General features: G+C 66.5%; 51 protein-coding genes and 2 pseudogenes (1 of these 53 only partly in view). 19 read left to right on the forward strand and 34 right to left on the reverse strand.

Translation table 11 applies throughout. The annotated features are described in order from the left end of the window. Nucleotides 1-993, forward strand: partial view of a hemolysin family protein gene (locus tag C7H84_RS10255; protein ID WP_121858709.1) — the 3' portion only. Its footprint begins 351 nt before the window's first position; 993 of the gene's 1,344 nt are visible here — the last part of the coding sequence; its start codon lies off the left edge, out of view; it ends in the stop codon at nt 991-993. Between the two features lie 22 nt (nt 994-1,015). Then, nucleotides 1,016-1,609 carry a thiamine phosphate synthase gene (locus C7H84_RS10260; RefSeq protein ID WP_121858710.1) on the forward strand — a complete coding sequence of 198 codons (594 nt, stop codon included), beginning with the start codon at nt 1,016-1,018 and terminating at the stop codon, nt 1,607-1,609. Nucleotides 1,610-1,646: 37 nt separating this feature from the next. Here the strand turns inward: C7H84_RS10260 and C7H84_RS10265 are convergent, their stop codons facing one another. Beyond that, nucleotides 1,647-3,296 carry a DUF3459 domain-containing protein gene (locus C7H84_RS10265; protein WP_121858852.1) on the reverse strand — a complete coding sequence of 550 codons (1,650 nt, stop codon included), beginning with the start codon at nt 3,294-3,296 and terminating at the stop codon, nt 1,647-1,649. Nucleotides 3,297-3,598: 302 nt separating this feature from the next. Between C7H84_RS10265 and C7H84_RS10270 the strand changes: the two genes are divergently transcribed. Next, nucleotides 3,599-4,309, forward strand: coding sequence for a class I SAM-dependent methyltransferase (locus C7H84_RS10270; RefSeq protein WP_121858711.1), 711 nt, complete (start codon nt 3,599-3,601; stop codon nt 4,307-4,309). Nucleotides 4,310-4,403: 94 nt separating this feature from the next. Here the strand turns inward: C7H84_RS10270 and C7H84_RS10275 are convergent, their stop codons facing one another. After that, nucleotides 4,404-5,057 carry a DUF1345 domain-containing protein gene (locus tag C7H84_RS10275; RefSeq protein WP_121858712.1) on the reverse strand — a complete coding sequence of 218 codons (654 nt, stop codon included), beginning with the start codon at nt 5,055-5,057 and terminating at the stop codon, nt 4,404-4,406. 125 nt (nt 5,058-5,182) lie between these two features. Here C7H84_RS10275 and C7H84_RS10280 point away from each other — a divergent pair, with 125 nt between their 5' ends. Further along, nucleotides 5,183-5,908 (forward strand): metallophosphoesterase, encoded by a 726-nt coding sequence (locus C7H84_RS10280; RefSeq protein WP_121858713.1) that lies wholly within the window; start codon nt 5,183-5,185, stop codon nt 5,906-5,908. 54 nt (nt 5,909-5,962) lie between these two features. Here the strand turns inward: C7H84_RS10280 and C7H84_RS10285 are convergent, their stop codons facing one another. Next, the gene (locus tag C7H84_RS10285; protein WP_121858714.1) at nt 5,963-6,658 is read right to left on the reverse strand and encodes an RES family NAD+ phosphorylase; all 696 of its coding nucleotides are present in this window, start codon (nt 6,656-6,658) and stop codon (nt 5,963-5,965) included. 2 nt (nt 6,659-6,660) lie between these two features. Continuing rightward, complete coding sequence (locus C7H84_RS10290) at nt 6,661-7,080, reverse strand: MbcA/ParS/Xre antitoxin family protein (RefSeq protein ID WP_121858715.1); 420 nt, start codon at nt 7,078-7,080, stop codon at nt 6,661-6,663. A gap of 233 nt (nt 7,081-7,313) precedes the next feature. On the opposite strand from C7H84_RS10290, the gene C7H84_RS10295 reads away from it, so the two are divergent. Then, nucleotides 7,314-8,096 carry an ABC transporter substrate-binding protein gene (locus tag C7H84_RS10295; protein WP_121858716.1) on the forward strand — a complete coding sequence of 261 codons (783 nt, stop codon included), beginning with the start codon at nt 7,314-7,316 and terminating at the stop codon, nt 8,094-8,096. Nucleotides 8,097-8,293: 197 nt separating this feature from the next. On the opposite strand, the gene C7H84_RS37115 is transcribed toward C7H84_RS10295, so the two are convergent. From C7H84_RS37115 to C7H84_RS10310, 4 genes and pseudogenes are all read right to left on the reverse strand, one after another. Next, nucleotides 8,294-9,016 carry a hypothetical protein gene (locus C7H84_RS37115; protein WP_240462013.1) on the reverse strand — a complete coding sequence of 241 codons (723 nt, stop codon included), beginning with the start codon at nt 9,014-9,016 and terminating at the stop codon, nt 8,294-8,296. 5 nt (nt 9,017-9,021) lie between these two features. Further along, a complete protein-coding gene (locus tag C7H84_RS37120) occupies nt 9,022-9,435 on the reverse strand; it encodes a hypothetical protein (protein ID WP_240462019.1) in 414 nt (137 codons plus the stop codon). A 182-nt stretch (nt 9,436-9,617) separates the two neighbouring features. After that, nucleotides 9,618-10,637 (reverse strand): annotated as a pseudogene (locus C7H84_RS37125) (sigma 54-interacting transcriptional regulator); the annotation flags it as partial. A gap of 362 nt (nt 10,638-10,999) precedes the next feature. Next, nucleotides 11,000-11,917, reverse strand: coding sequence for a metal-dependent hydrolase (locus tag C7H84_RS10310; RefSeq protein ID WP_121858718.1), 918 nt, complete (start codon nt 11,915-11,917; stop codon nt 11,000-11,002). 605 nt (nt 11,918-12,522) lie between these two features. Here C7H84_RS10310 and C7H84_RS10315 point away from each other — a divergent pair. Both C7H84_RS10315 and C7H84_RS10320 read left to right on the forward strand, forming a co-directional pair. Further along, entirely contained in the window at nt 12,523-12,864 is a 342-nt protein-coding gene (locus tag C7H84_RS10315; protein WP_121858719.1) for an FKBP-type peptidyl-prolyl cis-trans isomerase, read from the forward strand. A gap of 26 nt (nt 12,865-12,890) precedes the next feature. Further along, complete coding sequence (locus tag C7H84_RS10320) at nt 12,891-13,658, forward strand: AraC family transcriptional regulator (RefSeq protein WP_121858720.1); 768 nt, start codon at nt 12,891-12,893, stop codon at nt 13,656-13,658. Nucleotides 13,659-13,926: 268 nt separating this feature from the next. Here the strand turns inward: C7H84_RS10320 and C7H84_RS10330 are convergent, their stop codons facing one another. From C7H84_RS10330 to C7H84_RS10375, 10 genes are all read right to left on the reverse strand, one after another. Next, a complete protein-coding gene (locus C7H84_RS10330; protein ID WP_121858722.1) occupies nt 13,927-15,093 on the reverse strand; it encodes a glycosyltransferase family 4 protein in 1,167 nt (388 codons plus the stop codon). Continuing rightward, entirely contained in the window at nt 15,093-16,277 is a 1,185-nt protein-coding gene (locus C7H84_RS10335) for a glycosyltransferase family 4 protein (RefSeq protein WP_121858723.1), read from the reverse strand. The genes C7H84_RS10330 and C7H84_RS10335 overlap by 1 nt, the downstream gene beginning before the upstream one ends. After that, complete coding sequence (locus C7H84_RS10340) at nt 16,274-17,740, reverse strand: glucose-6-phosphate isomerase (RefSeq protein WP_121858724.1); 1,467 nt, start codon at nt 17,738-17,740, stop codon at nt 16,274-16,276. Before C7H84_RS10340 ends, C7H84_RS10335 begins: the two co-directional genes overlap by 4 nt. Nucleotides 17,741-17,750: 10 nt before the next feature. After that, nucleotides 17,751-18,890, reverse strand: a complete 1,140-nt coding sequence (locus tag C7H84_RS10345; RefSeq protein ID WP_121858725.1) for a glycosyltransferase family 4 protein — start codon at nt 18,888-18,890, stop codon at nt 17,751-17,753. Between the two features lie 142 nt (nt 18,891-19,032). Beyond that, nucleotides 19,033-19,992, reverse strand: a complete 960-nt coding sequence (locus tag C7H84_RS10350) for a glycosyltransferase family 2 protein (RefSeq protein ID WP_121858726.1) — start codon at nt 19,990-19,992, stop codon at nt 19,033-19,035. 62 nt (nt 19,993-20,054) lie between these two features. Then, complete coding sequence (locus C7H84_RS10355) at nt 20,055-22,280, reverse strand: polysaccharide biosynthesis tyrosine autokinase (protein ID WP_121858727.1); 2,226 nt, start codon at nt 22,278-22,280, stop codon at nt 20,055-20,057. 50 nt (nt 22,281-22,330) lie between these two features. Further along, nucleotides 22,331-23,509 (reverse strand): polysaccharide biosynthesis/export family protein, encoded by a 1,179-nt coding sequence (locus tag C7H84_RS10360; RefSeq protein ID WP_121858728.1) that lies wholly within the window; start codon nt 23,507-23,509, stop codon nt 22,331-22,333. Then, the gene (locus C7H84_RS10365; protein WP_121858729.1) at nt 23,503-23,946 is read right to left on the reverse strand and encodes a low molecular weight protein-tyrosine-phosphatase; all 444 of its coding nucleotides are present in this window, start codon (nt 23,944-23,946) and stop codon (nt 23,503-23,505) included. The genes C7H84_RS10360 and C7H84_RS10365 overlap by 7 nt, the downstream gene beginning before the upstream one ends. A 49-nt stretch (nt 23,947-23,995) precedes the next feature. Continuing rightward, nucleotides 23,996-25,411, reverse strand: coding sequence for a UDP-glucose/GDP-mannose dehydrogenase family protein (locus tag C7H84_RS10370; protein WP_121858730.1), 1,416 nt, complete (start codon nt 25,409-25,411; stop codon nt 23,996-23,998). Nucleotides 25,412-25,485: 74 nt separating this feature from the next. After that, nucleotides 25,486-26,859, reverse strand: coding sequence for an undecaprenyl-phosphate glucose phosphotransferase (locus tag C7H84_RS10375; protein ID WP_121858854.1), 1,374 nt, complete (start codon nt 26,857-26,859; stop codon nt 25,486-25,488). Between the two features lie 425 nt (nt 26,860-27,284). Here C7H84_RS10375 and C7H84_RS10380 point away from each other — a divergent pair, with 425 nt between their 5' ends. Then, nucleotides 27,285-28,811, forward strand: a complete 1,527-nt coding sequence (locus tag C7H84_RS10380) for a mannose-1-phosphate guanylyltransferase/mannose-6-phosphate isomerase (RefSeq protein WP_121858731.1) — start codon at nt 27,285-27,287, stop codon at nt 28,809-28,811. Nucleotides 28,812-28,939: 128 nt separating this feature from the next. On the opposite strand, the gene C7H84_RS10385 is transcribed toward C7H84_RS10380, so the two are convergent. The 8 genes from C7H84_RS10385 to C7H84_RS10420 form a co-directional block, all read right to left on the reverse strand. Next, on the reverse strand, nt 28,940-29,893 hold the full coding sequence (locus C7H84_RS10385; RefSeq protein WP_121858732.1) for a transposase: 954 nt from the start codon (nt 29,891-29,893) through the stop codon (nt 28,940-28,942). A 729-nt stretch (nt 29,894-30,622) separates the two neighbouring features. Beyond that, nucleotides 30,623-31,204, reverse strand: coding sequence for a DUF3501 family protein (locus C7H84_RS10390; RefSeq protein WP_121858733.1), 582 nt, complete (start codon nt 31,202-31,204; stop codon nt 30,623-30,625). A 63-nt stretch (nt 31,205-31,267) separates the two neighbouring features. Continuing rightward, the gene (locus C7H84_RS10395; protein WP_121858855.1) at nt 31,268-32,605 is read right to left on the reverse strand and encodes a heterodisulfide reductase-related iron-sulfur binding cluster; all 1,338 of its coding nucleotides are present in this window, start codon (nt 32,603-32,605) and stop codon (nt 31,268-31,270) included. Between the two features lie 122 nt (nt 32,606-32,727). Further along, nucleotides 32,728-33,150, reverse strand: a complete 423-nt coding sequence (locus tag C7H84_RS10400) for a rubrerythrin family protein (RefSeq protein ID WP_040140994.1) — start codon at nt 33,148-33,150, stop codon at nt 32,728-32,730. 195 nt (nt 33,151-33,345) lie between these two features. After that, nucleotides 33,346-34,614, reverse strand: coding sequence for an RNA polymerase sigma factor (locus C7H84_RS10405; protein WP_121858734.1), 1,269 nt, complete (start codon nt 34,612-34,614; stop codon nt 33,346-33,348). Further along, nucleotides 34,611-35,027 carry a VOC family protein gene (locus tag C7H84_RS10410; protein WP_121858735.1) on the reverse strand — a complete coding sequence of 139 codons (417 nt, stop codon included), beginning with the start codon at nt 35,025-35,027 and terminating at the stop codon, nt 34,611-34,613. The genes C7H84_RS10405 and C7H84_RS10410 overlap by 4 nt, the downstream gene beginning before the upstream one ends. 26 nt (nt 35,028-35,053) lie before the next feature. Next, nucleotides 35,054-35,476, reverse strand: coding sequence for a YciI family protein (locus C7H84_RS10415; RefSeq protein WP_121858736.1), 423 nt, complete (start codon nt 35,474-35,476; stop codon nt 35,054-35,056). A 125-nt stretch (nt 35,477-35,601) separates the two neighbouring features. Then, entirely contained in the window at nt 35,602-35,955 is a 354-nt protein-coding gene (locus C7H84_RS10420; protein ID WP_121858737.1) for a YciI family protein, read from the reverse strand. 207 nt (nt 35,956-36,162) lie between these two features. Here C7H84_RS10420 and C7H84_RS10425 point away from each other — a divergent pair, with 207 nt between their 5' ends. From C7H84_RS10425 to C7H84_RS10440, 4 genes are all read left to right on the forward strand, one after another. Next, nucleotides 36,163-38,010 carry an ExeM/NucH family extracellular endonuclease gene (locus tag C7H84_RS10425; protein WP_121858856.1) on the forward strand — a complete coding sequence of 616 codons (1,848 nt, stop codon included), beginning with the start codon at nt 36,163-36,165 and terminating at the stop codon, nt 38,008-38,010. 312 nt (nt 38,011-38,322) lie between these two features. Next, nucleotides 38,323-38,709 (forward strand): DUF883 family protein, encoded by a 387-nt coding sequence (locus tag C7H84_RS10430; RefSeq protein WP_121858738.1) that lies wholly within the window; start codon nt 38,323-38,325, stop codon nt 38,707-38,709. Between the two features lie 53 nt (nt 38,710-38,762). Further along, entirely contained in the window at nt 38,763-39,347 is a 585-nt protein-coding gene (locus C7H84_RS10435) for a YSC84-related protein (protein WP_121858739.1), read from the forward strand. Nucleotides 39,348-39,578: 231 nt separating this feature from the next. After that, on the forward strand, nt 39,579-40,631 hold the full coding sequence (locus C7H84_RS10440) for an AI-2E family transporter (RefSeq protein ID WP_121858740.1): 1,053 nt from the start codon (nt 39,579-39,581) through the stop codon (nt 40,629-40,631). A gap of 48 nt (nt 40,632-40,679) precedes the next feature. On the opposite strand, the pseudogene C7H84_RS37130 reads toward C7H84_RS10440, so the two are convergent. After that, nucleotides 40,680-40,790, reverse strand: a pseudogene (locus tag C7H84_RS37130) (thioesterase); the annotation flags it as partial. A gap of 62 nt (nt 40,791-40,852) precedes the next feature. Further along, complete coding sequence (locus tag C7H84_RS10450) at nt 40,853-41,653, reverse strand: TetR/AcrR family transcriptional regulator (protein WP_240462014.1); 801 nt, start codon at nt 41,651-41,653, stop codon at nt 40,853-40,855. Nucleotides 41,654-41,759: 106 nt separating this feature from the next. Here C7H84_RS10450 and C7H84_RS10455 point away from each other — a divergent pair, with 106 nt between their 5' ends. From C7H84_RS10455 to C7H84_RS10475, 5 genes are all read left to right on the forward strand, one after another. Beyond that, the gene (locus C7H84_RS10455; protein WP_240462020.1) at nt 41,760-43,433 is read left to right on the forward strand and encodes a bifunctional 3-(3-hydroxy-phenyl)propionate/3-hydroxycinnamic acid hydroxylase; all 1,674 of its coding nucleotides are present in this window, start codon (nt 41,760-41,762) and stop codon (nt 43,431-43,433) included. A gap of 7 nt (nt 43,434-43,440) precedes the next feature. After that, nucleotides 43,441-44,511, forward strand: coding sequence for a VOC family protein (locus tag C7H84_RS10460; protein WP_121858743.1), 1,071 nt, complete (start codon nt 43,441-43,443; stop codon nt 44,509-44,511). 36 nt (nt 44,512-44,547) lie between these two features. Then, nucleotides 44,548-45,504 (forward strand): fumarylacetoacetate hydrolase family protein, encoded by a 957-nt coding sequence (locus C7H84_RS10465; protein ID WP_121858744.1) that lies wholly within the window; start codon nt 44,548-44,550, stop codon nt 45,502-45,504. Beyond that, nucleotides 45,501-47,453 carry an acyl-CoA synthetase gene (locus C7H84_RS10470; RefSeq protein ID WP_121858745.1) on the forward strand — a complete coding sequence of 651 codons (1,953 nt, stop codon included), beginning with the start codon at nt 45,501-45,503 and terminating at the stop codon, nt 47,451-47,453. Before C7H84_RS10465 ends, C7H84_RS10470 begins: the two co-directional genes overlap by 4 nt. Before the next feature lie 215 nt (nt 47,454-47,668). Further along, nucleotides 47,669-48,394 (forward strand): OmpW family outer membrane protein, encoded by a 726-nt coding sequence (locus C7H84_RS10475; protein ID WP_121858746.1) that lies wholly within the window; start codon nt 47,669-47,671, stop codon nt 48,392-48,394. A gap of 215 nt (nt 48,395-48,609) precedes the next feature. Here C7H84_RS10475 and C7H84_RS10480 read toward each other — a convergent pair whose 3' ends face one another. The 5 genes from C7H84_RS10480 to C7H84_RS10500 form a co-directional block, all read right to left on the reverse strand. Beyond that, nucleotides 48,610-49,626, reverse strand: coding sequence for an NADP-dependent oxidoreductase (locus C7H84_RS10480; RefSeq protein WP_121858747.1), 1,017 nt, complete (start codon nt 49,624-49,626; stop codon nt 48,610-48,612). Nucleotides 49,627-49,660: 34 nt separating this feature from the next. Then, complete coding sequence (locus tag C7H84_RS10485; protein ID WP_121858748.1) at nt 49,661-50,449, reverse strand: SDR family oxidoreductase; 789 nt, start codon at nt 50,447-50,449, stop codon at nt 49,661-49,663. A 443-nt stretch (nt 50,450-50,892) separates the two neighbouring features. After that, nucleotides 50,893-51,480 carry a phosphatase PAP2 family protein gene (locus C7H84_RS10490; RefSeq protein WP_121858749.1) on the reverse strand — a complete coding sequence of 196 codons (588 nt, stop codon included), beginning with the start codon at nt 51,478-51,480 and terminating at the stop codon, nt 50,893-50,895. An 81-nt stretch (nt 51,481-51,561) separates the two neighbouring features. Further along, nucleotides 51,562-52,878, reverse strand: coding sequence for an Nramp family divalent metal transporter (locus tag C7H84_RS10495; RefSeq protein ID WP_121858750.1), 1,317 nt, complete (start codon nt 52,876-52,878; stop codon nt 51,562-51,564). Continuing rightward, nucleotides 52,827-53,888, reverse strand: a complete 1,062-nt coding sequence (locus C7H84_RS10500) for a helix-turn-helix domain-containing protein (RefSeq protein WP_121858751.1) — start codon at nt 53,886-53,888, stop codon at nt 52,827-52,829. The genes C7H84_RS10495 and C7H84_RS10500 overlap by 52 nt, the downstream gene beginning before the upstream one ends. Before the next feature lie 526 nt (nt 53,889-54,414). On the opposite strand from C7H84_RS10500, the gene C7H84_RS10510 reads away from it, so the two are divergent. Further along, nucleotides 54,415-55,344, forward strand: coding sequence for a LysR family transcriptional regulator (locus C7H84_RS10510; RefSeq protein ID WP_121858752.1), 930 nt, complete (start codon nt 54,415-54,417; stop codon nt 55,342-55,344). 145 nt (nt 55,345-55,489) lie between these two features. Beyond that, nucleotides 55,490-55,891: an OsmC family protein gene (locus tag C7H84_RS10515; protein ID WP_121858753.1), complete on the forward strand. Its 402-nt coding sequence runs from the start codon at nt 55,490-55,492 to the stop codon at nt 55,889-55,891. A gap of 138 nt (nt 55,892-56,029) precedes the next feature. Here C7H84_RS10515 and C7H84_RS10520 read toward each other — a convergent pair whose 3' ends face one another. Then, nucleotides 56,030-56,911 (reverse strand): Dyp-type peroxidase, encoded by an 882-nt coding sequence (locus C7H84_RS10520; RefSeq protein ID WP_121858754.1) that lies wholly within the window; start codon nt 56,909-56,911, stop codon nt 56,030-56,032. Nucleotides 56,912-57,201 lie beyond the last annotated feature (290 nt).

Raw genomic sequence — 57,201 nt, forward strand, 5'->3', positions numbered from 1 at the left:
ATCGTGGTCGGCGAGCTCGCGCCGAAATCGATGGCGATCCGCCAGTCGGAGAAGGTCGGCCTGTGGGTCGCGCTGCCGCTCTACGGGTTCTATTGGGCGATGTATCCGGCGATCTGGGTGCTCAACAACAGCGCGAACGCGGTGCTGAGGCTCGCGGGGCTGTCGGCCGACCATGGCAGCGACGCGCACTACTCGACCGACGAGCTGAAGCTGATCCTGCGCAGCCGCCGCAGCGCGGCCGGCACTCCGGCCCAGCCGGCGCGCGGCACGTACACCAACGACGAATGGAACACGCTCGCGCATTCGCTCGATTTCTCGTCGATGACGGTATCGGACCTGATGCGGCCCGCGCATGAAATGATCGGCCTGCGCCGCGACCTGCCGCTGCCGGACAACATGGAAATCGTCGCGCGGCACCGCTTCAGCCGCTATCCGCTGTTCGAGGATGCATCGCGCGAGCAGGTGAGCGGGCTGATCCACCTGAAGGATTTGCTGCTCGCGCGTCACGCGGGCGCGGCGCTCGAGGATCTGTCCGACTACGTGCGCCCGGTGCAGTACGTGAAGCCCGACACGCCGGCGCTGGAGCTGTTCCGCCGCTTCCGCAAGGGCGCGCCGCACTTCGCGCTGGTGGGCAACAAAGGCGAGAAGCCAATCGGCTTCCTGACGCTCGACAACCTGCTCGGCGCGCTGGTCGGCCAGATCCACGACGAGTTCCGCCAGGGCGATGCGGACTGGAGCCGCCTCGACGACGGCACGCTGATGGGCAAGGGCAGCCTGCCCGTCGTGTCGCTCGAGCAGGCGCTCGGCATCGACATCGACGAAGGCCGCGCGGAATCGGTCGGCGGCCTCGTGATCCAGGCGTTGAGCGATCTGCCGACCGAAGGTCAGCGCGTGTCGTTCGATCGCTTCGACGTCGTCGTGAAGAAGATGAACGGGCCGCGCATCGTGCTGGTGCGCGTGTATCCGAAGATCGCGAAGGAGGCCGACGAATGACGGCCGCCGCGCGCCGCGCGCGATGAGTCCGGCGCTGCCGCGCTGCTGCGTGATCACGCCGGAGCCGGCGTCCGCGTCGGACGCCGATCGTCACGCGTTCCTCGACCGGCTGTCGGCCGTGCTCGCGCGCGGCGACACGCTCGTGCAGTTACGCGTGAAGTCGTTCGATGCGGCCGCGTTCGCGCGGCTCGCCGCCGATGCGCTCGCACGCTGCAACGCGGCCGGCTCGGCCGGCGTGCAATTGATGCTGAACGGCCCGATCGATGCGGCCGGCGTGCTGCAACTCGACCGCGTGGGTTGGCACCTCGACGGCGCCGCGCTTCGCGCGGTCGCGCAACGGCCGCTGCCGGCCGCGCGGCGCGTGTCGGCGGCCTGCCATACCGCTGACGATCTCGCGCGGGCTGCACGCGTCGGCGTGGATTTCGTCACGCTGTCGCCGGTGTTGCCGACGCTCAGCCATCCCGGCGCGCCGACGCTCGGCTGGACGCAGTTCGCCGCATTGGCCGCGCAGGCCACGATGCCCGTTTATGCGCTCGGCGGCATGACGCGCGCGCATCTCGACGACGCGCGCCGCCACGGCGCATACGGCGTCGCGGGCATTCGCAGCTTCTGGTAAGTGCGGCCGGGCGCGCCCGCGTCCGGCCTTGCCTGCATCACGCGTTCAGATCGGCACGCAGCGGGCGCCATGCGCCGTCGTCGATCCGGCGCACGTCGTGCGTGAGCGCGTAGTGGTTGACGTCGCCCGTCAGCCACGCGACGAGCGAATACGGCGGCAACTCCCCTTCATCGACGCGGTCGCGCGCGCGTGCCGGCGTCTCGAACACGACCCGCCCTTTCGGCGCATCGAACGGCACCGCATCGGGCGACAGGTTCAGCGCGATGGTCAGCGTCTCGTCATCGGCGAGCCGCCATGACGCGAGCAGCGCATCGGCGTCGCCGTCACCATCGGCCTTCAGCGTATGCGCGTCCTGCGGCCGGCAATCGGACAGCCGCGGCGCGATCAGCTTCGCGCGCACCGCGAGCGCCGACTGCACGAAATGCGCACGGTCGGCGTCGCGCGCGGTTTCGTCGAAGATCAGCGGGATCTGCGGCGTGAGGAGCGACAGCGCGAGCGCCGCGAGGCCCGCGGCTTGCTCGTGGTCGCCATGCTCGCGCTCGCACCACGCGCCGTCGGACAGCACCAGCGACGTCAGCGACAGCCCTTCCGCGCAGGGGCCGTCGCCCGACACACCCGGCTGGAACGCCGCGCCGGCCGCGGTCAGTGCGCGGGCCAGCGTATGGATCGACTGGTGCGGCGAAATGCCTTCGTGCGCGGTCGTGTCGCGGCCGGTCAATCGATGCAGCGCACGTTCGCCACAGTTGTTCCACTGCGCGTCGAAATGCGTATCGGCCAGATGCACCGGATGCCGTTCGCTGCCGAGCACGAGGTGGATCAGCCGGTCGGCCGGCACGGCCGCGCGCACGCGGTCGGCGATTTCGCGCAGCCACGACGTGCCGATGCGGTCGGCCTCGCGCAGCCGCAGGCCGTCGCAACGGTATTCGTCGATCCAGTACAGCGCGTTGTCGCAGAAGAAGTCGCAGACTTCCGGGTGATCGAGCGCGAGCGGCGGCGCCTGCAGCCGATCGTCGCGCATATGGAAGAACGGCGCCGAGTAATGGCGCAGCGCGTCGGTGCCGCTGCCGAAGCGCGCGTAATCGAGTTCCAGCAGCACCGCGAGACCGTGGCCGTGCGCGTCGTCGATCAGCGCCTTCAGCGCGTCGGGGCCGCCTTCGGCCGCGAGCGGCGCGAACGGCAGGCTGTCGTGCGGCGATGCGAGCAATTCCAGCGCGGTCACGCCGAGACGCGCGAGCTGCGGCAGCCGGCGGCGCACGCCTTCGAAGCCGCCCACCGCGTGCGGACGAATCGCATACAGCGCGATGTCTTCCCACGGTCGCCCGCGCCAGAACGTATTGCGCCACGTGAACGTGCGCGGATCGACGACCTCGCTCGCGCCATTGAGCCCATCGGGTTGCGAACGCGACGCGGGATCCGGAATTGACGCGACGTCGTCGAGCCGGTAGCGGTAGCGCGCGCCGGCACCGCATTCGACGAACGCTTCGAACCAGTTCGGACCGGCTGCCGTCATCGGCAGGAGCGTCGGGCCATCGCCGGTATCGAGTTCGAGCTGAACGTGCGTGCTGCCCGGCGCCCAGACGCGGAAATGCGTGCGCGGCGTGGTACCGAGCGCGCCGCACGGCTGTGCGCCGGACGACAGGCAGTGAACGTAGTGCTTCGCATACGGATCGTGCGAACAATCGGACATCATGCGCTCCTCGTGCGTGCCGAGCGGCATGGCCGCGCGACCCGCGCGGCGCATCGGGGCCCGGCATGCGACGGCCAGGCAGAGGGGAAGAAAAGTATGCGCCGGTTTCAACATTGCGACGCATCGATTCCTCACATTTTTAAATCCGAATCGACCCCGACAACGTTTGCGCGCGAGCCGCGTCGAGTCGGGTAGTTCGCATACCGGAATGGCCGCTCGCCTTGTTGCGCCGTCGACCGGCGCTTACGCTCGATCCGATGCGCTCGGACACCCGTCCGCGCGCCCGCCCCGAGGAATCCACCATGTCGCTCCCAGCCAGCGCCGCGAAGTTCGATCCGGCACGTGCGCACGAATACGCCGAACAATCCCGCATCGCGCTCGCCGGCTACGACGCATGCCACGAACTCGCGGCCTGCATGCTGGCGTCGTCGATCAGTGCTGCCGACGCGCGCATCCTCGTGGTCGGCGCAGGCGGCACGGGGCAGGAAATCTGCGTACCGGCCGCGCTCCAACCGGGGTGGCAGTTCACGGCGGTCGACCCGTCCGCGCCGATGCTCGCGCTCGCGCGCGCCAACGTCGAAGCGGCCGGGTTCGCCGCACGCACGCAGTTCGTCGAGGCTGGCGTCAACGCGCTGCCCGATGCGCCGGCCTTCGACGGCGCGACGCTGATCGGCGTGCTGCATCATGTGCCGGGCGATGACGCGAAGGCCGCGCTGCTGGACGCGATCGCGCGCCGCCTGAAGCCCGGCGCGCCGCTCGTGATCGCGGGCAACTATCGCCGCTATGCAGATCATCCGCGCCTGCTGGACGCATGGCGGCAGCGCTGGCGCATGAAGGGCGCGACGCCCGACGCCGTGCGTGCGCAGCTCGCGAAAATCCTGCAGGGCGCTGATCCGCCGGCTGCCGAGGAAATCGTCTTCGACCTGCTGCACGATGCGGGCTTCGATGCGCCGCTGCGGTTTTTCTCGAGCCTGTTCTGGGGCGCGTGGATCGCGGTGCGGCGCGGCGCGTGACGACAGGCGACCGCGCGGCCCGCGTATCGCGTATCGCCGCGCACTCGAACGCGGCGGCTCGTATGAATTGCTCAAGTGACGCGCATCGCCCGCGTCAGCTCAGCAGCCCCGCCGCGACGTTGATCGACAGCCCGAGCACGGCCATGTTGAAGTAGAACGACAGGATCGACTGCGCGAGCACCGAGCGGCGCGCGGAGCGGTTCGCGAGCGACACGTCGGCAGTCTGCGACGCCACGGCAAGCGTGAACGCGAAATACAGGAAATCCCAGTAATCGGGCTCGGGATGGCTGTCGGGAAAGCGCAGCGCGCGATCGCCGCACGGCGAGCCGTAATAGAGCCGCGCGTAGTGCAGCGTGAAGATCGTCGGGATCAGGAACCACGCGCCGAACAGTGTCGCGCCCGTGATCGCATAATGGCCCAGCCCGACGCGAAAGCCGACGGTCTTTGCGGTGGCGAGCTCGATCGCGATCGCGGCCACGCTTGCGAGCGTCGCGAGACACACGACGGTCAGCACGGTCGTCGCATTCTCGTCCTCGCGGATCGCGATTTCCCGCACCTTGTGATGATGCGCGGTGATCATGCGCACCCACATCAGCACCAGATACAGCCAGACCGTGCAATCCCAGCCGATCAGTGCGCGTACGGCCGGACGCACCGGAAGCGGCAGCAGCACCGCGCACAGCACGCCCACGGCGAAGGCGGCGACCATGCGCGGCCGATTGCGTAATACCTGCGGATAAAGCGTCATCGTGTGATTCCGAAAGCAGATGGAAAGGGTACGGCCGCTCCGCCGCGCCGGACCGGCGGGTAGCGCCCCGATTATCGCCATTCCTGCATGACGTTGCGATGGGCGCAAGCGCCTAAGATATCGGGATGACCCCTTCCCTCTGCCGCCATCCAGCGAATACGGCGGGCCGCGATTTCGTCGTCGGCGATCTGCACGGCTGCGTGGACGTGCTGCGCGCGCTGCTGCACGACATCCGCTTCGATCCGGCCCGCGACCGGCTGTTCTCGGTCGGCGATCTGGTCGATCGCGGCCCCGCGTCCGAAACCGCGCTCGAACTGCTCGACCGCCCGTGGTGCCATGTGGTGCGCGGCAATCACGAAGAAGTGCTGAGCCTCGTGTCGCGCGGCAAGCTGCCGCCCGATGCATGGCGCGGGATCGGCGGCGACTGGGGCGCCGACCTGCCGCCGGAACGGCTCCACGCGCATGCGGCGCGCGTCGATGCGCTGCCGCTCGTGCGCGTGATCGGCGACGGGCCCACGCGCTTCAACGTGCTGCATGCGGAGTTCTTCGGCCCGGACGCCGAGCTCGATACGGGCAGCTATTCGCACGACGTGCGCGAACGGCTGATCTGGGGGCGCGACCTGGTCCAGGGGCTCGTCGATCCGGCCGTGCAGACCGGCCTGTCGCTGACCTGCACCGGCCACACGCCGGTGCGCGCGCCGCAACGCATCGGCGCGCAATGGTTCATCGACACCGGTGCGTTCGCACCGTCGGGACGCCTGACGATCGTCGAACCGCGCACGGGCGAGACGTGGTCGCTGACGCAGGCCGAAGCGCGCGCGCGTCAAGCCGGCGACCTGCCGCTGCCCTGAGGCCGGCAATGCGGCTAGCGCACCCCCGCATGCGCGGACCCGCGCGCCGCGTCGCTATCCGACCTGGTTCAACTCGAACACCGCATCGACGCCGGAGCCGTTCCAGTTGTATTCGAGATACGCCGCGTGATGACAGTCGCGCAGCAGCGTCGTGCGGAACGCGGCGAGGCATTCGCCGCTCGGATCCCGCACCGACGGATAGACGATCCCCGCACCGCCCGCGTTGCGCACCGCGCGGCCGAGCGCCTGCCCCGCGCTGTAATCGAGCGGATCGAGCAGCGCCGGGTTGCGCTGCGGCCACGTGCGCACGTCGACGACGTCGCCCCGCGCATACACCGTGTAGAGCCGCATCTGCTGACGCATCGGCGGCTCCTTCGTCGCGGCCAGGAACAGCGCGCTGTGATAACGGGTTTCGGCGATCGCCGTCTGGCGCGACCGGCCGCAGTAGAACACGCCATACGTGCCGTCGGAAAAACGGCTGCCCTGCGGATTCAGATGCGTGAACGCGGCCATGATCGGCCCCCAGCCCTGGCCGTAGCGACGCTCGGCCGGCGGCACGAGGTCGAGCGTGCCGACTTCCTGGCGAATGCGGTCGTTGGTCAGCGATTCGAGCGCATAAAGCGCCTCGAAATCGTCGGCGGACGCGACGCGATCGAACAGGTTGATGGCCGGAAAACGGGTGGGAATGACACGGTAGGCAGGTGCCCAATCGACGACGGTCGTGGGCCAGTGTTGCGTCTCGATCGGCATCGTCACGCCCAGCCACCCCGCATCGCGTCGAGATATTGCCGGACGGCGACCAGGTCGCCGACGTTGCCCGCGAGCATCCGGTCGAGCGCGCGCTTGCCGCCGAACGGGGCAGCGTCGTTGGGCCGCTTGACCCAGGCATCGGCGGCGGCCGGCTGCGGCAGGAGGATCTGCAGCGCCTTATAGATGCCGAGCAGCAGCGATAGCCGCTCGAGCGTATCGCGCGGCAGCCGCGCCGAATCGGGCGAAGCCTTCCATTTGAAGAACGTCGAACGGCCGGGCGACCCGAGCAGCACGATCTGTTCGTCGATCGTCAGTTCCCAGTCGCGCGCGATGTTGAAGAACGCACGCAGGCCGGCCGCCGACATCTGCGCGACCGATGCCTGCGGCGAGGCGGAATGCGGATTGAAGGCGGGTTGTGACATGACCGGTTAGTCTCGAAACGAATTTACTAACAAGATTAGTCCATTTATGTATTTTTGCAAGGGTCGTCCCCCGTGAGCCGGCATTCCTTCGGTTGGATCGATATTTTTTGTCCATTCTGGACTGCGATTTTATTTTCTGCGTTAATGAGCGTGCGGACGACGCACCGCAACGCGGTGCGTGTCGCCAGCAACCGTGTCGCGCAGAACCGGACAGACCACGTCAAGGAACCACCATGAAGAGACTGATTGCCGCCGTATCGATCGCCCTGCTCGCGGTATCGGCAGGCCCCGCCGTCGCGAAGGACTGGACCACGCTGCGCTTCGGCACCGACGCCAGCTACGCGCCGTTCGAATCGAAGGCGCCCGACGGCAAGCTCGTCGGCTTCGACATCGACCTCGGCAACGAGATCTGCGCGCGGCTGAAGGCCAAGTGCGTGTGGCTCGAGAACGATTTCGACGGGATGATCCCGGCACTGAAGGCGAAGAAGTTCGACGCGGTGCTGTCGTCGATGTCGATCACCGCGCAGCGCGCCGAGCAGATCGGCTTCACGACGAAGATCTACAACCAGCCGACGCGCCTCGTCGTGAAGAAGGGTTCGGCGCTGCTGCCGACGGCCGAATCGCTGAAGGGCAAGTCGATCGGCGTCGAACAGGGCACGACGCAGGAAGCGTATGCGAAGGCGTACTGGGCGAAGCAAGGCGCGAACGTCGTGTCGTACCAGAACCAGGACGGCGTGTATGCGGACCTCACGGCGGGCCGCCTCGACGCCGCGCTGCAGGACGAGGTGCAGGCCGCGATCGGCTTCCTGAAGTCGCCGCGCGGCGCGGGCTACGAGTTCGTCGGGCCGGAGCTCGTCGATGAAAAGGTGCTCGGCGTCGGCGCCGGCATCGGGCTGCGCAAGGAAGACAGCGACCTGAAGGCGAAGATCGACCGCGCGATCCTCGACATGGTCAAGGACGGCACCTACAAGCGGCTCGCGTCGAAGTACTTCGACTTCGACATCTACGGCGGCTGAAGCGGCGTCGCGCGCGCACGGGTGAAATGCCCGGCGCGCGCGGCCCGACCGCCCCTCCCCTCGCCGCCGGACGGCGACACCTCCCTGACGTTCGCCGTCGCGACGCTCTCATCACCCGTGTCGCGCCACCGGATGTCGCCGATCGTTCGCGTTGCAAACGGATCGCCTGCGCTGGCGACCGCAGGCGCTCGACGTCGTCAATAAGCGAAAACCGGGCGCCGGGGAGCCGGTGCACGCGTACACATCCCCATCCGGAGCGGATTGGCCAGCAGGAAAGCGCCGGCCCGGCGCGGATGACCGGGTATCAGCCGGATCCGCCTCGCACCGGGCGCGGAGAGATGGCCTGTCGACGCATGCCGGCCGGCGGCAAGATGCGCGGTCGACTGGCGATGGGTCGAATCACTACGATCGCGGCCTGACGGCCGCTGCGTGTGGCGATCGTTCATCATTTTTCTACCCCGTTTGATCCGTTGCTTGTGCCGGCAACCGGACGCCGCCGGTGCCCCGACGATCCGACGACGACGGCCCATGCCGGCCGGAACGCGGCTCGTGATGGCCCGTTTCCGCCGATCATCCCCGCGGACTGCATCCTGGCCGGTTCTCGCAAGGTTCGCTGGCGAACCGGCCGGACGCGACGTCGTCGACGCTCGTATCCAGTTCTTCGCAAGGAGCGGGCCAGCGTCGCGCGCGGCCGTCGGGACAAGGCTTTCGTCGGACAAGCCCGCGGCGCGAACGGCCGGGGCATGCAGGAAGTTGCGAAACTGAAACATGCCGCGCGCGGGCCGCATCGGCCGTGCGGCTGCAACGCCTTGCCGGACAAGGCGGCAGGACGATCCGGAAAATTGTTCCGGCGCGGGCGGTGCGTCGTCGCCGGCATTTGCCGCGGCTATCGGCATGGCCGCCGACACGAAATGTTTCACGCCCTTTACACGCGGCCGGACGCAGCCGGACGCCGTGTCGCCTGGGCCGGCTCGATGGCGCGCCCGCCTCGGCTCAACCGACCCGCTGGTGGTCGGCGTCGTCCGGCGGCGACGCCTCCTTGCCGCCGTTGTCGCCGTTGTTGTCGTGATCGTTGAGCCCGTGCTCGATCATCATCCGGTACAGCGTCACGCGCGAGATGCCGAGTTCGGCGGCGGCCTTGTTGATCCGGTGATCGTTGCGCAGCAGCGCGTTCTCGATGGCCGTGCGCTCGGCGAGCGAACGCGCCTGCTCGAGCGTCACGGGCTCGGTTTCGCCCGGTACGTCGAGGCCGAGATCGTGCGGCGTCAGCAACCGGCTCTCGGCCATCACGATCGCGCGGCGCACCCGGTTGATCAGCTCGCGCACGTTGCCGGGCCACTCGTAGCGGCGCATCGCGTCGAGCGCGGCCGACGTGAAGCCGCTGATCTTGCGGCCGCTGTCGGACTTGTATTTCTGCAGCACATAGTGCGCGAGGATGTCGATGTCCTTGCCGCGCGCGCGCAGCGGCGGCTCGTGAATGCGCAGCACGCAAAGCCGGTGATAGAGGTCCGCGCGGAAGCGGCCGGTTTCGACCGCGCCGTCGAGATCGACGTGCGTGGCCGAGATGATTCGCACGTCGACCGAAATCGATTCCTGCCCGCCGAGCCGCTCGATCTTCCCTTCCTGCAGGAAGCGCAGCAGGCTCGCCTGGCTTTCGACCGGCATGTCGCCGATTTCGTCGAGAAACAGCGTGCCGCCGTGCGCGGATTCGATCCGGCCCGCCCGCCGCTGGTTCGCGCCGGTGAACGCACCGCGCTCGTAGCCGAACAGTTCCGACTGCAGCAGGTGATGCGGAATCGCGCCGCAGTTGATCGCGACGAACGGCCCCTTGCCGCGCGCCGAGCGCTCGTGGATCGCGAGTGCCGTCAGTTCCTTGCCGGTGCCCGACTCGCCGGAGATGAACACGCTCGCATCGGTTTTCGCGACCTTGCGGATCGTGCTGAACAGCTGCTGCATCGCTTCGCAGTTGCCGATCATCCCGTGCTCGCCGATCGACGCCGCGTATGCCGCGCCGTCGACACGATCGAGCGCGGCCATCCCGCGCGCATGGCCGAGCACGTGGGAAATCCATTCATACGGCAACGGCAGCGTCACGTAATCGAAACAATAGCTGCGGATCAGTTCGCGCACGGCAGCGCTGATCGTGACGCCGGCCTGCGCGGTGGCAATCCAGCCGATCGCCGGCTGGCTCAGGCACGCCTTCAGCGCCGGATAGTCGCGCGACGTGAAGCCCGTGAAATCGATGAGCCCGGCCGCGATATTCGCGCCGGACGTCATGTTCTGCGCGGCGCCGGCTGTCTTCGCGACCGTGATTTCCCAGCCGAGGCCGCGCAGTTGCGCCAGCAACGGTTCGTCGGGCGAACGCATGATCACGAACAGCTTGCGTCCGGCCTCGGGAGCTGTAACGGACACGAGCGGCATCTCGGGCGCCGCCGACCCGTTTGCGTCGGGTGACCTTGCAACCATCGTTGTTCCCCGCTTGGCGTTGGTATCGCGCGCCGGCTCGCCGCCGCGTACGACGGACCTCGATCGAACCGACATATTGGCCGCATTTTCATCCGAATAAAATCCCCCCGGGTAACAATCGCGCGTCGGCGGAATCCATTCATGAACGGTATAACGATGCCGCCGATGCGCGGCTAGATGGGTGTTATCCCGGTGGCGCGGTGCGCGCGAAGCGAAGCCGCACGCGTGGCGAACCCGCGGAGCCGCGCCAATACCGGGGTGCCGGGGCGGCACGCTATCGGGGATGCGCGGGATCGAAGCAGCGGCAAGCGGCGGCGCGGCCCGGCGGCCGTCCCGGCGCCCGCACGCGCAATCGTTTCCGCTTGATATCGGTCAATCGTCGAATGGCGTGCGGTTGATGCAGGAACGCAACACGCGCGGCATCTCGCGCGGCGGCGTCAGCGTCCCGATGCGAGGGGCGCGAGCGCGTTGGCGCGGCCCCGGCCGGCCGACGCGCCGTCGTGTTCGCCATAGGCGGCGACGAGCGCATCGACGCGCGCGAGGTGGTGACGGTTGTCGTGGTCCCACGGGTGGAAGCCCGGCCGCAGGAAGCTCAGCCATTCGCCGGCGATGCGCGGAAACAGCCCGCGCCGCGGCCCGTACAGGAATGCGAGCATGCGCAGCGTGCCGCGCACGTGATGGCCGGCGCCGCGATCGCGCCACAGCAGCGTCACGTGCAGCAGGAACACGGTCGGCCAGAACGTCAGCGTCGTCAGCAGATACACGCCGACGCGAATCAGGTAGCGGCGCAGGCCGGGCTTCATCACCGCGTTCCACACGTCGAAGGACACGGCCTTGTGCTCGGTTTCCTCGAGCGCATGCCATACCCACATCTGGCGGTAGCCTTCGACCGAGCCTTCGAGGCGCGTCGGGTCGCGCAGGAGCCAGTCCGCGAGCATCGCCGTGTAGTGTTCGGCCGCGACCGTATGCGCGAGCTGCACCGAATGCGGCAGCACGCGCTTCATGAAGCCGAGCACGGCCCACACGCGCCTGTCGAGCTTGCGCGCGGGCAGCCGGTTCGCCTGCATCAGTTCGTTGTATTCGACGTGCTCGCGCGTGTGCATCGCCTCCTGGCCGATGAAGCCGAGTACCTGGCGCTTCAGCACGGGATCGTCGAGCCGGTCGCGATAGTTGCGCACCGAATCCATGAAAAAGCGTTCGCCGGCCGGAAACAGCAGCGACAGCGCGTTGAAGAAGTGGGTCACGTGCGGGCCGAGCCCATGCCAGTCCTTCGCGCGTTCGACCGGCAGGTCGAAGCGCAGGTCGCGGCGCACCGGCATCACCTCGGCCGCGGTGGCGGAAGCGGCTGACTTCATGTTCGTGGTTCTCCTTGTTTTCGGGCGGCCCGGAAGCCGTCGCGGCCTTGCCGGCGCGGGCCCGGGCAGCGCATCGCGCAACGCCGAAATCTTGACATCGACAGCTGTAACGATAGGCGTCGGCCGGCGCCGCGCGCAAGCCCGCACGGTAGACGCGCCCTTCCAAACAGCGCGCGGTCGTCAGCATGGAAAAATCGACGCCGGAACGGCGTCCGGGCGGGCCGGAATTCGAACGCGCATACCGGCGGGAGCGTGACTCGCGCGCAGCTCACGCGCGGACCGTAACGCGCCTGAAAGCCCCGTGCGATGAAGGTCTGGGGACACCGTGCGGCGGCGCGCCGTGCTACGGCGTGCAGCCGGGTCTCACCGATTCATACGCGCGCCCAGGTCAGGCGGTGCAACCTCGTCAATCCGGTTGTCGAAAAATTCAAACGCGCGTTCCATTCGCGGTTGGAGCGCGATGCGTGGCGGCCGCCGCGATCGACGCGGGATCGACGCGAGATCGACACGGGATCGGCCCGTAACCGCGCGTTCGCCGCGCGCGGCGGCCCCCTGCGCGCTCGCCTACAATAGCGGTTTTACCCAACCCCTTTTCAGGAGAAGTCATGTCTGTCACCACGACCGCATCGGGCCTCAAAATCGAAGACCTGACCGAAGGCACCGGCGCGGAAGCGCAAGCCGGCAAGACCGTCAGCGTCCACTACACGGGCTGGCTGACCGACGGTCAGAAATTCGACTCGAGCAAGGACCGCAACGACCCGTTCGCGTTCGTGCTCGGCGGCGGCATGGTCATCAAGGGCTGGGACGAAGGCGTGCAGGGCATGAAAGTCGGCGGCGTGCGTCGCCTGACGATCCCGCCGCAACTCGCCTACGGCCCGCGCGGCGCAGGCGGCGTGATCCCGCCGAACGCGACGCTCGTGTTCGAAGTCGAACTGCTCGACGTCTGACGACGCCGCCGGCCGACGCCCTTCCGATGGATCGCATCCCGTCTCCCGCCATCGCGCTGCGCCGTTACGACACGTGCGAAGCGTCCGACGTGCACGACTTCCACCAGGTCGTGCTCGGCGTCGACGGCGCGATGGTGATGGCGGTGGACGGCGTCGGCCAGCGCATCGACCGGCACGCCGCATGGCTGATTCCGGCCGGCGCGCGCCACGATTATTCGGGCCTCGGCGACAATCGCCAGCTCGTGCTCGACCTGCCCGCCGCGTCGCTCGCGGTGCCGCAGCGGTTGTTCGACAGCGCGCGGGCAGTGGCGATCGATCCGGCACTGACGTCGCTCGTCGCGCACGTCGCGGCCGCGGCCGCGCAGCTCGACGGGCCGGCCGGCGACACGCCGCACGCACATCGCTTCCAGTGGCAGGCCGCCGCGCGGCTGTGCGATGCGCTGCTCGGCGACGCACACCTCGCCGCGCCCGCGGCGGGCCTCGATTTCGCGCGCATCGACCGTTGGCTGCGGGCCCGGCTCGCGGAGCCGCTGCGCATCGCCGATCTCGCCGCGCACTGCGGCTACGGGATGCGCCGGTTTCATCAACTGTTCGTCGACGCGTTCGGCGAAACCCCGCATCGCTACCTGCAGCGGCTGCGGCTCGACGCCGCCGTCGTGCTGCTCGCCGACGGCCGCCATCCGCTCGTCGACATCGCCGGCATGGTCGGCTTCGCCGACCAGAGCACCTTCACGCACGCGTTCACGAAGCGCTTCGGCGTCGCGCCGGGGCGCTGGCGCGGCGAACGGCACTGAGCGCTGCCGCGCACCGCGCGAGCTTGCAGGAACGCCGTGCCACGGCGCGGGCAAGCATTCGTTGCGGTTGTTGCGTTGCGGTTGTTGCGGAACGCCTTCCATTCCGACTCGTTCGAATACGCGAGAATCACGCCGTCGAACGCAATCGCACGAATCGCGGCGTTGCGACCGCAAACGGCAAAATGCCGACTCGCCCGAACCGGGCGGCCGGCATGCGAACCGGACGCACACGGAGATGCGCCCGATCGTACCGTCGTGCGGAGCGGTTTCAGCCCGCCGCCTGGATCGCCTCTTCATACACGCCGGCGACGCGTCGCGCGATCACCGCGTTGTCGAAATTGTCGCGCGCATAGCGCTTGCACGCGGCTTCGTCCGGCAGCGCGATCGCGCCCGACAGCGCCGCGCCGAGCCCTTCCGCGATCGCGTCCGCGCCGGTCGACGGCAACACGAGATCGTCCGACAGCCCGGCGACCGCCTCGGGCAGCCCGCCGACCGGCGTGACCAGCACCGGCGTGCCGGACGCGAGCGATTCGACCGTGATCAGCCCGAAGCCTTCGAGCGCGACCGTCGGCACGACGCTGACCGTCGCCGCGCGATACAGCGCCGCGAGATGGTTGTCGGGCACGAAGCCGAGCAGCTTCACGTTGTCCTGCAGCCCGGCCGCATCGATGCGCTGCTGCAGTTCCTCGGCGAGCTTGCCCTTGCCGGCGATCAACAGCAGCACGTCCGGATGGCGGCGCTTGACGACGCCGATCGCGTCGACCAGATCCTCCAGCCCCATGCGCCGCACGAGCCGGCGCACGGCCAGCACGATCGGCCGGTCCTGCGGCAGTTGCAGCTTGTGCCGCGCCTCGGCCGGCGTGAGCGGTGTATCGAACTGCGCGGTATCGACGCAGCCGGGAATCACGCGCACGCGCGACGGCTCGATGCCGTAGCGGTTCGTCAGGATCTGGCCGAACGCCTGCGACAGCACGATGAGGCGCGACGAGCGTGTATAGACGGCCTGTTCGAGATAGCGCTTCGCGCGCTGGCCGAGCGACGCGGCGCCCTCGACCTGGCTTTCGTCGGCCCACGGCCCCTGGAAGTGCGACACCTGCGGAATCCCGCGCGTCACGTCGAGACCCGGGAACGTGTACAGCGCGAAGTGCGACGAGATCACGTCCGGCCGCTCGCTGCGGATTTCATCGCGCAGCGCACGGCGCGCGGCGAGCATCCGGCGCGCGAGCGGCTGCGATGCGGGCCCGAAGCCCTGGATCGCGCCGCCCGTGTCGTCTGCGACCTTCGGCGAGCCGGCGACGAGCCCGCGCACCTCGACGCCCGCACCGGGCAATGCGCCGACGAGCGAGTAGTACATCCGGTCGAGGCCGCCCGCGCGTTCGGGAAACCAGTGCATGCCGATTTGCAACGATTTGATCGGCCGGGAAGAAAGGGACATCACGACTGCTCCTGCGTGATCGCATGCTCGACGCGCTCGAAGGCGGACGGCTGCGAGGGTTGGCCGATGCGCTGGTAGAGCGCGACGTACTGGGCGCCCATGCGGGCCCAGCCGAAACGGGTCATCAGTTCGCGGGCCGCGTCGCCCATCGCGCGACAGGTGTCGCGCGATGCCGCGAGCGAACCGATCGCCTGCGCGAGCGCGGCCGGATCGTCGGGGTCTTCCAGCACGATCCCGCAGTCGCGCGTGATGATTTCCGCGCCGCCGGCAGTGCGCGCGGTGACGACCGGCAGCCCGGCCGCCATCGCTTCCAGCAGCGACAGGCTCATCGCTTCGTAGCGCGACGGAAACACGTACGCGTCGACCGAGCGCATCAGCGTCGGCATGTTCTTCACGAGCCCGAGGAAATGCACGCGCGACGCGATGCCGAGCGCGCGCGCCTCGTCCGGATACGGGCTGCCGGGCAGATAGCCGGCGACCGCCAGATGGACGTTCTCGGGCAGCTTCGTCAGCGCCTTCAGCACGGTGCCGAGGTTCTTGCGCGGCGTGCGCAGGTCGCCGACGAACAGCAGCAGGAACGCGTCGTCGGGCAACTTGAACGCCGCGCGGTCGGCCTGCGCGCCGGCGAACGCGCTGCCGTCGACGCCGTTGTAGATCACGCTGATCTTGCGGCTGTCGATGCCGAGCGCGGCGATCTCGTCGGCCACCTTCTGCGACACGGCCGTGATCGCGCGAGAACGCTTGTACGCCCAGCGCTCGAGCACGGTATTCACGCGCGTGTACACGTACTGGTACGCCGACCACAGCCCCTTGGTCGGGCCGAACGGGTAGTACGGACTCTTGAACCAGCCGCCGTGCACGAAGTGCGCGGTATTCACGTCGGCCTTGATCCACGAGATGAAGCCATTCACGTGCAGCACGTCGTACTCGCTGCGGTGCGCGCGCAGCCAGGCCGCGCTCTTCAGCGCGAACACCTGCTGCTTGACGAGATTGGACGGCCAGAAGCCGCCGACCTTCACCGGCACCCAGCGCACGCGCGGGTCGGCCAGCAGCTCGGGCGCGACATGCGATGCAACCAGCGTGACTTCGTAGTGTTCGGCCAGCGCCGCGCGCGCGATTTCGTAATTGACGCGGCCCTGCCCGTCGTTATGTCGCACGACGTGCGTGACGATCGCGATTCTCAATGGTCGCCTCCCCGTGAACGCGCGGCGGCCAGCAGGCGTTGCGCCTTTTGCCAGTGCGCCGCGGCAAGTATCGAAAAAATGGCTGTGTACATCAGCAGGCCGCCGGTGCCGATCAGCGAGTTCGTGAATACGAGCATCGCGAAGGTCGACAGGCACAGGCTCAGGCACGCGCCGACGAATTTGTCCTTGCGCAGCTTGAATGCCGCGCGCAGCGTGCGGCCGAACAGCATCACGACGCCCGCGAGATACAGCAGCGTGCCCGGCCAGCCGAGCACGAACGGCACGTTCATCACGCCGCTGTCGAAGCTGCCGTACTTGCCGAGCTCGCCGCTGTCGCTCGACAGCTTGGTGGACGCGCCGGTCGCGCCCATCCCTTCGCCGGCGACATCGGTGAATGCCGTCTGCGCGAAGGTCGCGTAGAACTTGTTGCGGTCGTCGTAGCTGCGGTCGTCCTTCAGGTTCGTGATCGACTGCAGGCGCGCGCCGAGCCGGTCGGCCACCGGCCCGACGGTCAGCAGCGGCACGCACAGCCCGACCAGCACGACGCCGCTGATCAGGATCCGCATCCGCACGCGGTTGCTCGACTGCACGAGCTGGATCGCGAGCGCGATCACCCAGCCGCCCCAGGTCGAACGCACGAGACACAGCGCGAACGACACGAAGCCGGCGGCGCCCGCGAACCAGCGGATCTTCTGCGGCGCGACCAGCACGAACACCAGCGCCCCCATCATCGCGAAAGCGAATGGCCCCGACGAATTCATCGTGCTGAACACGCGCACGCCGTACGGCACCGGCTCGCCCTGCGAGCCCATCTGCGAGCCGACCATCCACAGCACGTCCCACTGCGGCATCACGAAATACTGCACGACGCCGTACAGGCCCATCACGAGCATGCCCCACATGAAGGTGGACAGCAGGACGTCGCGATACTCCGGATAGTTGCGCGCGTTCACCATGATGTGAAAGCCGATCAGGATCGGGTACAGCCAGTTCGCGAGGTCGTAGGTCGCGGCCATCACGCCGCTCGACACGATCCCGACCAGATATGCATACACGAGCCCGAACAGCATCAGCAGCACCGGAATCCCGCGCCGCTGCGCGAGCACGCGGTAATGCCTGAGCAGCCCCAGCCCGGCGATCATCGTCACCGCGAGCGGCGCGACCTGGATCAGGCTCGTCGGCGTGAACGCGCCCTTCGACCAGTCGGCCAGGCGCCGCACTTCCGGGCTCAGGAACCACACCCACCACATGAAGCCGACGTAGCGCGCCGGGCTCTTGAAATACAGCCAGATGCCGACCGCGATGGCCAGCACCGGGAACGCGAGCGTCAGCACCTTGCCCTGGTGGATGGCGATCAGCGCGGCGGTAAACGTCCACAGCCCGGCCTGCCCGGCCCAGTGCTTCGGCTCGGCGAACCAGTTGCGGGTGCGCGACGGCGCGCGTTCGGCGGCAATCGTACTCATCGATCCGCTCTCACCGCGACGAAGGACGCGAATCCGCGAGCGGCATCGCGACGCCGGCCGCCGCGGGCGTGCGGCGCCGGCGCAGCATGTCGCGCGTGATCCGCACGTGCTGCTCGGCGAATGCCTGCGTGGTCAGGTCGCGTTCGCGCAGGCACGCAGCCGCGGCGCGCGCGCAGTCGAGCGCGGCCACCGGATCGGCGACGAAGCGGTCGGCGGCCTCGCGCATCGCCGGCGCGTCGAACGCCGGCACGTAGGCTGCCGTGTCGTGCGGGAAGTAGTCGCTCAGGCCACCCACGTCGGACACGATCATCGGCTTGCCGACCGCCGCGGCCTCGAGCATCACGGTGATGCCCGACGCGTGGAAGTTCGGCCGCAGCGGCACGACGATCACGTCGGCCCATGCGTACAGTTCATGCTGCTTCGCGAGGCCCGATGCCGAGCCGATCTTCACGTTCGGCGCATGCCATTCGCGCGGCACGCGGCGGCGCGTCGCGAGCCGCACGTCGTAGCGCTCGTCGCCGCCGAACGCGGCGAGGAAGGTGCGCCAGTCGCGGTCGCGGTCGTTGCCGATCGCCGCGATCCGCAGCGGCCGGTTCGGCTGCCACTGCTGCGGATCGACCGGCGGGAAATCCTGCGTGTTCAGCCCGTAGTACACGAACTCCGCATCGCGCCCGAGGTAGCGGCGGCACAGGTCCGCGTTGTCGCGGGCGAGCGTCGTCAGCGCATCGGCGCGCGCGAGCAGCTTGCGGTACAGCCAGCGGCGCGGGCCGCCGAACGTGTTCCACTTGTCGAACAGCCACACGCTCTGCGCGAGCAGCAGCGGGCGCTTGCCCTGCGCGCCGGCGAGCTTCAGGATCAGCGCGGCGGCAAGGTGCTCCTGCTCGGTGTGCGTCCAGATCACGTCGGCGGCCAGCAGCGCGGCGCGATTGCGCCATGCGTGCACGACGTCGAAACCGAGCGCCGCCTTCAGCGCACGGCGCGCGAGGCTCGCGACGCGGTTCTCGCGGCGGTCCTCCGAATAGGTCAGCCGGAATTCGTCGGATTCGGCGTGGTGATAGCCGTACAGGCAGCCGATGTTCTCGCCTTTCCGGTAGGTACGCGGATCGGCGCCGTAGAACAGATGGACGTGAACGTTCGTCGTTGAAGTCATGTCAGCCTCCGCCGGGCCATCGGATGCGCGGAAGCTTCCGCGAGATGAGGGATCTGCACCCTCCCGAGCGAACCAAGCGAGCGTGGCGGTCGTACCATTTGATGCCCTCCAGGGATGGCCGTGCGCAAGGCGCGCGGCTCGTTCAAGACGTCACCGGCGGCATTGCCGCACGATGGGGGGCAAGATTCGCGCGGCGCGCATCGCGTGCGCCGCGGCGCACCGCGCGCCAGTGCTCGCGCACGCGCTCGCGCCGCGCGGTATGCAGCGACAGCAGCAGGTGCGCGAAACCCGGATAGACGCGCGTGCCGACCAGCGTCCACCACCACCACGCGATCTCGCGCCGCACGGGCGGCAGATGCTCGCGCAGGATCAGGTGCAGGTTGTACGCGCCGTTGCTGATCGCATTCAGCGACGCGGCATCGCGCCGGTCGTCGTCGAAGCGCTCGGCCGGAAAATGATCGACCGCGATCGCCGGGTCGTACACGAGCTTCCAGCCGTCGCGCTGCACGCGCATGCTGAACGCCATGTCGTTGTGCACCTGCGCGCCTGCGCCGCGCAGCCGCGTGTCGAAGCGCAGCCGCTCGATCGCGGCGCGGCGATAGCTCATGTTCGCGCCCTTGAGCATGTCGACTTCACGCGCGCCGCCCACGCCGAGGTGATGGTTGCCGATGATCTTGCCGGACAGCGTGAGCTGCCCAACCAGTTCGCGCGATTCGTCGAGCACGCGGCCCTTCTCGTGCACCCAGTCGCGGCCGCCGACCGCACCGACGCGCGGGTCCGCCAGGAACACGGCCTCGACGCGCGCGAGCCAGTCGGCGCGCGGCGCCGCATCGTCGTCGGTAATTGCGACGATGTCGCCCGTCGCCGAGTCGAGCCCCTTGTTCAGCGCGGCGACCTGCCCCGGCACGTCGACCGGCACGATGCGCAGCGGCAGCGCGCCGCCGACCGCCGGATCGGCGAGGCGCTCGTGCGTGGCATCGTCCTCCGGGCGCGCAACGACGATCACCTCGTCGGGCAGCCGCTGCTGACGCTGCAGCGCCAGCAGGCAGCGCGCGAGGTCGGCGGGACGCCGATAGGTCGGAACGAGCACGGAAATTTTCATCGAGAGTTCTCCATTCGGCCGGGGCGGCACTGAACGCACCGGCCCGGTTTCGTGCGATGCGATCAAGCGCTCAGGTATTCGTGGACGGCCGCATAGCCGCGACCGTAGCCGCGTACTTTCGGCGGCACGCCGTTGAAGATCCCGCCTTCCAGATCGACGCCGGCGGTGCGCAGGCGCTTGATCGCGTCGGCGATCTCGCTTTCGGTATGCATGCCCGAGCGCAGCACGAGGAAGGTCGCGCCGGCCATGCGGCCGATGATGGTCGCGTCGGTCACGGCCAGCACCGGCGGCGAGTCGATCAGCACGATGTCGTAGCGCTTGCCGAGCCCTTCGAGGTATTGCGGCAGGCGCGTCGACATCAGCAATTCCGACGGATTCGGCGGGCGCGTGCCGGCCGAAATGAACGACAGGCCCTGCACCGGCGTCTCGCGGATCGCTTCCTCGAGCGGCGACTGGTCGCTCAGCAGCTCGGACAGGCCCGGCTGCACGGTCAGGCCGAAGTAGCGGTCGAGCATCCCGCGGCGCATGTCGGCGTCGATCAGCAGCACGCGCTTGCCCGAATGCGCGAGCAGCACCGCGAGGTTGACGGTCAGGAAGCTCTTGCCGATGCCGGGCGTCGGGCCGGTCAGCACGATCACGCGGTTCTTCGCGTCCATCATCGCGAACTGCATCGCGGTGCGCAGGCTGCGCATGCTTTCGACGCTCAGGTCCTTCGGACGCAGGCTCGCGAGGATCGGCCGCGCGCGGCCGCCGCCCTTCTCGGCCATCGCGTCGAGCTTCACCTGCTCGGCGCTTTGCGGCACCAGCCCGTACAGCGGCAGGTTGAACGCGCGCTCGACGCGGTCGGGATCCTCGATGCCCTGGAACAGGTTGCGGCGCAGGAACACGACGCCCGTGCCGAGGATCAGGCCCAGGAACACCGCGGCCGACAGGATCAACACCTTCTTCGGCTTGACCGGGTCGCCAGGACGCATCGCCGAATCGACCAGGTGGATGTTGCCGCCCGTGCCCGCCTTCTGCACCGACAGTTCCTGCACGCGGTTCAGCAGCAGCACGTAGATGTCCTCGGCGACCTTCGCGTCGCGCTGGAGCTGGACGGCCTTCACTTCGGTCGCCGGCAGGCTGCGGAAGCGGTTGCTGAACTTGTCCTTCTCGCCCTGCAGCTCGGCGAGCTGCTGCTTCGCGGCGATCACCATCGGATGCGAATCGGTGAAGCGCTGCGCGAGCGACGCGAGTTGCAGGCGCTGCGCGGCGATCTGCTGCTCGTACTGCACGCTGCCCTGGAGGTAGACCTTCGCCTCGTCGCTCGCGTTGATCGAGCCGGACGTGCGCTGGTATTGCGTCAGCGCCGCTTCCGCACGCTCGAGGTCGGCCTTCAGGCGCGGTTCCTCGCCCTTCAGGAATGCGAGCATCTTGGTCGCTTCGGCCTGCTTCGCGACCACGTGCTGGTTCAGGTACGACTGCGCGAGCGCGTTAGCGATCGCGGCGGTCTGGTCCGGATCCTTGCCTTCGAGCGAGATCTGCACGACGCCCGTCTGCTTGCCCTGCTCGGTCACCTGGATGCCCGACTGGAAGCCGGTGATCGCATCGAGGTCGTTGTAGCGCACCACGGTGAACTGCGTGCCGGGGCGCGCGACAAGCTTCTGCACGAGCAGCGTCACGCCGCCGCCCTGGTCCGACTCGCCGACCCGGCCCGACAGCAAGCGGTTGCCGTTCGGGTCGACCAGCGTGTACGTGCCGTTCGGGCCGGCGGTCAGCGTCAGCTTCTTGCCTTCGAGCGCGGGCACGACGTTGATCGTGTCGATGTCGGCGACTTCGCCGCCCCACGCGTACGAGCGCAGGCCGAACCACGCGCGCGACGGCTCGCCCGGCGTCGCGACGCGTGCGGCCAGGCTGCCGATCAGCGGCAGCGTCTTCGGCACGACCGAGAAGTTCAGCTTGAACTGCTCGACGACCGGCGCGACGATGCCGCGGCTCTTGATCATCTCGATTTCCGCGTCGGTCGGCGCCTGCTGCGGGCCGCTGTTGATCGACGCGCCCGTCTGCGTCTGCGTGAGCGCCTGCGACGTGTTGTCGTTGCCCTCGACCCGCACGTGCACGTCGGCCTGATAGACCGGCTTCGCGACGAAGCAGTAGAGGCCGGCGAGCGCGATGACGGTCACCGCGATGCCGAGCAGCAGCCAGATGTCGTCCATGATCACCTGGAGCAGCTGGCCGAGGACGACGTCCTCTTCCTCGGTCTTGGCGGTCAGATCCGCGTAGGAGTGTTTCGCTTGCGTGTTCACCATTCGTTCCCGCTTGAGTGGTGCCGGGGCGGAGGCGCCGCCCCGGCGGGCTATCAGCGCGTGATTTGCCGCATGTAGAAGATCGTCTGGATCGTCGGCAACACCTGCTGCAGCACGCGGTTGAACTGCACCGAGCTGGCCGTGCTGACGTAGACGACGTCGAGCGGCTGGAGCGGGAAGCGGCTCGACAGCATCAGCGCATCCGGCTGCGTCATGTCGAGACGGAACACTTCCGGCTTCGTCGGGTTGTCGCGCATACCGCGCATCACGTAGATCTTGCGCGGGTTCGCATCGGTGTCGAGGATGCCGCCGCCGGCCGTCAGCGCGTCGGCGATGGTCAGCTTGCCCTTGAGCATCGGCACGGTGACCGGCGTCTTGACCTCGCCCATGATGAACACGCGGCTGTCGCTGCGGTCCGGCACGTTGACGATGTCGCCCGGCTGCAGCATCACGTTCTGCTTCACTTCGCCGCGATCGAGCACGCCGTTCGCGTCGAGCGTGTAGAGCTTGCCGTCGCGCGTCAGGCGCACGCGCTGCAGGTCGGCCTCGTTGGTCGAGCCGCCCGAGCGCGAGATCGCGTCGACGAGCGTCAGCGGCACGTCGCTCACCGCGAGCGGGCCCGGCTGCTTCACCTCGCCCGTCACCTGCACCTTCTGGCTGCGGAACGACAGCACGCGCACGTCGAGCTGCGGATTCTTCACGTAGCGCGCCAGCGTCGACGCCATCTGCTCGCGGATCTGCGCGACCGTCTTGCCCGCCACGCGGATGCGGCCGACGAACGGGAAGAAGATCGTGCCGTCGGCGGCGACCGTCTGGCCGTACGGATCGGCCTGGCCCGGCAGCGCGGTCGTATACGGCTGCTGCAGCGCGCCCGCGACCGACTGCGTCGTGTTGCCGCCGCTCGAGAACGACTGGCCCTGCGGCGTCGTCAGCTCGGGGTGATCCCACACCGTGACGCCGAGGATGTCCTGCGGGCCGACGCGATAGACGTACTGCGACGGATCGGTGTAACGGCCCGGCGGCAGCGGATGCTCGACCTGCTGCTTCTGCAGCTGATCCATCACCAGCTTCGCGTCGATGTAATGAACCGGATAGGTTTCGGCCTGACCTTGCCGGCCTTCGTCCTTCAGGTTCGACGAGTCGAGATAGTTGCCGGGCGCGCTCGCGCAGGCCGACAGGAAGGTCGTCAGCGCGACGGCGAGCGCCAGCGGGCGCATGGGACGTTTCAGCATAGTTTTTGCAGCCATCCTTGAACCAGACGTTCGATCAATGAGTAGCTCTCGCGATAGTCGGCCTCGGGGCCGCCATGCGGATCCGCGATCTCGGCGTCCTCCCACTTGCCCAGCAGGTGGACCTTGCCGCGCGCGAACGGATCGACCGATTCGACGGCCTTGATCTGTTCGCGCTCGCTGACGAGAATCAGGTCGGCGTCGCGCACGATCCGGCGCGACAGCCGCCGCGACCGATGCGTCGTCGCATCGACGCCGCGCTCGGCGAGCAGTTGCCGCATCACCGGATCGATGCCGTCGCCGTCGTTCGCCCGCACGCCGGCCGAGTGGAACGTCACGCGCGGGCCGCCACGCTTCGCCGCGTGCGACTTGAACAGCGCTTCCGCCGCCGGGCTGCGGCAGACGTTCGCGTGACAGACGATCAGGATGTTCCGGAACATGGCGTCTCGATTCAGTAACGGGTAACGGTGATGCGGGTTACGCGTTGGGTTACACGTTCGCGCGCGCGGCGCCCGGCACGCGGGCGGCGACTGCCTGGCGCGAGCCCGGGCGGCCGATCGGGTGGTATTCGATGCCCTGCTCGCTCATCGTCTCCGGCTCGTACAGGTTGCGGCCGTCGAAGATCACCGGCGACTTCCACTGCCGGGCGAGCGCGACGAAATCCGGGCTCTTGAATGCCTTCCATTCGGTGACGATCACGAGCGCGTCGGCATCGCGCGCGGCCTGCGCCTCGTCGTCCACGAAGGTGAGGCGCTCGAGCCAGCTCGGGTGATCCGCGAGATCGAGCGCGAGCACGCGGCGCGCTTCCTGCTGCGCGACCGGGTCGTACGCGGCGATGCGCGCACCGCGCGACAGCAGCTCGGCGATCAGCTCGCGGCTCGGCGCTTCGCGCATGTCGTCGGTATTCGGCTTGAATGCGAGACCCCAGATCGCGAACGTGCGGCCCGTCAGGTCCTCGCCGAAGCGCGCGACGATCTTGTCGGCGAGCACGCGCTTTTGCGTCGCGTTCACCGACGACACGGCCTTCAGGATCTGCAGCGACTGGCCGTGCTCGTCGGCCGTGCGGATCAGCGCCTCGACGTCCTTCGGGAAGCACGAGCCGCCGTAGCCGCAGCCCGCATACAGGAAGTGGTAGCCGATGCGCGGATCGGAGCCGATCCCGCGGCGCACGGCCTCGATGTCGGCGCCGAAGCGGTCGGCCAGGTTCGCGAGCTCGTTCATGAACGAGATGCGCGTCGCGAGCATCGCGTTCGCCGCATATTTCGTGAATTCGGCCGAGCGCACGTCCATGTAGAGCGTGCGTTCGTGGTTGCGGTTGAACGGCGCGTAGAGCTTCTTCATCAGCTCGCGCGCGCGCTCGCCCGGCACGTCGTCGTCGCAGCCGATCACGATGCGGTCCGGCCGCGTGAAATCGTCGACCGCCGCGCCTTCCTTCAGGAATTCCGGATTCGACACGACCGAGAACATCTGGTCGTCGTCGCCGCGCTTCGCGAGCTCGTCGGCGACCGCCGCGCGCACGCGTTCGGCCGTGCCGACCGGCACCGTCGACTTGTCGACGATCACCTTGAAGCCCTTCATGTAGCGGCCGATGTTGCGCGCCGCCGCGAGCACGTACTGCAGGTCGGCCGAGCCGTCCTCGTCGGGCGGCGTACCGACCGCGATGAACTGCACGTCGCCGTGCGCGACCGCGGCCTCGATGTCGGTCGAGAACCGCAAGCGGCCCGCCGCGCGATTGCGTGCGATCACTTCCTTGAGGCCCGGCTCGTGGATCGGCACGCCGCCATCGTTCAGGATGTCGATCTTCGCCTGATCGACGTCGAGACAGAACACGTCGTGGCCGATGTCGGCGAGACAGGCGCCGGTGACGAGACCTACGTAACCGCTGCCGATGATAGTCAGATTCATGATGTGTCGGACCCCTTGACCAATGATTCGAAATTCGGAAAACCGGAATGCCTGCGTGACGCAGCGCGTCGGTGTCAGTACGCGTTGCTGCCGGTGAAGCCTTTCCAGAGCGTCAGCACGACGATCTTGATGTCGAGCCAGAACGACCAGTTCTGCATGTAGTACAGATCGAGCTTCACGCGTCCCATCATCTTCTCGATCTGGTCGGTCTCGCCGCGATAGCCGTTGATCTGCGCCCACCCGGTGATGCCCGGCTTGATCCGGTAGCGGAACATGTAGCCCTTGACCAGATCCTTGTAGATGTCGTCGTGCGCGAGCGCATGGGGCCGCGGGCCGACGACCGACATCTCGCCCTTCAGCACGTTGATGAACTGCGGCAGCTCATCGAGGCTCGTGCGGCGCAGGAAGCGGCCGACCGGCGTCACGCGCGAGTCGTTCTTGGTCGCCTGCGTGACCTGCCCGGCCACTTCCTGATGCACCTTCATCGAGCGAAACTTGTAGATCTCGAACTCGTGCCCGTCGATGCCCTTGCGCTTCTGCCGAAAGAACACCGGCCCGCGCGAGGTCAGCTTGATCAGGCACGCGATCAGCAGCATCACCGGCGCGAGCGCCGTAAGCGCCGCCAGCGCGAACAGCCGGTCGAACACGAACTTCGGCAGGATCCGCACGTCGGTGATCGGCGACGCCGCGAGGTTGATCGCCGGCACGCCGAGCACCTCGACCACTTCCTGGTTGAAGAACGACAACGTGCGCACGTCCGGAATGAAGCGGATATTCACGAAGTCGTGGCGGAACACGGTCACGATCTGGTGAATCCGGCGCTCTTCCGTGATCGGCAGCGTGAGCCACAGCTCGCTGATCGCGCGGCTGCGCACCAGCCATACCAGCGATTCGAACTGCCGCTCGATGCGCACGTCGTCGAGCGCGACTTCGCCCGGCGCTTCGCTTTCGTCGTAGACGCACACCGGGTTGAAGCCCGCTTCCGGGCGCGCCCGCATCTGCGCGATCAGCCGCCGCGCCGCCGGCGTACCGCCGACGATCGCCACCGCCTTCAGGTTGTAGCCGCCGCGCCGCAACTGACGCAGCACGACATGCACGCACGCCTTCGAGCCCGCGAGCAGCGCCATCGTCACGAGCGCCCAGTAGCCGAGCCATAGCCGCGACAGCTCGCCCGACTGGTGAAAACTGAAGCTCATCAAAATGCCCGCGAGCTCGACCACCAGCCACGCGAACGCAACGCGACCCACCAGCCCGACGAGACGCTTGCCGCGCCACGACTGATAGATGCCCATCGCCGGAAAGAACACGACCACCAGCAGGCAGTCGAACAGCACCGTCGTGCGCTGCAGGTCGTTGAGCCAGATGCTGCCGCCGTGCAGCGCGGCGGCGATCAACGCCCCCAACACGACCATCGCGATATCGATGACTCTCGCCAGCACGCTCAACATGTCCGCTTCCTCTTTGAACAGGCGTTTGCCGAACAGCTCCTCGTGCAGCCCGTGCCGCACATTCGATTCAAACGTTGCATGACGCTATTGAACCGACAAGAAAATTCCGCCTCAAGCAGACAAGTATTTCGAAAAATAATCGGAAATTCTTGCCGCGACATTCTCGAATTAATTCGGCACGTTTTCCCGAATCGAGCGTGATTCGGCAATTTTTCGAAACCTTTTCGGTTCCCGCGGATCCTTTTGTGGACGGCATGCCCGGCCGGTTCGCCGAATTATTTTTTATTTTTTATTTGCGTCGGCCGCTATCGCGGAAAATTTTCCCGGATAGATACACAACGAATATCGCACAAAGAGCCCGGTTTTATTGTCGATTTACTTCATGCTACAAACAGGCACTGACTTCAATCGAGGAGAGTGTCCCCATGAATGCTCCGGCCGTGGTAGCCGATACGCGCCCTTCTTCTTCCGCCGCAACCGACGCCAGCACGCGCGTCGCGGTGCAGCCGGTGATCCTTGCCGGCGGTTCGGGCACGCGTCTGTGGCCGATGTCGCGCGAACACTATCCGAAACAACTGATCGGCCTGCTCGGCGAGCATTCGCTGCTGCAGTCGACCGCGCTGCGACTCGACGGCCTGTCGACCGGCCATCCGCTGAATGACGACGTGCTGATCGTGTGCGGCGAGGATCACCGCTTCACGACCGCCGAACAGCTGCGCCTGACCGGCAAGCGCGCGTCGATCATGCTCGAGCCGCTTGGCCGCGACACCGCACCCGCGCTGACGCTCGCCGCGCTGCGCATCGTCGCCGATGGCGGCGATGCCGTGATGACCGTGATGCCGGCCGACCACGCGGTGGCCGACCTGCCACGCTTTCACGCGGCCGTCGCGGCCGGCGTGCATTGCGCGGCCCAGGGCAAGATCGCGACGATGGGCATCGTGCCGGGCCGCGCGGAAACCGGCTACGGCTACATCCGCGTCGGCGCGCCGCTCGGCGACGCCGCCACCGGCAACCTCGACGTGCGCCGCCTCGACCGCTTCGTCGAGAAACCGCATCTCGAACTCGCGCAGCAGTACGTCGCGTCCGGCGAATACTGGTGGAACAGCGGCATCTTCATCGTGCGCGCGTCGGTGTGGCTGAACGCGATTCGCCGGCTCGAGCCCGAAATCCACGCAGCCTGCGAGCAGGCCGTCGCGCGCGGCAAGGAAGACGGCGACTTCTTCCGCGTCGATCGTGACGCGTTCGCCGCGTCGCCGTCGAACTCTATCGACTACGCGGTGATGGAGCCGCTCGCGAACCAGCCCGAGCTGTGCGAAAGCGTCGTCGTGCCGCTCGAGGCCGGCTGGTCGGACGTCGGCTCGTGGGACGCGATCTGGCAGATCCTGCCGAAGGACGATGCCGAGAACGTCGGCCGCGGCCACGTGCTGTTCGAAAACGCCGCGTCGACCTTCGCGCATTCGGAAAGCCGGCTCGTCGCGTGCGTCGGCACGCAGAATCTCGTCGTCGTCGAAACGCCCGATGCCGTGCTCGTCGCCGACAAGTCCCGCGTGCAGGACGTGAAGAAAATCGTCGCGCGCATCAAGGCCGAGCGCGGCGCGGAAGCCACCGATCACCGCAAGGTCCATCGCCCGTGGGGTCACTACGACTCGGTCGACACCGGCGAGCGGTTCCAGGTGAAGCGCATCGTCGTGAAGCCGGGTGCGCGGCTGTCGCTGCAGATGCATCACCACCGCGCCGAACACTGGATCGTTGTGCGCGGCACCGCGCGCATCACGCGCGGCGAAGAAACCTTCCTGCTGTCCGAGAACGAATCGACGTATATCCCGCTCGGCGTGTCGCACCGTCTCGAGAACCCGGGCAAGATGCCGCTCGAGCTGATCGAAGTGCAGTCGGGCGCGTATCTCGGCGAGGACGACATCGTCCGCTTCGACGATACCTACGGCCGCCAATGATGCAATGCATGCCGGCCACGTTCAGCACGTGGCCGGCATCGCAGGCATCTGGAATCGGGAATCGCGGGCAAAAAAACGCGCGGGTGTCGTGGCATACGACAACCCGCGCGTTTTCGTTCGGATGACGATCAACCGACCCGGTAGGCAAACTCGCGGCGATCCGACTGCACCGGATCGTTGCGGCCTTCGGTGAGCACGCCCGCACGACGCTCGGCGATGAAGCGCTTGATGTCGGACTCCGCCCGCGCGAGCGCGGACAGCCCGGCCAGCACCTCATTTTGCGGCGCACGCGCCGGTTCGTCGCTCGCACCGTGGCGATCGATCCATTGACGCGCCCAGTCGAGCGCATACTGCTCCGCCGCTTCCGCATCGGTGAAGCGCGGGCCGATCAGCCCGGAACGCTCGACGCGCCGGTCGTCCTGCATGATCTCGGCCCACGCGCGGTACATCAGGTTCTGCACCGGTTGCGCGGACCCGTAGATCGTATAGCCGCGATAGTCGTCGACTTGCGGTTCGGCCGACGCGAAGCTCGCGGCGGACGGACGCCCGTGGCGCAGCGCGGCAGGCTGCGCGCCCGGCACCGCGAACGACGCGGCGGACGACATGGCAGACGATTCGTCCGCGCGATCGGGGGATCTCACGGCTGCCGTGGCGCCCTCGCCCTCCCAAACGTTTGCCTGCGCGACCGGCAGTTGCCACGACTCGGGGTTCTGCCAGAACACGCCGCGCAGCCGGTCGTTGTCGGGCACCGGTTCCGCGCGGCATGCCGGCGCGGCGGGCACGGGCGGCGGCGGCACATACGCGAACGTACGCCCGCTGAACTGGGTCAGCACGTCGATCATCTTCAGCAGCGTGCCGTTCGCAAGCCACTCCTCGTAGCGACGGCGGCACGTCGGCCCGGACGGATAGCGCCCGGGCAATTTGGACCACGCTTCACCGGTCGTCAGGATCCACAGTACCGCGTTGGCGACCACGCGTGGTTCGGCACGCGGACGGCCCCGCCGGTTCAACCGGATGGGTTCGTCGGCGATCAGCGCTGAAAGACGCAACCACTCTTCATCGTTAAGCTCATCGAAGAACATAGTTGATTTCTCCACGCAGCCAGGCCGGGGCTGCGATTGTCGGCGCCGTCGTCACGCATCGCGTCACGGGGCGGCCCGGTTGCACATTATGGTTATCCGATTGTTGTGCATGCCGGCGCGACACCGCACATTCACGGTGCCGCCATTCCCGGCAATGGCGCACAAATCACGGTCTCACTCCAATGTGGGAATTTTTGTGCACGAAGCATACCATCCTCAGGGTTTATCTCAATATGACAATGACTTAATGTTACGCACTGAAACAACCTGCCAAGGATGAGCAATCCATTTACGCTTGAATTTTTTTGCGCGATCGTTATGCCGGAAGCTGGAAAGCCCCGTCCGGCGGGGCTCTCCGGGGCACGGGCCGACGCCGGCCAGCGGGCATTCCGCCCTGTTCGGACCCTCATAGGCGAGATACTCTCGAATTGCCGCTCAAAATCGGTAAATCAGGGATAAATTCGTAACAAAGTATTCACGGATCGGTAAATCGTTCAAATTCAGCCGGACTGAATTATCTCCATGCACAATCTTTTTATTGTTTCCCCGCGAGTGATGAAAGCGATCTGACATGCAATGCACATGGCTTCCGGACATGCAAGCCCAGACAGGTTTGTTACAACCTCGGTTCGAATGACGGCCGCGCCTGCCGGACGACGGTGTCCGGGTCGGGATTGCAGGCGCAAAGGCGCGCTTCGGGCCGCCGCGAGCGCGACCGTGTCGCGTGCGTCAGCGCAGGTCGCCGGCAAGTGATGCGACCACGTCAGCGTCCACAGGTTGCGCGGGCAACGTATAGGCTGGATGGTCGCAGCCGATCGACAGTGCCGCGCCGCCCTTGAGCGCCGCGCGTATCGCGTCACTCAATTCGAAGCGCACGAAATGCACCGCCGAGGTTTTCTCCGTGTTGTCGCGGTCGAGATCCTCGTCGGCGATCGGATAGACGTCAGGATGCCCGTCCACCCGCAGGTACACGCGATCTTCCACGCCGATCAACCGCGCGAGCGCCGCGCGCCGCTCGGCCTCGTGCTCGTATTCGATCTGCAGCGTGGCCTTCAGGTTGGTGCCGTCGGGCACGAGCGGCAGATAGGCCTCCAGTTCGCCTTCGATGCCGGCCTCGTCGAAAATCTTCTCGATGTGCAGCATCTCCTGGATCTGATAGCGGATCGTGGTCTCGTCCTCGAACAGCAAGCGCAGATGGTTGCCGAGCGCCACCGCGCGGCGGCGCTTGTACGCGACGAGCCGCGCGTGTTCGGCCTTGCGGATCTTCGCGTATGCTTCGAGCGTCAGCAGCGAGTCGCGGGTCAGCGTCATGGGATGTCCTCGGATGTCGGCGGGTGTCGGCGGATGTCGTCGATGGTTCGCAGTGCAGTCGGCTCAGATGCCGTACGCGCGCCGCAGCAGCGACAGCGGATGCGCGAGCGGTGCAGCCGGCAGCCCGTTCTCGTCGATGCCCTGCACGATGTGATGGCCGGCGAGCGCGCAGTCCGACGACACGACATCCGGCTTCGGCTCGGCCATCGCCTTGAACACCGGGCCGCCAATCCGCATCGCGTCCGCATGGAAGGCCTTCTTCACGCCGAAGGTGCCCGCGTGCCCCGAACAGCGCTCGACGACGTTCACGCGCGTATCGGGCACGAGCGACAGCGTGTCGGCCGTCTTGCGGCCGATGTTCTGCACGCGCGCGTGACACGGCACGTGATACGACACGGTGCCGAGGCCCTGCTTGAAATCCGTCTTCAGCAGACCATCGCGATGCCGCGCGATCACGTACTCGAACGGATCCCAGAATGCGTCGGCCACCGCGCGCACCGCTTCGTCGCCGGGGAACATCAGCGGCAGTTCGCTCTTGTACATCAGCACGCAGCTCGGAATCGCGCCGATCAGCGCGTAGCCTTCGCGCGCATAGCGCTCCAGCACCGGGATATTCACGGCCTTCTTCGCCGCGACGCCCGGGAGGTTGCCCTGCTCGAGCAGCGGCATCCCGCAGCACGCTTCGCGCGAGACGAGCTCGTACGGAATCTCGTTGTGCGCAAGGATCGCGAGCAGGTCGTGGCCGATGCCGGGTTCGTTGAAGTTCACGTAGCAGGTCGCGTAGATCGCCACCTTGCCGGGCGTGCGCTCGCCGTCGCGTACCGGCGGGCCGTCCGAGCGCTTCGCGGCGCTGCGGAACTTGCGCGGCGCGAACTCCGGCAGCCACGCGTTGCGATCGACACCCAGCGCCGTTTCGAGCGCATGGCGCGCGGGCGGCGTGCGATTCACCGCATTCACCGTCTGCGTGACGATCGGAATGCCCGCAAAATGGCCGAGCGCGTCGGTATTCGACAGCACCTTGTCGCGCAGCGGCGCTTCGCCGCGCTGATAGCGCGCGGCCTTCGCACGCAGCATCAGGTGCGGGAAATCGACGTTCCATGCATGCGGCGGCACGTACGGACATTTCGTCATGTAGCAGAGGTCGCACAGGTAGCACTGGTCGACGACCTTGCCGAACGCGTCCTTCGGCACTTCCTCGACGTCGCCCATCGGCGTGTCGTCGACGAGATCGAACAGCGCCGGAAACGCGCCGCACAGCGACACGCAGCGCCGGCATCCGGCGCAGATGTCGAACACGCGCGTCATTTCCGCATCGATCGCGGACTGGTCGTAGAACGCTTCGGACTGCCAGTCGAGCGGATGCCGGGTGGGGGCTTCGAGACTGCCTTCCTTGTGGGGCATGAGGCGCTCCAGCGTGGCGCGCATGTGCGCGGGCGCGCCGCCCGAGCGAAGCGGGCGGCGTTCGACGCACGGCGAGCCGCGGGACACGCCGCGCCGGCCGTGCGGCCTCGGGCGGACCCGCGTCAGTCGACGAGTGCGTCCAGCGCCTTCGTATAGCGGTTCGCGTGGCTGCGTTCGGCTTTCGCGAGCGTTTCGAACCAGTTCGCGATTTCGTCGAAGCCTTCCTCGCGCGCCGTCTTCGCCATGCCCGGATACATGTCGGTGTATTCGTGCGTCTCGCCGGCGATCGCCGATTCGAGGTTCAGCCGTGACGAGCCGAACGGCAGACCCGTTGCCGGATCGCCGACGGCTTCGAGATATTCGAGGTGGCCGTGCGCATGGCCGGTTTCGCCTTCGGCGGTCGAGCGGAACAGCGCGGCGACGTCGTTCTGGCCTTCGACGTCGGCCTTCGAAGCGAAATACAGATAGCGCCGGTTCGCTTGCGATTCGCCCGCGAATGCGGCCTTCAGGTTCTCTTCGGTTTTGCTGCCCTTGAGTTGAGCCATTTGCGCCTCCGTTCGAGTCGGCGCGGCCGCGTGATGCCGGGCCGATGATCTATGTGGGGAACGATGCGTTTGCGGAGCGCGCACGCATCGTGCTCTTTAATCTAGGCGCTGGCGTTCGCATCCCCCAATAGGCTTTTTCAATCCGGGCGATAGGGGGCGGGGAACTGGGGACGCACCGGTGTCGCGATGCAAGCGTCACGCATCCGTCGCGCGCTTCAGCAGCAATTCCCTTTCGCGCTCGTTGCGGGTCAGTTCGGCCGCGCGGCGGAACTCGAGTTTCGCTTCGTCGGCACGGCCCAGCTTCGCGAGCAGGTCGCCGCGCACGCTCGGCAACCAGTGATAGCGGGCCAGCGCCGGATCGTCGCGCAGCACGTCGACGATTTCCAGCGCCGCCGCCGGCCCGAACGCCATCCCCACCGCCACCGCACGGTTCAGCTCGACCACCGGCGACGGCGCGACTTCCGCGAGCGCGTCGTACAGCGCGACGATCTGCGCCCAATCCGTGTCCGACGCATGCCGCGCACGTGCATGGCACGCCGCCAGCGCGGCCTGCAGCGCATACGGGCCGCGCACGCCGCCTAGCTTCGTCGCCCGCTCGAGCGCCGCGAGGCCGCGCCGGATCAGCAGCGGATCCCAGCGGCTGCGGTCCTGGTCGAGCAGCAGCACGGGCCGCCCCTGCGCGTCGGTGCGCGCGTGCATCCGCGACGCCTGCAGTTCCATCAGCGCGACGAGGCCGAGCACCTCGCTTTCGTCCGGCACGAGGCCGGCCAGCACGCGGCCGAGACGCAGCGCCTCGTCGCACAGCGCCGGGCGCGTCCAGTCGTCGCCCGCGGTCGCCGCATGGCCCTCGTTGAACACTAGGTAGATCACCTCGAGCACCGATGCGAGCCGCGCCGGCCGCGCGTCGGCGGACGGCACCTCGAACGGCACGCGCGCCGCCGCGAGCGTGCGCTTCGCGCGCACGATGCGCTGCGCGATCGTCGGCTCGGGCGACAGGAACGCGCGCGCGATCTCGCTCGTGGTCAGCCCGCCGAGCAACCGCAACGTCAGCGCGACGCGCGCATCGGTCGACAGCACCGGATGGCACGACGTGAAGATCAATCGCAGCAGGTCGTCGCCGATATCGTCGTCGCGCGCATCGGCGAGCGCGTCCGCGATGTCGGGGACGACGTGCGCTTCGAGCGCATCCATTTCATGCCCGAGCTGGTCGCGCTTCGCCGCGTGCAGCGACTCCTGCCGGACCCGGTCGAGCGCGCGCCGCTTCACGGCCGTCATCAGCCACGCGGCCGGGTTGTCGGGCACGCCGTCGACGGGCCAGTGCTCGAGCGCCGCGACGAGCGTGTCCTGAGCAAGCTCTTCGGCCACGCCGACGTCGCGCACCAAGCGCGCAGCGCGGGCGATGATCTTCGGCGCCTCGATTCGCCAGACGGCCTCGATCGCACGATGGGTCGCCTCGCGCGTCACGACGCGGGCCCCTGGACGGCCGCGTGCTGCTCCGCGTAGACCAGCCCCCATTCGTGGCCGTCCGGGTCGGCAAAGTCGTGGGTGTACATGCCTGGATACGCTTGCGGCTCGCGCGGCACGGCGCCGCCGGCCGCCCGCGCCTTCGCGACGACCGCATCGACTTCGGCACGGCTGTCGCACGACAGGCACGGCAGCACCTGCACGTGCGTCGCCGATTCGACGACCGTCTTGCCGGTGAAGGTCTGGAAGAACGGCCGCGCGAGCAGCATCACGAAGATCGCATCGCTCGCCCGGATGCAGGCGCCCTGCTCGGTCGTATAGGCCGGCACGACCTCGAAGCCGAGCGCGACGTAGAACGCCGTCGCGCGCGGCAGGTCGGCCACCGGCAGGTTGATGAACACCATCTTGTGCATGAAGGTCGCTCCCGGTGACGATCGATTCACGCGCCCTGGCCGTGCCCGACATTGAGCTCGCGGAACCGCTCGACTGCTTCGCTCGGCGTCAGGTCGTCGAGTTCGAACAGCGGCCGCACCTCGATCTCGCAGTCCATCTCCGCGCCGAACGGCGCCGGGAACCGGCGCGTCCACTCGAGTGCCTCGTCGCGCGAGCGCACCTGGATCAGCGTGTAGCCGGCGATCAATTCCTTGGTCTCCGCGAACGGACCGTCGATCACCGTGCCCTTGCCGCCGGTGTAGCGCACGCGCCAGCCGCGCGCGCTCGGCCGCAGGCCGTTCGCATCGAGCAGCACGCCGGCCTTGGCCAGTTCCTCGTGATAGACGGTCATCGCCTCGACCAGCCGGTTGTCCGGCAACGCGTCAGATTCGCTGACGGCATTCGCCCGGATCATGATCATGAATCGCATCGTTCTCTCCTTGTCGTCGATGGAAAGCGTCAACCGTTTGTCGGCGCCTTACCCGAACGACGGGTGGCGGACCGCCGAATCGACGTGCGGCGCGACGAATCCGGGTAAACACGGAGAAACAGGCGTCACAGGAAGCACGGGCCGACTGCCCGCACTTCGACCGTGCACCATTGCGCGGCCGGACACTGGCGCGCGATCTCGATCGCTTCGTCGCGCGTGTCGACGTCGACGATGAAGAAGCCGCCGACCATTTCCTTCGCCTCGGCGAACGGGCCGTCGACGAGGCGCGTCTCGCCGTCCCGCACCTGCACGCGCGTCGCGCGCTCCGAGCGCTCCAGCGACTCGACGCCGCGCAGCACGCCGCGCGCTTTCAGCGTCTCGGCGAAATCGACCATGCGCGCGTACAGCGCCTGCCCGTCTTCGAGCGTGCGTTCGGCGCGCTGGCCGGTCGGTTCGACAATCAACAGCATGTAGGACATGGAAATCTCCTGTGGCGGCCGTGCGCAAAAGCGTTCGGATCGCAGGCCGGAATGACACGTCAGATGCGAAGCGTAACAGCCCCGGCGCGCTTTGCCGTGAACGTTGGCCGTTCGGTACTGGCCGGATGGCCAATTCGATCGCAACACGCGATTTTGCCGTCAAGATGCGTTCCCGAACCTGCGAATTTTCTTCCTGTGGACCGCTCGATGTCACGCCTGCTACCACCGCTCGCGCTCGCCGCGTTGCTCATCCTTGTTACCCCGTTCGCCACCGCCGCGCTGCCGGTCAGTGCGGACTGCGGCGGCGCCGCGACGGCCATCGCCGACATCCGGCATCCCGGCGCTCGCTCGCGGCTGGCCGGGCGCACCACGTCGATCGAAGCAGTCGTCACCGCGGCATTCGGCGGCGCCGATGGCTTCGGCGGCTTCTTCGTCCAGCAGGCGGACGCGCAGCGACGGCACCGGCCGGGCGTCCCGGAAGGCCTGTTCGTCTATGCGCCGAATGCACGGGTCCGTCCGGGCGAACTCGTTCACATGACCGGCAGGATCGAACAGAAATACGGACGCACGCAGTTCGCGCTGTCAGGCCACGCGGCCGTCTGCGCACACGGGCAGACCGTCACGCCGGCCTCGCTGACGCTGCCGGTCGACAGCGAGGCCGTATTCGCCGCGCATGAAGGCATGCGCGTGCGCTTTGCGCAAACGCTGACGGTCAGCGACACCTACGAACTCGGCCGCTACGGCAGCATCGTGCTCAGCCGCGGCCGGCTGTACATGCCGACACACGTGGTGCCGCCGGCCGACGCCGCTGCGCAGGCGGCGGCCAATGCCCGTAATCGCATCGTGCTGGACGACGGTTCGAGCCGCGTGAACCCCGCGACTGCCCGCTATCCGCCGCCCGCGCTGAGCGCGACGAACACGCTGCGCGCGGGCTACACCGTGCGCGGCGTCGAAGGCGTGCTCGAGAAGCGCTACGGTACGTGGCGGCTGCAGCCGGTGCCAGCGCCGGCACCGGTCTTCATCGCCGCGTCCAATCCCCGCACCGAAGCGCCGCCGCGGCATCCGCAGGCCGACGTTCGGATCGCGTCGTTCAACGTGTTCAACTACTTCAACGGCGACGGCACGGGCGGCGGCTTCGGCGATCCCGCCGGCCGCGGCGCGAAAACGCCAGATGCCTTCGCGCGGCAGGAAGCGAAGATCGTCGCGGCGCTGCGTGCGATGCACGCCGACGTGATCGGCCTGATGGAAATCTCGAACAACGGCCACGGCCCGGCGAGTGCCGTGCAGCGGCTCGCGGCCCAGCTCGGAGAAGGATGGCGCGCGGTGGACCCCGGCCCCGCGCGGCTCGGCCGCGATGCGATCGCAGTCGCGCTGCTGTACGACAGCCGGACGATCGAACCGGTCGGGCACGCGGCGACCGTCGCACTCGACGGCCGGAATCGCCCGCCGCTCGCGCAGACGTTCCGGCGCATCGGCGGCAGCCGCGCGTTCACGGTCGCGGTCAATCACCTGAAGTCGAAGAATTGCCCGCGCGCGAGCGGCCCGGATCTCGACCAGTTGGACGGCCAGGGCTGCTGGAACGCGACGCGCACGCGTGCGGCCGAGCGCATCGCCGCATGGCTTGCCACGTCACCGACCGGCGCGCAAGCGGACGGCGTGCTGCTGATCGGCGACCTGAACAGCTACGCAAAGGAAGACCCGCTGCGCACGCTCGAATCGCGTGGATACACCAACCTCGTCGCCCGCTTCGCGGGCCGGGCCGGCTACAGCTATGTGTTTCGCGGCGAAGCGGGCAACCTCGACCACGCACTCGCCACGTCGCCGCTCGCCGCCCGGGTGAAGGCCGCGCATGCGTGGCACATCAACGCTGACGAGCCGATTGCACTGCAGTCCGTGCCCGATTACAAAAGCGCGGCCCAACTGGCGGCCTATTACGCACCCGATCCATACCGGTCGTCGGATCACGACCCCGTTGTCATCGACGTTGCGCTGGACGAGCGCGCCACTGGGCGCACGTCGGGCACGAAGCCTGCTCCACCACGACATGGCGATTAGTGCAATTGCATCAACGTAACGCTCGCAACGGCACTATTTACCTGAAGCGGCAGGCGGCGCCATATTTACCGGGCTTTCGCGAAATGCAATGAGCCCGCGGTGCCGCTTCGGCCGAAGCGCGAATTTTTTCAACCGCTGTTCCGCCTCGCCGCGCGGGGCTTCCCGGGGTTTTTGCCGACGAATTGAAAATTTGTCTCGAAACTCCATCGGCTAATGTGAATCACACTTGTTGCTGGGATTCGTCTTATCTTCAAATTGGCCTGCGAAGTAATTGAATTGGCCTGCAAATCAAATCGAAGGAGGATAAACATCATGGCGCTCACCGACTCGATCGAACACAAGCTGGACCGTGGTCTGTCCGAGATCCGTCGCACCGGCCGACGCGTGGGACGCTCGACGCGCTCGCATGCCCAAGACCTGCGTGCGGACGTGACCGACGATCTGCGCGGGCTGGTCGATGAACTGGAAGACCTGCTGAAGAACGATGGCGACGGCGATATCGCCGCGCTGCGCAAGCGCGTGCAGGCGCGCCTCGACGAAGCGCGCAGCACGCTCGACTATGCGTCGGGCACCGCGGCCGCCCGGCTGCGCGAATCGGCGGAACGCGTGTCGCAAGCCGTGCATGACAACCCGTGGCAGACCGCGGGCGTCGTCGCCGGTCTCGCGTTCGTCGCCGGCCTGCTCCTTTCCCGCCGTTGAACGGGGCTACCCGCCCCGCCCGTCATCAATCCCGACAACGAAGGAGAATCGCCATGCAGAAATCCCTCGCCCTGAAAGCCGCCACCGCCGTCATGCTCGGCAGCCTCGTGCTCGCCGGTTGTACCACCACCCGTGACAAACCCGAGGGCGCGGCCGCCAGCGCGTCGAAACGCGAGTCGATCGACGCGAGCGTGAACGCGACGCTGTCGCGGCTCTATTCGACGGTGCCCGGCTCGCGCGAGCTCGTCGCGAAATCGCGCGGCGTGCTCGTGTTCCCGAACGTGCTGCAGGCCGGCTTCATCATCGGCGGCCAGTCCGGCAACGGCGCGCTGCGCGTCGGCGGCAGCACCGTCGGGTACTACAACACGTCGTCGCTGTCGGTCGGCCTGCAGGCCGGCGCGCAGTCGAAGGCGGTCGTGTTCCTGTTCATGACGCAGGATGCGCTCGACTCGTTCCGCAAGTCCGAAGGCTGGTCGGCCGGTGCCGACGCATCGGTCGCGGTCGTGAAGGTCGGCGCGAACGGCGCGGTCGATTCCAATACGGTCACCGCTCCGGTCCAGGTGCTGGTCCTGACCAACGCGGGCCTGATGGGCGACCTGTCGGTGAACGGCACCAAGGTCACCCGGCTCAACATCTGACGATCCGGCGCGGCGCCGCCGCGTCCGCTATCCCGGCAACGCCGCGGCTCCGGCCGCGGCGTTTTCGCATGCGCCGCGCGCAGCGGTTATGATGGCGGCACCTTTGCGGGCATACTGCCGTTCGGGCCGCCGTGCGGCGCGTTTCGGCGCGAATCCACGACATTCGCGAGCCGATCGCGCCCGTGGCAACGAGATTCAATCAAACCAGACAACAATCTGCGCGAACCTTCCATGGACAGCGGACACGATCACCAAAAATTCTTCTATTTCCTGTTGTTCGCGGTCACCGTCGGACTGTGCTGGATCCTCGCGCCGTTCTCCGGCGCCGTGTTCTGGGGCACCATTCTCGCGATCCTGTTCCAGCCGGTGCAGCGCTGGCTCGCCGCACGCTTCGGCAAGCGGCGCAACGTGGCCGCGCTCGTGACGCTGTCGCTGATCATCCTGATCGTGATCCTGCCGCTCGTGTTCGTCATGGCGACGCTCGTGCAGGAAATCGCGTACGTGTACCAGGAGCTCAAGGACGCCCCGCCGAATTATTCGCAGTACGTCCATGACATCATTCACGCGCTGCCGACGTCGATCCAGCACCTGCTGCAGAAGTACGGGCTGACCAACATCCCGGGCATCCAGAAGAAGCTGACCGACGGCGCCGCGCAGATCAGCCAGTTCGCGGCCGCACAGGCGCTCAGCATCGGACAGAACACGTTCCAGTTCGTCGTCAGCTTCGGCGTGATGCTGTACATGGTGTTCTTCCTGGTGCGCGACGGCGGCGAAATCGGCCGGCGCGTGCGCCGTGCGATCCCGCTCGACGAAGAGCACAAGAACCTGCTGCTCGCGAAATTCACGACGGTTGTGCGCGCAACCGTCAAGGGCAACATCGCGGTCGCGCTCGTGCAAGGCGCGCTCGGCGGGCTGATCTTCTGGATTCTGGGGATCGAGGGCGTCGTGCTGTGGGGCGCGCTGATGGCGTTCCTGTCGCTGCTGCCGGCGATCGGCGCGAGCATCGTGTGGGTGCCCGCCGCGCTCTACTTCCTCGCGATCGGCGCGATCTGGAAATGCGTGATTCTCGTCGCGTTCTGCGTCGGCGTGATCGGCCTCGTCGACAACCTGCTGCGCCCGATCCTCGTCGGCAAGGACACGAAGATGCCCGACTGGGTCGTGCTGATCTCGACGCTCGGCGGGATGGCGCTGTTCGGCATCAACGGCTTCGTGATCGGGCCGCTCGTTGCCGCGCTGTTCATGGCAAGCTGGGACATCTACGCGCGCGCCGAACAGGGCGAATGACGCGGCGCGCGGCCACGCGGCCGCCCCTGCACGAACGGGCGCGGCCCGTTATGGATGACGAATCCTGACCACCACGGGCGCCACGGCGCCCGTTTCCATTTCCGGCGACGGCCCCGCCCCCGTCATCACGCCACCATACGGGTCGACGCGATGTGCGCGGGCACGTTTCACCGTCTTATCGCAGGTTTCGCGTGATCCCGGCTCGAGCGCCCCATTCCTGCTCACTCGTCTGATACAGGTTTCGCCAGCGTAACGACGACAGGCAATGGACGGTTGGCAATCTCCGTAGCTTCAGCTCTCGGAACCCCGAGCGTTTGCAAAAGCGAAGAGGCAGTACGTTCCGCAAAGCCCTCCTGGCTATACCCGACCATTTTCAACATATCGGTCACGGGTTCTTCCCCGGCATCAAAACGCAAGTCGATTGCGATGGCGGCCAGTACCGCACCTCCGACTGTAATCGCGCTCATGAGTGGCTCGTCGGTGACGAACCTTTGGGCAATGATCCCCTTCTGGATATCTCTCAACAGTCGAGGCCCGAGACCTCCGCTAAGTGCACGTGCAGACAGGCCCTCCCGAATCAGGAAATGGCCCCACACGGGGTCGCGTCGCGCCCGCAGCAAAGTGTGGCGCAAGGCGACAGCGATCGTCTCCGCGGGGTCGGTGAGGTCGGCAGCCATCCGATCCAGCGTGTCTGCGAATTCCTCGAACACTGATTCCAGGACCGCAGCATGAATCGCTTCCTTCGATTCGAAGTGGTTGTAGAACGAGCCCAAGCCAACGTCCGCAGCCTCGGTAATTTCGTTGATCGCAACCCCTTCCATCCCTTTTTCCGCCATCAGGACAAGAGCCGCATCGATTAGACGCGATCTGGTTTCGCGCTTGCGGCGCGCGCCGCGGGGCTCGCGGCTCGGGGTAATCACGGGCGCGTCCTCGTGGGTGGCGGCGGTAGTCGACGGCTTCGTGCGACGGGTTGAAGGGGCGGGCATCGGCGTTCCGGTGGATTCGACGATTCGAGTATACATTCCACCTTCAACTTTGACAAAACGTTCAGTTATGAATTTAATGTCATCAAGACAGCGCGGAGCCGTCTGTATGAAGAATGGAGACTGAACAGTGGCGGAGACAAAGGTGCGGAGCGAGACGGGAATCCGGGAACACGCAGCATGTTCCGGCGGACACGACTTGCCATCATCGGTAGAAGTGCTTGTCGTCGGGTGCGGACCGGTCGGAGCAACCATTGGAGGTCTATTGGCGCGTGACGGTGTGCGGGTTCTTGTCGTCGACAAGGCAACGGAAATTTTCATGGCCCCCCGTGCGATCGCCCTCGACAACGACGCGCTGCGGATACTGCAATTCGCAGGCGTGACCGAAGCGGACCTTGATACCGTCGCAATTCCGTACGTGCGTATGCGCTCGCCGTGGTTTGGCGAATTTGGGCGGCTGAATTCGCTGGGAAGTATCGATTGCCATCCCAAGCTCGTCACGTTCTATCAACCTGATCTGGAGCGTTGCTTGCGCGCGCAATTGCGTACATGCAACTCAGCGCAAACAGGGCTCGGTGTCGCGCTCGTCTCGCTGGACGAGAAAGAAGACCACGTGGTCGCAACGCTCGACATCGGTGAAGGACGGCGGCACGCGGTGCGCGCCCGCTACGTCGTTGGTGCCGACGGGGCGAGCTCGGTCGTTCGCCAAATGATTGGACAGGCGTTCAAGGGAAAGACATTCGCCGAAGACTGGCTGATTGTCGACGCACGCGAGGTTCGTCGTCCCATCGATCACGTCGAGTTTATCTGCGACCACCGGCGGCCGACACCGCACATGACCGCCCCCGGCGGGCGCGAGCGCTGGGAGTTCATGCTGCATTCGAACGAGATCCGCGAAGAAATGGAGTCCGACGAAAGCATTCGGAAACTCCTGCAACCGTGGGGCGGCATGAAGGATATGGTGATCGAGCGAAAGGCTGTGTATCGCTTTCACGCGCGCACCGTCAGGTCGTTCAGAAGCGGTCGAATCTTTCTCGCCGGCGACGCGGCGCATATCACGCCGCCGTTCGTCGGGCAGGGGCTGGTCGCTGGGCTGCGTGATGCCGCGAATCTGTCCTGGAAGCTCGCGTGGGTCATCAAAGGACACGCCGCGCCGCACATTCTGGACTCCTATGATCAGGAGCGCCGACCTCACGTCAAGGCAATGATCGGCGTCGCGAAGTTCATGGGAAAGCTGGTGATGCCGCGAAATGCTGGCGTTGCGATTTTCACCCACGGCCTAATGCGGCTTTCCCGGTTCATACCAGCGCTACGGAACCACTTCGACGAGCTAGGGATCAAGCCCAAGAATGCGTTTCGACGGGGACTCTTCGTGCCCGGTGCGGCACGAACACGACTCGTTCGTGGAGCGGTTCTTCCTCAGGGATGGCTGCGCAATTGCGACGGCGCTATTCGCATGAGCGATGACGTATTGGGCACCGGCTTCACGCTGATCGGATTCGGAAAGGATGCCGGAGCAAACCTTGACCCATGCACGCGGGCTGCATTTATCGCAGCCGGTGGATCAGTAGTTCAGGTCGTACACCGCGGGCAGCGTCTGCACCGTACCGAGAAGGGCTGGTGGGAAGACCTGGACGGCACTTTCATGCCGCGTGTCGTCGGATTTGGATGGGCGGCTGTTGTTCGTCCGGACAAGACGATCCTGCATGAGGGGCCCGTAACCGAGTCGACGCGCATTGTCCTCGAATCGCTGCAGCTACTTGGCGCACACACTTCACTATCGACGCGCTCCAGTCAAATTGCCATGCCCTCCATCTGAGGCCTCCATGAAACTCACCACTGCTCAACCTGCGCGGCATCCGCAACCCACAACGAAAGCGTTGGCGCTGTCCTACTTGATGTTCGAGCGCCCCGATCTGGATCGGGCCGAACGATTCCTCAACGACTTCGGCCTTCGCACGGTATCGCGCGGCGACGATTACCTGTTCCTGCGCGGCACCGCCGCCACGCCGTTCTGCTACGTCGTTCAGCGAGCCGAGAAGGCGCGCTTTGTCGGCCTGGGACTCGAGGTCGAAGGGGTAGCGGAACTGCGCAAGCTTGCTCATGTACCGGGCGCCTCGGACGTAGAGCAGTCGCCGTGGCCAGGCGGCGGTCTTCGGGTGAAACTTGTCGATCCGTCCGGCTTCCATGTCCATGCAATTACTGGCCAAGCGCGAGCCAGTTCGCTGCCGCACCGATCGGCGTTGCCGTTCAATTCGGTGGACTCTGTCGTGCGTGTCAACGACACCCAGCGGCCGCCTCTTGACGCGCCCGAAGTGATTCGCCTAGGTCATGTCGTGCTAGAACTGGCTGATTTCCAGGCGACTTGCGCTTGGTACACGTCGCATTTCGGATTCATTCCGAGCGATGTTCAGGTATTGCCTGATGGGTCGCCGGCCGTCGCCTTCATGCGACTTGATCGCGGAGCCACTCCAGCGGATCACCATACGCTTGCTTTGGCGCAAGGCTTCGGTCCGCTCTACAGCCATTCGGCATTCGAGCTCGTTGACGCAGACGCGATCGGCGTTGGACAACGCGTTCTGCGCGACAAGGGCTGGACGCATGCATGGGGAATCGGACGCCACATCCTTGGCAGTCAAGTATTCGACTATTGGCAGGACCCTTGGGGCGACAAGCACGAGCACTATTGCGATGGCGATATGTTCACGGCCGACATGATGACGGGTGTCCATGAAGTGAGTCGTGAAGCCATGTCGCAGTGGGGGCCGCTGATGCCGCGAAGCTTTACCAAGCCCAAGATAACGCTATCCAGCATTGCGGCACTCGTGCGAAGCCTGCATCGCAGCCCTGACGTTACCATCGCGAAGCTGCGCACGCTCGCGAAGTTGTTTGCCTGATACCTATCCTCCCAAAGACTTGTTCGAGGCACTTCCATGGCTTTGCACGTTCTGCACTTCCGGCATCAAGGGCGCGCCCAATGGGGCGTCGTAGTGAATAACCGTATCACCCCGATTCCGGGTGACTATGCGACGACGGGCGAATTCGTGCGCGCACACGAGGTTGCCGAACTCGCCACGCTCGCTGGCGAAACGATTGCCGAGTCGGATGTCGAATGGCTGTCGCCGGTCACTCGCAACCAGCGGTTCGTCTGCCAGGGTGCCAACTACCGCCAACACATGATCGAGTCCGGCATGAATCCGGACGCGAAGACCTTCAATATGATCTTCACGAAGGCTACGAGCTGCATTGTCCCTGCGAATTCGGATGTGATTCGTCCACGGCACGTCAAATTCCTGGACTACGAGATCGAACTCGGGCTCGTGCTTCGTCGCGATATCACGTCCAGTCAAGCTATCACAGACAAGAACCTGCACGAGTACATCGCCGGATTGGTGATCGTCAACGACTATTCCGCTCGAGACATTCAGATTCCACAAATGCAGTTCTACAAGGGGAAGAGCTACCGGACATTCGGCCCCGTAGGACCATACCTCTGTCTCCTCGAAGCAAGCGACATTGCCCAGTTGCGGAAGCTGGAACTGACGTTGACCGTCAACGGCCAGGTGCGTCAAAGCGATTCGACCGCGAATCTCGTGTACGGCCCTGCCGAAACGCTCACCGAGCTTTCGGGCGTCCAGGACCTGAACGCCGGTGATTTGTTGGCTACCGGCACGCCGGCAGGATGCGCTCTCAGCATTCCATCGCCCGCAAAGCAACGGATCGCCGCGTTGCTTCCGGAGCACATGAAATGGCGGATGTTCTCCAAAGTCCAGGCTGGCCGGCCGCAGTATCTCAAAGCGGGAGATTTCGTCGAGTCTCGAATTGCGAGCAAGGACGGGGCAATTGACCTCGGGGTGCAACGCAACCGCATCGTCGAAGAAATCGCATGAACGCCATCGCAAACGAAGCGGACGTGGTCTCGATCGAAACCCTCGGGCCGCCGGCTGACCTTCCCGCCAGCACGTACGAAATGATCAGCCGCGGCGCGGCAATTGATCCATCGGCGCCAGCATTGTCGTTCTTCCTGCGTGCAGACGATCATCGGAAGCCTGTCCGATGGAACTATGCCGAACTGCTCCGCGATATCACCCGGACAGCAAACTTGTTCACCCGTCTCGGGATCGATCGAAATTCGGTCGTCGCGTACGTGCTGCCAAATTTGCCGGAGACGCATTTCGTCGTCTGGGGGGGAGAGGCGGCCGGCATCGTGTGTGCCATCAATCCGTTGCTGGAAGGTCCCGCGATTGCCGCCCTCCTCAACGCCGCGAAAGCCAAAGTACTGGTGACATTGGCGCCGTTCCCAGGCACGGATCTCTGGTCGAAGGTCCATTCGATCCTGGAGCTGGTGCCGACCGTGCGTAGCCTTGTGTTAGTCGATCTGGCGGGTCACGTACGCGGATGGCGCGGTATCGCCGCACGAATGATGCAACGTCGCGAATGCAACCGGCTGCATGGCCGCGCGGGGGTGCGTGGTGCAGTTCCCCGCCGTATCGACATATACGACTTCGAACACGCGATGGGGCGGGAATCCGGCGATTCCCTGCTAAGCCAGAGAAGGGTCGAGGCTGACGACATTTCGTCCTATTTCTGCACGGGCGGCACGACAGGATTGCCGAAAATCGCAATTCGCAGGCACGGCAACGAGGTCGCGAATGCCTGGAGCGTTGGCCAAGTAGTCGGCTCAGGCATGGGCCCGGGCAAGGTGATCTTCTGTGGGCTTCCGCTGTTCCATGTAAACGCAGTGCTTGCGACCGGCCTCGTGCCGTTTTCGCTCGGTGCGCATGTCGTTCTGGGCACACCTCAAGGATATCGCGGCGAAGGGGTCGTCAAACGGTTTTGGGAGATCGTCGAACACTACCGAATCAATTTCTTTAGCGCCGTACCGACGCTGTATGCGGCATTGCTCGACGTACCAATCGACGGTCGCAACATAAGCTCACTGGAGTATGGACTCTGCGGAGCGGCGCCGATGCCAGTCGAGATTTTCCGGACATTCCAGGACCGGACAGGGGTGCGCATCCTCGAGGGTTACGGATTGACCGAAGGGGCATGCGTCAGCAGCGTCAACCCGCCGAAGGGCGAGCGCCGCCTTGGGTCGATCGGATTGCGGATCCCTGGTCAACCCATGAAGCCGGTGATACTCGACGAAGCAGGAAATTATGTGCGGGACTGCCACGACGACGAGGTCGGAGTCTTGACCATCTCGGGACCGAACGTCTTCGCTGGCTATTTGCAGGATGAGCAGAACAAGGGCTTATGGCTGGAGCTTGGCGACGGCAGGCAATGGCTCAACACCGGAGATCTCGCGCGACGCGACTCGGATGGATACTTCTGGCTCACGGGTCGACGCAAGGAACTCATCATCCGCGGCGGCCACAACATCGACCCGGCCACGATCGAAGAGCCGTTGCACCGGCACCCCGCTGTTCAGATTGCAGCGGCAATCGGACGTCCGGACGTACACGCCGGCGAACTTCCGGTCGCATACGTACAACTGAAAGCCGGCGCTAGCGCGACTGAAACCGAGCTCGACAAATTCGTTCGTGGCGCCATCGGCGAGCGGGCAGCGCTACCAAAGCGAATTCACATCGTGGGGGCGATGCCTCTGACCGCAGTCGGAAAGATCTTCAAGCCGGAACTCAAACGGCGCGAGACGCTCGATGCGCTCAACGCGGCATTGACTGAGGCGGGAATCACGGGCGCGCGCCTCAGTATTTCCGACGATACCTCGCGTGGCTTGGCACTACACGTAACACTGGGCGATCAGGCGCAGGTTGCAAAGGTCAACGCGATCATGGGGCGCTTCCCCTTCGCGTTCTCGACATCAATCGCATCGTAACTTTCGAACGGTAGGCGGGCCCGCCGCAAGGCGGCTTCAAGGTTCAAATCATTTGGAGGTGTTGCATCCGCATTCGTTAACGGCACCTACCACGAAGCACATTGAGTCGACACTGGATCTGATGAGATTGTCGCTCGCTTCCGATGTTTGATCGGGTATGACTTTCTCATATGATCAGGATTCCTAAAAATTAACATCAATACTCGGAGACACACATGAACCGCATTAGCGCAGGACTCGCAATCTTCGTCGCGACGATATCCGCCGCGCACGCTCAATCAGCGGGCCAATGGGTGGTCAACGCTGGTTGGTCACATTTTGCTCCCCAGGGTTCAGCCGAGCCACTGACCGTCAACGCGCTTGGGCAGTCACAAGTCATGACCGGCAGCAGTGGGAAAATCTCTAGCGGCGACACACTCGGCCTCACCGCGACCTACTTTGTCACTGACCACATCGCAGCGACCACGGTCATGGGCATCCCGCCGACCTGGCACCTGACCGGTGCCGGCACGCTGAGCAGCGTCGGGGAATTGGGGACCGCACGAGCGTGGAGCCCAGCGCTCATCTTCAACTATTACTTCGGTCAACCAAACGCGAGATTCCGGCCTTATCTCGGCGCAGGTGTCACGTATACGTGGTTCAGCAATATCAAGCTCAGCAGCCCTGTCTCCACCGGCCAAATCTACGCTTCCCCAACGGTCGGCACCGCACTCGAGGGTCCGACAACCGTGTCGCTCAGTAAATCCTTTGCACCCGTCATTAACGGGGGACTGACGTACAACATCGACTCGCATTGGTCGATCAATGCATCGGTGGCGTACTCGTGGGTGTCAACCCGGGCTACCCTGACGACGAAGTCCTCGGTCGGTACGGTGACCAGCACCAGCAAATTCAAGGTCGATCCCATCGTGACCTTCCTGTCGGTCGGATATCGATTCTGATTCCCCATGGGAACAAGCGGACGAATGCGGGTGCCAGCAATTCGGTGATTGAGACGCGGCGCGGCGCGTCCGCGATTGCAGCGTTCGTTCCCAACGTGCAAAAAAACGGCGGCGTGACGCACATGTCACGCCGCCCTTCACTGGCAATTACTTTAAGGAGCACAAGTCCTAAATCGATACCGGACTACTCGGACTCAACGTACGAGCACGGCCGCTCACGCGTGCTGATCGACGCGCAGCACGAGCTTGCCGCGATGGTCGCCGTCGAACAGGCGGTTCAGTACGTCGGGGGCATTCTCGAGCCCGTCGGCCACGGTTTCCTCGGCCTTGAGACGGCCGTCGCGCAGCCATCCGGCGAGCGTCTGCACCGCTTCGCGGCTCTTGCGGTAGTCGAGGATCAGGAAGCCGCGCATCGTGATCCGCTTCGAGATCAGCACGCCGACGTCGTCCGCCGCGCGGCCGCTGTTGTAGTTCGAGATCACGCCGCACAGCGCGACGCGCCCGCCGATCACCATCCGCGACAGCACCGCGCGCATCACCTCGCCGCCGACGTTCTCGAAATTCACGTGCACGCCGTCCGGCGTCGCTGCCTTCAGTTGCTGACGGAAATCATCGGCCTTGTAGTCGACGGCCGCGTCGAAGCCAAGCGTCTCGGTCAGGTAGCGGCACTTCTCCGCGCCGCCCGCGATGCCCACGACGCGCGCGCCGTGGATCTTGCCGATCTGGCCTGCGATCGAGCCGACCGACCCGGCCGCCGCCGACACGACGAGCGTCTCGCCCGGCTGCACCGGCGCGATGTCCGTCAATCCGTAGTAAGCGGTCAGGCCGCTCATCCCGCATGCGCCGAGCAGCGTCGGCAGCGGCAGGCCCGACTGCGCGGGCAGCTTCACGAGCTGCGCGGCCTGGTCGGCCGCGACGAGCGCATAGTCCTGCCAGCCGACGAGCCCCTGCACGAGATCGCCTTCCGCGAAACCCGCATTGCGCGACGCAACCACGCGGCCGATGCCGAGCGCGCGCATCACTTCGCCGATCGCGACGGGCGGCAGGTATTGCGGCACGTCGCTCATCCATACGCGGTTGGTCGGATCCATCGACAGATACAGCACGCGCACAAGCACTTCGCCGTCGGCGAGCGCCGGCACGGGCGTTTCGACGAGCGAAAAGTGTTCGCGGCCGACCCGCCCTTCCGGGCGCGTCTTCAGCAGCAGCTGGCGGTTCACGGGTGTCGACACGATGTTCTCCTCCGGGTGTTGTGGGCGATGCGCGTCAGACCGCGCACATGCCGCCGTCGATCACGAGTTCGGCGGCCGTCACGAAACGGCTCTCGTCGGACGCGAGATAGACGGCCGCATGCGCGACGTCGTCGGGATCGCCGAGCCGGCGCAGCGGAATGCCGCGCGCGAGCTTGCGGGTCGCGTCGCGTTCGCCGAGCGACTGGAACAGCGGCTCGACGATTCCCGTGCGAATGAACGCCGGGTGAATCGAGTTGCAGCGCACGTCGACCTCGCGGCGCGCGCAATCGATCGCAACCGATTTCGTCAACGACGCGACCGCGGCCTTCGACGCGTTGTACGCGGTGAAATCCGGCTCGACCTTGAACGCGGCCACCGACGAGATGTTGATGATCGACGCGGGATGGCTCTCGGCCAGATACGACAGCGCATGCTTGCAGCCGAGCACGATGCTCTCGACGTTGATCGCCATCACGCGCCGCCATTCGTCCAGCTCGATTTGCGCGGGCGAGCCGATCGAGCCGACACCCGCGTTGTTGACGAGCACCGACAGGCCGCCCATCGCATCGACCGCCTGCACGAGCAGCGCCTGCCAGCGTGCCTCGTCGCGCACGTCCTGGGTGGCGGCGAACGCAACGGGCGCCGCGTGGCCTGCATTGAGTTCAGCGGCAAATGCGTCGAGCACCGCTGCGTCGACGACGTCGGTCAGGAACACGCGCGCGCCCTGCTCGACCATCCGGCGCGCGATCGCGCGGCCGAGGCCGCCGGCGGCGCCCGTGATGTACGCGCACTTGCCTGCGAGGCGCGGGGAAACGACTGTCATGGGACCTGCTCCTATCGTGAATCGTCGTGGCGGACCGGTGCCGCGACGGCGGTGGCCGTGCGTCGGCCGATGGCCGCGCGGTTTGCCCGAGTATAGCGATCCGGGCGCACCGCGCCGCACGAATCGCGGAGGCTGCCGCGACGGCCCCGATCAGACGAACGCCAGCGTACGCGATTGCCGCCAATCGATGAAATGAATATTCGTAATGCCCGGTCATAGGCAGCATTCATGACATTCCCCCATGTATTCGCTGGAGACCGGACGATAACGCGCGCCCAATCACCACGGATAGCACGTCGACGAAGCGAACGCCGCCGTCCGCCCGGCAATGACAGAAACCGACGGAGATGGGGAATGAAGACCGGGTAACGAGGTACGACGCAACCGCCGCACCGACGATTGCATCTGAAGCCGGGGCAACCACACCCCGGAACACCCTGCTGTCAGAACCCGTCGCCGGACGCGCGCATGAATGCGCAGACCTGCGGAGAATGCGTGTCGATCATCTGCTGGAACGGTGCGCGATGCCCGTACGCGATGCCGGATACGAGGAGCAGGCAGACGGCCGCAATCCGCGGCGAGAACGCACGCTTGTGCGCGCGGGCGTACGCGTGGAGGAACAGCAGCGCGACCAGCGCGCCGAGCAGCCAGCCGACGACGACTTCGGGAACCGTATGCGAATGATCGAACACGCGCGCAACGGCCGTCAGCGCACCGACGGCGAGACCGGCCGCCACGCCCGCCGCGTTGCCCGGACGGAACGCCTGCCACAGCATCGACAGCGCAACGGTCCACACGGACGTCGACAGCATCGTATGGCCGCTGATCACGCGAAAGTCGAACTGCGGAAGCTCGATCCCGCAGCCCGCATACAGAATCTTGGTGGCGCCGACGAGGCTCATGCCGGCCGCGAGCAACACGATCCAGCGCACCGCGAGCCGCCAGTTGGACAGCGCGAGCCAGACCGCGCAGGTCAGCGCGACCGGCAGGGTCAGCGCGGCGTCGCCGAAGTTGCTGAGTTCACTCCACATAACGAACGTCGAACGGCTAAAGAAAGGCCGCAGTTTAACGCACGCGCCCTGCGCGCCTGTTTCAGCCTGTGACAGGCTGTATCACCCCGCGACACCCGCGATCAGCAGCAGGTTCGTGCCGGTGATGACCGCGAACAGCGCCCAGGCGGTGACCTGCATCTTGCGGCCGATCGCATGCTCGCCCATCGTGTTGCGATCGCTGACCGACCTGATCAGCGGCCACATCGCGAAGGGCAGCTGCAGGCTCAGCAGTACCTGGCTCCAGACGAGCAGTTGCCCGACCGATCCTTCGCCGAGCCAGAGCACGCCGATCAGCGCGGGCACCAGCGCAAGCCCGCGCGTGATCAGCCGGCGCTGGTAGCACGGGATCTTCGTATGCAGGAAGCCGTCCATGATGACCTGGCCGGCGATCGTGCCGGTCAGCGTCGAGCTCTGCCCCGACGCGAGCAGCGCGATGCCGAACAGCAGCGCGGCCGCACCGCCCGCGATCGGCGTGATCAGCCGATATGCCTGCTCGATATCGGTCACGTTGTGCTGGCCGGTCGCATGGAACGCCGCGCCCGCGACGACCAGGATCGCCGCGTTGACGAGCATCGCGACGAACAGCGACACGCAGGTATCGATCCGCACCAGCGCGAGCGTGTCGCGAATCAGCCCGCGCGCGCCGCCGATCACGTGGCGCGTCTGCACGACCGACGAATGCAGATACAGGTTGTGCGGCATGATCGTCGCGCCGACGATGCCGAGCGCGAGCACGATCGCGTCCTTGCGGTCGTGGGTGGGGGCTCCCGGTACGAGGCCCTTCGCGACCGCATGCCAGTCGGGCGGCGTGATCGCGACCTGTGCGATGAAGCAGAACGCCATCGTCGCGATCAGCCCGAGCACGATCGCCTCGATCTGCCGGACGCCCTTGCCCTGCAGCCCGAGCACGATCACCGTATCGAGCGCGGTCAGCACGACGCCCCACGCGAGCGGCACGCCGAGCAGCAGCTTGAACGCGAGCGCGCAGCCGAGCACTTCGGCGATGTCGCACGCGATGATCGACACTTCGGCGGTCACCCACTGCACGACGCGGCCGAAGCGGCCATAGCGGTCGTAGCTGGCCTGCGCGAGATCCTTGCCCGCGACGAGCCCGAGCCGCGCGGCCAGCATCTGCAGGAAGATCGCGGCGAGGCTCGAGAACGCGACCACCCACAGCAGCGAATAGCCGAACTGCGAGCCGGCCTGGATGTCGGTCGCCCAGTTGCCGGGATCCATATAGCCGATCGCGACCAGCAGGCCCGGGCCGAAGAAGCGCTTGAGCTTCATCCAGCGCGACGCGCCTGCGTCGATCGTGATGCTGCCCTTTACTTCCGACGGGCAGAAGGGGGCGGTGGCGGTGGTGGGGAGCAGGGGCATGGAAACCGGGGATCGTGATCGCGACACGGTGATTTTACGTTCATCCGCCCCGCTTTCTCCCGGGCGTCGACGCGCACGCCCCGGTTCGCCCGTTCGGCGTCGGTTTTTACGGATCGCGGCGCAGGCCGCGGGTCGGATGTGCCGGCGCCGTTCGTCAGGATCCGCTCGCGTTCGGCGACGCGAAATTCGGTCGGCGACACCAGCAGGCGCTGGCGAAACAACTTCGCCAGACGCTCGCCGCTGCCGAAGCCCGTGCGGCGCGCGACCTTGTCGGCCGGCAGCGTCGTGTGGATCAGCATGTGGCACGCGCGCTCGAGCCGCACGTGCTGCACGAACTCGGTCGGCGTCACGCCGATTTCCTTCTTGAAGCGCCGCAGGAAATTGCGCTCGCTCATCGCGGCCGTCTGCGCGACTTCCGCGATCGAAATGCGGTTCGCGCTCTGCGCGCGCAATCGCTGCGCCGACATCCTGATCGACGGGCTCGCACTCAGTTCGCGATAGGCCCACATCGATTGCGCGTAGCGTTGTTCGACCGGCCGCATCAGGTTGCTGGCGATCTCCTGTGCGGCGCTGTCGCCGAGATCGGCGCGAAACATGTCGAGCACGGCCGCGAACACGTCGGCCTCGCGGGTCTCCAATTCGATCGTGGTCGCCGCGCGGCGGCCGCGATCGGTTCGCGCGTGCCCGCTATCCGTCTGCCGCTGCGACGCCGCCAGCGTCGACAGGTCCATCGCATCGACGATCCAGCGCGCATGCCGGCCGATGACGCCGAGCCGCCGGCGCAATGCATCGGTCCAGTTGACCGACGCGCGCTCACCGTGAAGATGAATGAACGCGAGTGCACGATGGCCGTGCTCGTCGCCGAGCGCGTCGGCGGCGATCTTCACACCGGACGACGACTGCAGCAATCCGCCGCTTTCCGATACGTACTTCAGCTGGTAATCCGCACTGAACGCGTGCAGGCGATTCGCCAGATTGAAAGCCTCGCCGAGACGCGCGGCCTGGGCCAACGAAAACCCCGTACTCAAATAGACAACCACCCACCTCTGATCTGCTGCTTCCACTTGCCAAGCCCCCGGACTGTTTCGACTTCTTCTAATACCGTCGAACTGTCAGGCTTATATTTGGTTTGGACACGTGCGACAGGACGGCTATCTCGAAATATGAAGCGACGGCATCTTAGCCGAACGGGTCGTGTCTTTGGCGCGAAATGGCCGAGAGGGACAGCATGATGGCGGATTACTACAGGCTGTCACCGACCGATGGTATGGCGGCGCGGAAATACGCATGCCGACGTGCGCGCTCGCATCGTGCGAATGCATCGCATCGCATCGCATCGCATCGCATCGCATCGCATCGCATCGCATCGCAAACATTGCATCGTGTCGCTGCGCGTATCGGAAGCACGCGCGTTTGCGCGGGACGATCATCATCGATAGGCATCGAGTCGCATCGCGCGTGTCGAACGTGCGCGCCCGCGGTCCGTTGCTTGCGCATCCATTAGAATCGCTCCACCGTCCACCCCCGAGTTCGTGCGTGCCCGCCGACCATCGTCTCGACCTGAACCTGTTCCGCGTGCTCGACGCCGTCTACGTGCACGGCGGCATCGGCGCGGCCGCCCGCGCGCTGCACCTGACGCAGCCGGCCGTCACGCATGCGCTGAACCGGCTGCGCGCGCATTTCGACGATCCGCTGTTCGTCCGCCAGGGCAATCGTGTCGTGCCGACCGAGCGCACGCGCGCGGTCATCGCGGACGTGCAGCTTCATCTCGCCGGCCTGCAGCGCACCGCGCGCGATCCGTCGGCGTTCGACCCGGCGACGCTCGACCTGCGCATCGCGGTCGGCATCCGCGACGTGCTCGAATCGATCGCGTTGCCGCAGATCGTCGCCGCATTCGCCGACGAAGCGCCGGGCCTGCGTCTCGTGAGCCGTCGCGTCGCGGTGCACGACATCGAACGCGAGCTCGCATCGGGCAATCTCGATCTCGCCGTCGATCGACGCGTTCAAACCGGCCCGCGGATCGTGACCGAACACCTGCTCGACGATTCGCTCGTCGTCGCGATGCGGCACGACCATCCGCTGACGAGCGGGCCGCTGCGGCGCAGCGACTATTTCGCCGCGCGGCATCTCGCGGTGTCGTCGCTCGGCGAACCGCAGTCGCTCGACGTGCTGCTCGGCAACGACGGGCGCTTCCGTCATATCCAGCTCGTGTGCCAGCATTATTTCGCCGCGTGCCAGATCGCGGCGGCCGGCGACCTGCTGCTGACGCTGCCGCGCACGTATGCGCTGCGCATGGCGGCGATGCTGCCGATCGCCGTGCAGCCGCTGCCGCTTCGGCTGAAGCCGTTTCCGCTGCTTGCGTACTGGCACGAATCGCGCGAGACCGACCGCGCGCACCAGTGGGTGCGCGAACGCATCGCCTCGCTCGTGCGCCGCAGTGCCGGCGTGCCGGTCTCGCCGGGCTGATCCCGGAGATCCTGCCGCTCCCGCCGAACCCGCCGAACCGCATCAACGCACACCGCGCCCGCGATGCCCAGCGAAACGGTATGCTGACGCCTCGCATGCCGCGCGCCGCCGCGGCCCCCTCTTTCCCGCTTACCGGAGACTTGCCATGCCGCTCATCCACGCTGCCGCCACCCTCGCGGCCGACGCGCCGAACTACGTCGTCCAGCTGCAGGCCGGCACGCACGCGCTGACCGGCGACGAAGCGCCGCGCGAAGGCGGCCAGGGCCTCGGGCCGGCGCCGTTCGAGCTTGTGCTGGCCGGCCTCGCGCAATGCACGGCCGCGACACTACGCATGTACATGCAGCGCAAGACGTGGCCGGCGGCGCGCATCGACGTGCGCACCGAGTTGCATGCCGATCATGAGGGACAGCAGTACGTGCGCCGTGTCGTGACGCTCGACGGTGCGCTCGACGACGCGCAGCGCCAGCGTCTCGCGGAAATCTGCGAGAAGACGCCGGTGACGCTGTTCATCAAGCGCGGCACGCGCATCGAAACGACGCTGAACTGACGCGCGGCATACCGCGCCGCACGCGACCGAAAATCGACGATCGCTGGATGCGACGATGCAACGATCGACACGTCACAAACGAAACGGGCGGGCCGCGCACGATGCGCGGCCCGCCCGTTTGCGGATGCCGTCCGGCGCTTACAGTCCCAGCGCGGACAGGTCCAGCTTGCCGCCCTTCACCGGCGGGCACCAGAAATACGCGCCCGTCAGCGGCCGCGTGAAGCGGAACAGGCCGTCGACGATGCCGTCATCCGCGCCGCTCATCCGGCGCATCTGCACGTCGAACGCGCGGAACGACGCACCGAATGCGACGAAGTAGAGCCCCGCGCGGCGCGCATCGGCCCACGGCGACGAGCGGCGCAGCATGAACGCCTCCGGCTCGAAGCTCTCCTGCGCGGTGCGCTTCACGTGCGCAAACTCGGGCGCATCGTCGAGCTCCTCGTTGTCCGAGCGGCGGCGGCCGATGATGTGATCCATGTCGCCCGACGCAATGCGCTCCATCTGGTCGAAGTCGTGCAGCCACTGCTGGACCGCGACGAAGCTCGAGCCGTCGAGCCCCGCGCCCTGGCCCGTGACGACCGCCGCGGCGAGCGCGTCGTCGCCGGTCGGGTTCTCGGTGCCGTCCTCGTAACCCGACAGGTCGCGATCGTTCGAATAGCGGAAGCCGTCGACCACGTCCTGCAGCGCGAACGCCGGCGCGAGCGCGCGCTCGATCGCCCGCGAACGCAGCACGAGATCGCCGCGATCGTCGCCGCGCAGCCAGACCCAGACGTCGGCCGGCGTGATCGGCAGCGTGCGGTCGTTCACCGCGAACGCCGGGTATTCGGCGAGGCCCGGCACCGGGCGCCCGAGGTGCGCGGCCAGCGCGTGTCCAAACCCTGCGACCGCGCCGCGTCCGTCGACGAGCTCGCGCAACGCCACCAGTGCCGCGGCGACATTGCTGTTGTTCGAAATCGTGAAAGTGAGGTATCGGGCCGCCGTGTCGATCGGGGCCAGGATGCCTTGCTGAACGTCGCTCATCGTTTCCTCAGGAATGTATCGGGGTGAATCCGCGGCGCCTCGGCGGTCGCCGGGCAACCGCGAAGTGTAATCGATGCAGCCCGCCGCTCCGTGCGACGCCGCACCGCGGAACGCGCACAAAAAGGGCCGAAACCCCGAATACTAACCGTATCGACGCTGCAACGACGTATTCGTCAGACGTTGCAGCGCGTCCGGCACTGCTGATAAAATCCCTTCACGTCTTTTCGGCGTCCTTTCAACGTTCACTTCAGGGAGGTGCAGATGTTCCGAATGCCAGCAACCTTCCCGAA

The sequence above is a fragment of the Burkholderia sp. Nafp2/4-1b genome (assembly GCF_003635165.1).
GTDB lineage: Bacteria > Pseudomonadota > Gammaproteobacteria > Burkholderiales > Burkholderiaceae > Burkholderia.

What these genes read in the sequence shown, in the direction of transcription:
- C7H84_RS10260 (WP_121858710.1), top strand. Translation starts at nt 1,016, where the DNA reads ATGAGTCCGGCGCTGCCGCGCTGCTGCGTGATCACGCCGGAGCCGGCG.
- C7H84_RS10265 (WP_121858852.1), bottom strand. Translation starts at nt 3,296, where the DNA reads ATGTCCGATTGTTCGCACGATCCGTATGCGAAGCACTACGTTCACTGC.
- C7H84_RS10270 (WP_121858711.1), top strand. Translation starts at nt 3,599, where the DNA reads ATGTCGCTCCCAGCCAGCGCCGCGAAGTTCGATCCGGCACGTGCGCAC.
- C7H84_RS10275 (WP_121858712.1), bottom strand. Translation starts at nt 5,057, where the DNA reads ATGACGCTTTATCCGCAGGTATTACGCAATCGGCCGCGCATGGTCGCC.
- C7H84_RS10280 (WP_121858713.1), top strand. Translation starts at nt 5,183, where the DNA reads ATGACCCCTTCCCTCTGCCGCCATCCAGCGAATACGGCGGGCCGCGAT.
- C7H84_RS10285 (WP_121858714.1), bottom strand. Translation starts at nt 6,658, where the DNA reads ATGCCGATCGAGACGCAACACTGGCCCACGACCGTCGTCGATTGGGCA.
- C7H84_RS10290 (WP_121858715.1), bottom strand. Translation starts at nt 7,080, where the DNA reads ATGTCACAACCCGCCTTCAATCCGCATTCCGCCTCGCCGCAGGCATCG.
- C7H84_RS10295 (WP_121858716.1), top strand. Translation starts at nt 7,314, where the DNA reads ATGAAGAGACTGATTGCCGCCGTATCGATCGCCCTGCTCGCGGTATCG.
- C7H84_RS10310 (WP_121858718.1), bottom strand. Translation starts at nt 11,917, where the DNA reads ATGAAGTCAGCCGCTTCCGCCACCGCGGCCGAGGTGATGCCGGTGCGC.
- C7H84_RS10315 (WP_121858719.1), top strand. Translation starts at nt 12,523, where the DNA reads ATGTCTGTCACCACGACCGCATCGGGCCTCAAAATCGAAGACCTGACC.
- C7H84_RS10320 (WP_121858720.1), top strand. Translation starts at nt 12,891, where the DNA reads ATGGATCGCATCCCGTCTCCCGCCATCGCGCTGCGCCGTTACGACACG.
- C7H84_RS10330 (WP_121858722.1), bottom strand. Translation starts at nt 15,093, where the DNA reads ATGTCCCTTTCTTCCCGGCCGATCAAATCGTTGCAAATCGGCATGCAC.
- C7H84_RS10340 (WP_121858724.1), bottom strand. Translation starts at nt 17,740, where the DNA reads ATGAGTACGATTGCCGCCGAACGCGCGCCGTCGCGCACCCGCAACTGG.
- C7H84_RS10345 (WP_121858725.1), bottom strand. Translation starts at nt 18,890, where the DNA reads ATGACTTCAACGACGAACGTTCACGTCCATCTGTTCTACGGCGCCGAT.
- C7H84_RS10350 (WP_121858726.1), bottom strand. Translation starts at nt 19,992, where the DNA reads ATGAAAATTTCCGTGCTCGTTCCGACCTATCGGCGTCCCGCCGACCTC.
- C7H84_RS10355 (WP_121858727.1), bottom strand. Translation starts at nt 22,280, where the DNA reads ATGGTGAACACGCAAGCGAAACACTCCTACGCGGATCTGACCGCCAAG.
- C7H84_RS10360 (WP_121858728.1), bottom strand. Translation starts at nt 23,509, where the DNA reads ATGCTGAAACGTCCCATGCGCCCGCTGGCGCTCGCCGTCGCGCTGACG.
- C7H84_RS10365 (WP_121858729.1), bottom strand. Translation starts at nt 23,946, where the DNA reads ATGTTCCGGAACATCCTGATCGTCTGTCACGCGAACGTCTGCCGCAGC.
- C7H84_RS10370 (WP_121858730.1), bottom strand. Translation starts at nt 25,411, where the DNA reads ATGAATCTGACTATCATCGGCAGCGGTTACGTAGGTCTCGTCACCGGC.
- C7H84_RS10375 (WP_121858854.1), bottom strand. Translation starts at nt 26,859, where the DNA reads ATGTTGAGCGTGCTGGCGAGAGTCATCGATATCGCGATGGTCGTGTTG.
- C7H84_RS10380 (WP_121858731.1), top strand. Translation starts at nt 27,285, where the DNA reads ATGAATGCTCCGGCCGTGGTAGCCGATACGCGCCCTTCTTCTTCCGCC.
- C7H84_RS10385 (WP_121858732.1), bottom strand. Translation starts at nt 29,893, where the DNA reads ATGTTCTTCGATGAGCTTAACGATGAAGAGTGGTTGCGTCTTTCAGCG.
- C7H84_RS10390 (WP_121858733.1), bottom strand. Translation starts at nt 31,204, where the DNA reads ATGACGCTGACCCGCGACTCGCTGCTGACGCTCGAAGCATACGCGAAG.
- C7H84_RS10395 (WP_121858855.1), bottom strand. Translation starts at nt 32,605, where the DNA reads ATGCCCCACAAGGAAGGCAGTCTCGAAGCCCCCACCCGGCATCCGCTC.
- C7H84_RS10400 (WP_040140994.1), bottom strand. Translation starts at nt 33,150, where the DNA reads ATGGCTCAACTCAAGGGCAGCAAAACCGAAGAGAACCTGAAGGCCGCA.
- C7H84_RS10410 (WP_121858735.1), bottom strand. Translation starts at nt 35,027, where the DNA reads ATGCACAAGATGGTGTTCATCAACCTGCCGGTGGCCGACCTGCCGCGC.
- C7H84_RS10415 (WP_121858736.1), bottom strand. Translation starts at nt 35,476, where the DNA reads ATGCGATTCATGATCATGATCCGGGCGAATGCCGTCAGCGAATCTGAC.
- C7H84_RS10420 (WP_121858737.1), bottom strand. Translation starts at nt 35,955, where the DNA reads ATGTCCTACATGCTGTTGATTGTCGAACCGACCGGCCAGCGCGCCGAA.
- C7H84_RS10425 (WP_121858856.1), top strand. Translation starts at nt 36,163, where the DNA reads ATGTCACGCCTGCTACCACCGCTCGCGCTCGCCGCGTTGCTCATCCTT.
- C7H84_RS10430 (WP_121858738.1), top strand. Translation starts at nt 38,323, where the DNA reads ATGGCGCTCACCGACTCGATCGAACACAAGCTGGACCGTGGTCTGTCC.
- C7H84_RS10435 (WP_121858739.1), top strand. Translation starts at nt 38,763, where the DNA reads ATGCAGAAATCCCTCGCCCTGAAAGCCGCCACCGCCGTCATGCTCGGC.
- C7H84_RS10440 (WP_121858740.1), top strand. Translation starts at nt 39,579, where the DNA reads ATGGACAGCGGACACGATCACCAAAAATTCTTCTATTTCCTGTTGTTC.
- C7H84_RS10450 (WP_240462014.1), bottom strand. Translation starts at nt 41,653, where the DNA reads ATGTATACTCGAATCGTCGAATCCACCGGAACGCCGATGCCCGCCCCT.
- C7H84_RS10460 (WP_121858743.1), top strand. Translation starts at nt 43,441, where the DNA reads ATGAAACTCACCACTGCTCAACCTGCGCGGCATCCGCAACCCACAACG.
- C7H84_RS10465 (WP_121858744.1), top strand. Translation starts at nt 44,548, where the DNA reads ATGGCTTTGCACGTTCTGCACTTCCGGCATCAAGGGCGCGCCCAATGG.
- C7H84_RS10470 (WP_121858745.1), top strand. Translation starts at nt 45,501, where the DNA reads ATGAACGCCATCGCAAACGAAGCGGACGTGGTCTCGATCGAAACCCTC.
- C7H84_RS10475 (WP_121858746.1), top strand. Translation starts at nt 47,669, where the DNA reads ATGAACCGCATTAGCGCAGGACTCGCAATCTTCGTCGCGACGATATCC.
- C7H84_RS10485 (WP_121858748.1), bottom strand. Translation starts at nt 50,449, where the DNA reads ATGACAGTCGTTTCCCCGCGCCTCGCAGGCAAGTGCGCGTACATCACG.
- C7H84_RS10490 (WP_121858749.1), bottom strand. Translation starts at nt 51,480, where the DNA reads ATGTGGAGTGAACTCAGCAACTTCGGCGACGCCGCGCTGACCCTGCCG.
- C7H84_RS10495 (WP_121858750.1), bottom strand. Translation starts at nt 52,878, where the DNA reads ATGCCCCTGCTCCCCACCACCGCCACCGCCCCCTTCTGCCCGTCGGAA.
- C7H84_RS10515 (WP_121858753.1), top strand. Translation starts at nt 55,490, where the DNA reads ATGCCGCTCATCCACGCTGCCGCCACCCTCGCGGCCGACGCGCCGAAC.
- C7H84_RS10520 (WP_121858754.1), bottom strand. Translation starts at nt 56,911, where the DNA reads ATGAGCGACGTTCAGCAAGGCATCCTGGCCCCGATCGACACGGCGGCC.